Below are 57,671 nucleotides of genomic sequence, written 5' to 3'. Positions count from 1 at the left end.
CGACTTGGCGATTTCCGCGATGAGTTCTTTGAAAAATATGGGTTTAACGGCCCGGACGCAAAGAATTTCTAGGTCACTACAGGAATTTTCATCAAATTTATGAATGAGTACCTGTTGATAATATAAATAAAAGGAGGAGTTTTCATGGGTGTTTTACAAAATATTTGGCCATTACTTTTAATGTTTGTCATTTTCTATTTCTTGTTAATCCGTCCACAGCAAAAACGTCAAAAAAACGTACAGCAAATGCAATCAGCACTTAAAAAAGGTGATAAGGTTGTTACAATTGGCGGTATGCACGGTTTGGTAGACGCAATTGATGAGTCACAAGTTGTGGTTCGCAGCACTGACGGTTCAAAATTAACGTTTGATCGCAATGCTATTCGTGAAGTAAGAAGCGTAGATTAATAAAAAAACGTCACGTACATGTACGTGACGTTTTTTTATGCTTCTCGTGAACCGGCAATGTTTACGCCAACAATTCCCCCGAGAATAGCGACTCCAATAAATCCAGCGTGAAATAACAGCTGCTGTGCAGAAAACAGGTGACTATAGCCGAGGAATTGTAGTAAAAACATTAAAAAAGAATAAGAAACACCAGTGGCTCCTCCAACAAGAAGTCCCTTTGAGCCGTTTCGTCCTCCCGCGATAAATCCTCCGATAAACAGTGTGATAAATGAGAGAATAAGTAAAAATAAACGGACCGACTGTTCTTCAACCGATGTAAATTTTAAAATAAGCGAAAAGATAATGCTAATTGCTAAACCCATCACCAAGACTGTTGCCACTCCTGCAAATACAGCGTTGCTCATTCGTTTTGCACCCAACTTGTTTCCCCCTCATGAAATAAAAAGATAGGTGAACCCTTAGTACGAGCATATTCGAGAGACCTTCAAAATAGACGCGTAAAAGTAAGGCTATTTTAAAATAAATGGTACAAACTACAAGGGAATACATAAAGGAGGTCTTTGCGGTGGAGTTGTTGATCATGGTTGCGCGAACCGTTCTTTTATATGTAGTAGTTTTAATTATTTTTCGCGTTATGGGTAAAAGGGAAATAGGGGAGCTGAGCATATTGGATTTAGTGGTCTTTATTATGATTGCTGAAATGGCAGTAATGGCTATTGAAAACCCAAAAGATCCTTTGCTGCATTCAATTCTTCCGATGTTAACGCTTCTTATTATTCAAATTGGCTTAGCTATATGGTCTCTTAAAAGCAATCGAATGCGAAATTTTATTGATGGAAAGCCTAGCATTATTATTGAAAATGGAAAAATAAACGAACATGAAATGAAAAGGCAGCGATATAACTTCAATGATTTGCTCGTGCAGCTGCGAGATAAAAATATAAAAAATGTAGCTGATGTTGAATTTGCTATTTTAGAATCTTCAGGAAGGCTATCCGTGTTTGAAAAAGATCAGCAATCAGGTGAAAAAGGCAATTTGAATTTGCCTTTTATCATTGACGGCATTATTCAAGAAGAGCATCTGCTGCATGAACATAAAACGACGGAATGGTTAAGGACAGAGCTGGCAAAGCTAGGGTATTCAAACTTAGATAAGATTTCATATTGTAGCTACGACAAAGGAAAATTTTTTATAGATTTGGTAGATGTGAAACAATAAAACGCGGATTGCTCCGCGTTTTATTTTCGTTTAAAATAGCGTAAAACAGAAAAACGGTTTAATTCTTCTCTTGTTATCAGTCTAAAAAGCAGCAAAAACAGTACGTATACAAAACTTGTAAGTGCAATCGATAAAACGGTTCGTAAGCTCAAAGGGATGGAAGTGAAAAGGTTCATATAAGCGAAGTGTCCGGTAAAACCTGATATTCCCATTACAGAAAAACTGCGAAGATACTCAAACACATGAAGCTTATACGTAATTTGTTTCATGACGGTAGACAGGTGTAAAAGAGTGACAAGCATCATTCCAACAACAATTGCAAGACCAGCTCCCATAATGCCTAGATTGGGCTGAGTTGCGAGTAAGAAGATAAGAGATGTTTTGACCGCTGCTCCTATAAAACTGTTAATCATGGCGGCTTTTGCAAGGTCTAGCGCTTGCAGAACAGCTTGAAGCGGCCCTTGAAAGTAATAAAAGATAAAAAAAGGCGCCATTACTTTGACAAAAATAGCAGCTTTGTCAGAACCATACATCAATTCCATTACCGGATTAGCAAATACATAAAGAACAACAACGGCCAGTCCGCCTGTTACAAACGACAAGCGGAGAGCTTGATGAAGCCGATATTCGATTTGTTTCATTTGATTCTGTGCAAGAGATTCACTGATTGCGGGAACCAAAGAAGTGGATAGAGACACCGTTACAAAAGAAGGCAGCATCAGGAGAGGGAGTGCAAAGCCTGTTAATTCTCCATACTGCTTCGTTGCTACAGCTGTCGCTACTCCTGCAATTGCTAAACTTTGAGCTACTACAATCGGTTCTAAAAACCAAGAAATTGACCCAATCATGCGGCTTCCTGTCGTGGGAAGAGCGATTCGCATTAAATCAAAGAACGTGTCTTTGCCCGCATGTAAAGAAGCAAAAAATTTTCGTCTTACCGTTATTTTCTTCTTTCGCTTGAACATAAACACCATATAAAACAGTGAAGCTAGTTCTCCAAATACGGAAGATAGCATAGCGCCAGCCGCAGCGTACTCAATTCCATAAGGCAAAAATGCTTTTGTACATACGGCAATTAACGTAATGCGCACGACTTGTTCGATAATTTGAGAATAAGCGGCAGGCTTCATTTGCTGCTTTCCTTGAAAATATCCGCGGATGACAGACGAGACGGCGATGATTGGAATAACTGGAATAATCGCAAGCAGCGGATAGATCGTACGTGAATCTGTAAAGAAGGTTTTTGCTACAACGGGAGCGAATAATATTAGTCCGAGCGTAAATAAAATGCTCAGCGTACACGTAATACTTAAAGAGACGACAAGTATTTTTTTTATTTTATGCCTGTCACCTAAAGCTTCTGCTTCTGCCACTAACTTGGATATGGCAACCGGTAGCCCAAGCTGTGTTAAGGTGATTACTAATACCAGCGTGGGGACCGCCATCATATAAAGTCCCACACCTTCGTCTCCAATCATTCGAGCCACCACAATTCGATTGACAAACCCGAGTACACGTGTAATTAAGCCAGCAATTATTAAAATAATAGTTCCCTGTAAAAATTTAGACATATACTCACTCTTTCTTGAGGTTTATACAGTGAATATATGCGCCCCCGGTGTCCAAGCATGACAAGTATTCCTCATACGAGAAAGAAATTTTACGCAAAATGTCAAACGGAAAGGAGGATCGATATGACACATCCATTTATTTCAGCTTCGAAAGAACTTATACAGCCTGTCTTATCCAGCAAAATGGAAGAATTTCATATGCTTGGATATGAAGAAGTAACGGAGAACGATTTATTGAGTTATTTAGAAATGAAAAAATGGAAAAAAGAAAGGGAGCTATCTCTCCATCAAGTTGTAAATGATATCTTATCTGTTAAGATCACGCAGGTGATGAGTTATGTAACAATTGAATCTTATAAATCTGATATGTTCTCAAGTGTTAATAATGGAGAAGACTGGAAAGAATTATTAAAGTAGAGCTTGTAAAATACATGTATTAAAATTTGATAAGGTCTTTATTTGACAGACATTAGGTTATGAATGATAATTAGATTGGTCATTTATCTATTGTTATCATTTCATGTTTTTTACATAAGAAGGAGGATTTTCTGTCGATGGTTAAAAGAGGACGTATCGTTGCCTTTTTCCTCTTAGTACTGCTTGTGTTTAGTACAATCGGAACAACGATGACTGGAATTACAAAAGATATTAAACTTGGCCTCGACCTTCAAGGTGGATTTGAAATTTTATATAAAGTCAGTCCAGCTAAAAAAGGCGATGTCATTGACAAAAAGGCACTTAACAGCACGGTTGAAGCGCTCCGTCAACGTGTCGATGTACTGGGAGTGAGTGAGCCCAGCATTCAAATTGAAGGAAACGACCGCATCCGCGTTCAGCTAGCTGGTGTCACGAATCAAAAGCAAGCCAGGGATCTGTTATCAACTCAAGCAAACTTAACGTTCCGTGACGTGAACGATAAGGTGCTGATGGATGGTACAGACTTAGCGCAAGGCGGAGCAAAGCAATCGTTTGACCAAAGCAATCAGCCTAGCGTCTCACTAAAGTTAAAAAATGCGAAAAAATTTGAAAAGATCACGCGAGAGCTTTCTCAAAAACCAGCACCTAACAATTTAATTGTCATTTGGCTGGATTATGAAGAAGGAAAAGACTCGTACCAAAAAGAAGCGACAAAACAAAATCCGAAGTATCTATCTGCAGCCTCTGTTAGCAGCGTGTTAACACAGCCAGACGTTGAGATTTCAGGTGGCAACTTCACAGTGAAAAGTGCAACGCAGCTGGCGGAATTGCTAAATGCCGGGTCGCTGCCGGTTAAATTAGATGAGTTATACTCTACATCCGTTGGAGCACAGTTTGGAGAAGAAGCTCTTCATACGACTATATTAGCGGGTATTATCGGCATCGGAATTATCTTCCTTTACATGCTGTTTTTCTATCGTTTACCGGGGCTTATTGCCGTTATTACACTCAGTTTTTATATCTACTTAAACTTAGTGGTATTTGACTGGATGCACGTGGTTATGACGCTTCCAGGTATTGCGGCTCTTATTCTCGGTGTAGGTATGGCAGTAGATGCGAATATCATTACCTACGAGCGGATTAAAGATGAACTGAAAACAGGAAGGTCTGTTATATCGGCTTACCGGGCAGGGAATCGTCGTTCACTTGCGACCATTTTTGATGCCAATATTACAACGATGTTAGCGGCTCTTGTATTATTCTTTTATGGTCAAAGTTCAGTAAAAGGATTTGCCACAACGTTAATGATCGGGATTGTGCTAAGCTTTGTAACTGCTGTTTATGGTACTCGTTTACTAATGAGTCTTTTAGTAAACAGCCGCTGGTTTGATAAAAAACCAGGCTACTTTGGCGTGAAGAAAGAGCAAATTCACGATTTAAGCAAAGATGACGGCACAACCGTTTTACCTACAGCGTGGGATAAAATTGACTTTGTTAAATACCGTAAAGCATTTTTCACGTTTTCAAGCGTGCTTGTGATTATCGGTATTATCTCGGTTGCTGTGTTCAGGCTGAACCTCGGTATTGACTTTACGAGCGGAACTCGCATAGAGATTCCGGCAAATCATACCGTTACGCAGGCTGAGATACAGCGCGAAATGAAGTCTCTCGATATCAAAACGGATGACGTAGTTATTACAGGGAAAAGTAATGATACGGGTGTCGTACGTGTAGTTGGGGTCTTGAATAAAAAAGAAATTGCCAATTTAAAAGATCACTTTAAAGATAAATACGGTTCTGAACCAAATGTAAGCACCGTTTCACCGACAGTAGGAAAAGAACTGGCGAAAAATGCAATGATGGCGATTGTAATTGCTTCAATCGGAATTATCATTTATGTAACGATTCGATTTGAATTTTACATGGCGCTTGCAGCCGTGCTTGCCCTGTTGCATGATGCGTTCTTTATCGTTACGGTCTTTAGTTTAACGAAGTTAGAGGTTGATTTAACGTTTATTGCTGCTGTCTTGACGATTGTTGGTTACTCAATTAACGATACGATCGTTACGTTTGACCGCATTCGTGAAAATATGCAGAAATTTAAATCCAAATCGTTTGACGATTTGGCGTTTATCGTAAATCTAAGTTTGCGTGAAACGTTTACTCGTTCAATGAACACCGTGTTAACAGTTGTAATTGCAGTTGTAGCACTTCTTCTATTCGGAAGTGAATCGATTCAAAACTTCTCAATTGCCCTGTTAGTAGGCTTAATCCTTGGTGCATATTCATCTGTGTTTATTGCTGCTCAGCTATGGCTTGTGTGGAAAGGAAAACAGTTGAAGCGTGAGGAACAAAAAGAAGTAGAAAGCAAGTAATTCAAAAACGTGCGAAGTGTTCGCACGTTTTTTTGTGCGTTAAAATTCAAGCCGTACTGTCAGAAAAATGTGCTTATTTTCTTTCGTTGCTCCATTTCATCCACTCTAGTATAATAATGTGGGTTAAGGGGTGAAGAGACATGTTACAGTCAAAAAAACGTTGGAATGTTCAAGAATGTGATGAACAACTTGTTAATGAATTTGTAGAAAACCTCAATATTACACCTCTAGTAGCTTCGTTATTACTTAATAGAGGCATGACAACAGTAGAAGCGGCACGTGAGTTTTTACACGTTGATGCACAAACGTTCCACGATCCGTTTTTATTGCATGATATGGACAAAGCAGTGGCTCGTATTCAGCAAGCAATTGATCATAATGAAAAAATTATGATTTATGGAGATTACGATGCTGACGGCGTCAGCAGCACTTCTGTTATGTTATCTGCTTTACAGCAGCTTGGCGCTGATGTTGATTTTTATATTCCTAATCGTTTTACAGAAGGTTATGGGCCGAATAAGGCGGCATTTGATAAAATAAGCGCAGGCGGCTATCAGCTGGTGATTACGGTAGACACAGGTATTTCGGCAGTCGAAGAAATTGCGTATGCACGTGAATTAAACTTTGATTTAATTATTACTGATCACCACGAGCCGGGGCCGGTTTTACCGGATGCTTATGCAATTATTCATCCAAAGCTGCCGGGAAGTACATATCCATTTAAAGAACTGGCAGGTGTAGGAGTGGCTTTTAAACTCGCTCATGCGCTGTTAGGGGAGCTTCCGGAACATTTGTTAGAACTAGCAGTAATTGGGACGATTGCTGACTTAGTTCCTTTAGTCGACGAAAACCGCTTAATTGCTCGCAAAGGTCTTGATTATCTCAAGCTCACGAAGCGCACCGGAATTGAAGCGCTGCTGAGCGTATGTGGAGTAAAACGTGAAGAAATTAATGAGGATACAATTGGATTTGCGATGGCTCCTCGCATTAATGCAGTAGGACGTCTTCAAGATGCCGATCCAGCTGTTCATTTACTTATGACGACAAATGCTGAAGAGGCAAAAGGTTTAGCTAAAGAAATTGATGCGTTAAACAAGGAAAGGCAGCAAATCGTAAACGATATTACAGAAGAAGCCGTTGAATTTGTTGAGAGTATGTATCCTCCGGATGAAAACAGCGTTCTTATTGTAGAGGGAGAAGGATGGAATGCAGGCGTTGTTGGAATTGTCGCTTCTAGGCTCGTAGAAAAATTCTATAGACCAACAATTGTACTAAGTATTGACTCTGAAAACCGTATTGCCAAAGGTTCAGCAAGAAGTATCGAAGGTTTTGACTTATTCGCGAACTTATCTAAGTGCCGTGACATTTTGCCGCATTTTGGAGGGCATCCAATGGCAGCCGGCATGACATTAAACAGAGATGATGTAGAAGAGCTGCGCAGACGTCTTAATGAACAAGCAAGCAACGTGTTAACCGAACAGGATTTTATTCCAATTACATCAGTTGATACAGTATGCACAACAGAGGAAATTACGCTGGAAAACATTGAACAAATGAGTGCGCTTGCTCCATTTGGTATGCATAACCCGAAGCCAAAAGTTCTCATTAAAGATGTTCATACAACATCTATGCGGAAAATTGGTGCTAATAAAAATCATTTAAAACTCGTATTTGAAGACAGCGGTGTATCGATTGATGCAGTAGGATTTGGGTTAGGCTATATATTAGATGAAGTATCTCCTATAGCTAAAGTATCATTAGTAGGTGAACTATCTATTAATGAGTGGAATAATATGCGCAAGCCGCAGCTGATGGTGGAAGATATTTCTGTAGATGAATGGCAGATGTTTGATTATCGCAGTGCAGTTGATGTCAAACGTTTCTTTCAGCAGGTATTTACGGATCAAATGAAAGTTGTTGCTTTTCATGCTTCAACAATTGATAAATATAAGTCGCTGCTGCCGATGGAGCATGTTGTTCTTATTCAAGATGAAGAACAGGCAAAAGCATGTATGTTTGCAGGGGAACAGATCGTTTTATTAGATTTGCCTCTTTCACGGAAATGGCTTGAATGTTTGTTTGTCCAAGGTATCCCTTCTAGAATATACGCTATTTTCTTAACGGAAGAAGACCATTATTTTGATACAATCCCAACTCGCGATCATTTTAAATGGTTTTACGGCTTTTTAGCGAAAAAGGGTCCATTTGATTTAAAACGCTACAAAGAAGATTTAGCGATTCATAAGGGCTGGTCAAAAGAAACGATTGATTTTATGGCAAAGGTGTTTTTTGAGTTAGAATTTGTTACAATAAACAATGGCTTAATTTCGTTAGTGAAAAATTCTGCGAAACGTGATTTAATAGAATCTGCGACTTATCGCCAAAAGCAGCAGCAGATTGAAATAGAAAAAAACTTTATTTATACGTCATATGTACAGCTTAAAAATCAATTTCAAGATATTTTTAAGCGTTCGATTGAATGAGGAGGCAACATTAGAATGAATTTTAAAGATTATATTACAATTGTACCTGACTGGCCAAAACCAGGTATTACATTTAAAGATATCTCAACATTAATGGACAATGGTGATGCATACCGTGCCGCAACGGATGAGATTGTAAAATATGCGAATGATAAACAAGTTGATATTATTGTAGGGCCAGAAGCTCGCGGATTTATTGTTGGTTGTCCAGTAGCATATGCGTTAGGTATCGGTTTTGCACCTGTTCGTAAAGAAGGAAAATTACCGCGTGAAGTAATCAAAGTAGATTACGGTTTAGAATACGGTAAAGACGTATTAACGATTCACAAAGATGCAATTAAGCCAGGTCAGCGCGTGTTGATTACAGATGATTTATTAGCAACAGGCGGTACAATTGAAGCGACAATTAAGCTTGTCGAAGAATTAGGTGGAATTGTTGTTGGAGCTGCGTTCTTAATTGAACTTTCTTACCTTGACGGCCGTGACAAACTAGACGGTTACGATGTATTCACATTAATGACGTATTAAGAAGAACGATCACATAAAAAAGAGTACCTGATACAGGTGCTCTTTTTTCGTTAAAAAACGTTAATACGTAAAATGGAAATGATGTAAATTTGATAAATTAAACGCAAAGGCTTTACATCCTTGGATTTTTTCAAGATAATAGTTACAATATGAATTAAAAATGCTAGTTGATAAAAGGTGATTTCATGGCAAATGAGCAAGTCCTAACAGCGGAACAGGTCATTGACAATACGAAGCGATATTTAAATGAAGAAGACGTGGCTTTTGTACAAAAAGCATATGATTTTGCAAAAGAAGCTCACAAAGAACAATATCGCAAGTCGGGTGAACCATATATTATCCACCCGATTCAAGTCGCAGGAATTTTAGTTGATCTAGATATGGATCCAGCAACAATTGCAGCTGGATTTCTACATGATGTGGTTGAAGATACAGAGATAACACTAAAAGATTTAGAAAAAGCTTTTAATGAAGAAGTAGCAATGTTAGTAGACGGCGTAACGAAACTGGGAAAAATTAAATATAAGTCTAAAGAAGAGCAGCAGGCTGAAAATCACCGCAAGATGTTTGTAGCAATGGCTCAAGATATTCGAGTCATACTGATCAAACTTGCGGATCGTCTTCATAATATGCGTACGCTAAAGCATTTACCGCAGGAAAAACAGCGACGCATTTCAAATGAAACGCTTGAAATTTTTGCTCCTCTTGCTCATCGTCTTGGTATTTCAAAAATTAAGTGGGAGCTTGAAGATACAGCTTTACGTTACTTAAATCCTCAGCAATATTATCGCATTGTAAATTTGATGAAGAAAAAGCGTGCGGAACGCGAGCAGTATTTGGCTGAAGTTATTGATGAAGTTCGAGAGCAAGTAGATGAAGTGTCGATTAAAGTTGAAATTTCAGGACGTCCAAAACATATTTATTCCATCTATCGTAAAATGGCACTGCAAAACAAGCAGTTTAATGAAATTTACGATTTACTAGCTGTGCGCATTATTGTAAATAGCATTAAAGACTGCTATGCGGTGTTAGGAATTATTCACACGTGCTGGAAGCCAATGCCAGGACGTTTCAAAGATTATATTGCAATGCCAAAACAAAATATGTACCAGTCTCTTCATACGACGGTTATCGGACCAAAAGGTGATCCGTTAGAAGTTCAAATTCGAACGTTTGACATGCACCAAATTGCTGAGTATGGAATTGCTGCTCACTGGGCTTACAAAGAGGGAAAAACAGCTGAGCATGCTTCATTTGAAGAAAAGTTGACGTGGTTTAGAGAAATTTTAGAATTTCAAAATGACGCAAACGATGCAGAAGAGTTTATGGAATCTCTAAAAGTTGATTTGTTTTCTGACATGGTTTACATTTTTACGCCAAAAGGCGACGTCATTGAGCTTCCTTCGGGTTCTGTTCCAATTGATTTTTCCTATCGTATTCATTCTGAAATCGGAAATAAAACCATTGGAGCAAAAGTCAACGGCAAGATGGTTACGCTTGATTACCGTTTGAAAACGGGGGACATTATCGAAATTTTGACGTCTAAGCATTCGTATGGTCCAAGCAAGGACTGGTTAAAGCTTGCTCAAACGTCTCAAGCCAAAAATAAAATTCGCCAATTCTTTAAAAAGCAAAGCCGCGATGAAAATATTGAAAAAGGCAAAGAGCTGGTTGAAAAAGAAATTCGTCAAATGGAGTTTGACTTAAAAGAAGTATTAACAGCTGATAATATCAAACGAGTAGCGGAGAAGTTTAATTTCTCAAACGAAGATGATATGTATGCAGCTATTGGGTATAACGGATTAACTGCGGCTCAAGTAGCTAATCGTTTAACCGAGAAGTGGAGAAAGCAGCGCGATCAAGAACAAGAGATCCAAATTGATGATATTGCACGCGATACTGCGGCTAAGCGTGTTCGCCAGCATAAACGAAAAGATTCCGGGGTTATCGTACCGGGTGTAGAGAACATGCTGATTCGCTTGTCTAAATGCTGTAATCCAGTTCCTGGAGATGAGATTGTTGGTTTTATTACAAAGGGGCGAGGAGTATCTGTTCATAGAGCAGATTGTTTAAACGTTCACACAGATGATGCTGAAAGCCGCCTTATTCCTGTAGAGTGGGAAACACATATTAAAGAAGGCAAAGAGTTTAACGTGGAAATTGAAATTTCCGGATACGACCGCAGAGGCTTACTAAATGAAGTTCTGCAGGTTGTAAACGAGACTAAAACGAATATTTCAGCCGTTTCAGGAAAATCGGACCGAAACAAAATGGCTACGATTCATATGTCAATTTCTATTCATAACATCAGTCACCTTCATAAAGTGGTTGAGCGCATTAAGCAGCTTCGAGACATTTATTCAGTTCGCCGAATTATGCATTAAGAAAGGTCGTTATAAATGAGAGTAGTCGTACAAAGAGCAAAGAATGCAAAAGTAACTGTTGCAGGTGAGACGGTCGGTGAGATTAAGCACGGATATATGCTTTTAGTGGGCATTACCCATGACGATACTGAAGCTGATGCAGAGTATGTAGCGGATAAAATTGTGAATTTGCGAGTGTTTGATGATGAGTCTGGCAAAATGAATTTGTCGCTTCTAGATGTAGAAGGAGAAATTTTATCGGTATCTCAATTTACGCTGTACGGAGATTGCCGAAAAGGCAGAAGACCAAACTTTATGGGAGCTGCTAGGCCAGATCATGCTGTAACGCTTTACAACTATTTTAATAAAGTATTATCAGAAAAAAATGTTCGAGTAGAAACCGGCGCATTTGGTGAAATGATGGACGTATCATTTACAAATGACGGACCGGTCACGCTTATTGTAGAAAGCAAAGAAAAAACGCAGGCTCACAGATGAGTCTGCGTTTTTTCTTTGCTTTGAAAGTAGTGATTTAATCCTTCAGCGATAGCGGACGTAATCATTTGCTGATAACTGATGGAATTAATATACGTTTCTTCCCGTTCGTTGCTTAAAAAGCCCAGTTCAATTAATGTACTCGGACGTGTATTTTCGCGAAGAACATAATAGTTTCCAAAACGTTCTCCTTTGTCTTTCAATTTTGCATGATTAATAAGGGACTGATGAATAGAATGTGTGAGTGGACTGTCCTGATGCTGATGGTAATAATACGTCATAAGGCCAGTTAGCTGTGAGCTGTTCGTACTGTTGTAGTGAATGCTTATAAAAGCATCTGCTTTAGTCGATTGCAGCGTGCGCTGTGAAAGTAGAAGGTACTCATCATGGGTGCGGGTTAAAATGACGTGTGCGCCTTCTTTTTGAAGTTTGTTTTGTAAAATAAGTGCTGTTCGGAGAGTGAGGTCTTTTTCATATGTGCCCTGTGTGCCGATGGCTCCTTTGTCTTTTCCTCCATGGCCTGCATCAATAATAATTGTTTTGCCCTTTAGGTGCCGCAAGCTTTTACTCAGCGTATAAACAGGCTCACGCTGCGCTACCTGCATGCTAGGCTGAACGCTGCGAAGCGCTACGGTTTTCGTGAATTTTTTAAACACCCATCCTTGAATATCCGAGCTTTCTACATAATACCAATCTCCTTGACGGTCTGAAACGGATAGTCTTGTATTCTTCGTCAATTTATTTGTAATTGAAAATGAACGTCCTGGACCGCTCCGTACATGAAGAGAGTCAGCTGTTACAATAATGGGTTGATGGACCGGTACATTTGGGCGCTCAAATGAGGAAGAGCACAGTAATAAAAGGATACTTGCAGCCAAAACAGATACAGACTTCATGTTTAGATGGCGAATAGATAGACCTCCTTTTTATAACAAAATAGAGTATTCGATGAAAATAAAAAAAATCCTTTCTCTTATGTAAAAACATCTTTTTTGGGCAATGCTAATAAAAGGATAAGTAAGTGTAGGCAGGGAGGAAGAAACGATGAAGTTTAGTGAAAAAGGTGAACAATCATTTCAGCAGGTAAATCCGGTATTTGGCATTCATTTTCATGATTTTATTGACAGAGAAAGTGAAGCTTCATCCCTTGAATTGGCTTCTGAATTTGGTTTAACGCTTCGAGATATTCAGAAACTAAGAAAACAATTAGACCGCTCTTAACATGAAAGGTGCTTGACAACTGCTCATTTCATTCGTAATATAGAAAGCAATTGCTAAATTAAAATGAATGTATAACATTTTTATATTGATAAGCCAAAGATCGAGAAAAGTAGTAAAGATGACACATGGCTAGAGAGGAAATGTCTTAGGCTGAAAGCATTTCTACATGATGACTTTATGAAAGAACACTCAGGAGGCTTCACTCTGAAAAGGGAAACTTAGTAGGAGATGAACGTGTTCGTGCGTTAACGAAATGAGTGGAAACATGTCATATGTTTCAATTAGGGTGGTACCACGTGAGATTAACTCTCGTCCCTACTATGGAAAAATAGTAGAGGCGAGAGTTTTTTTGTATTGTAAATTTTAAAAATAGGAGGCATATCACGTTATGTCAGTTCAAATACCTAGAGGCACACAAGATATTTTACCGGGCAAAGTAGAATATTGGCAGTTTGTTGAACAGCGAGCAAGAGAAATCTGCCGTGCGTTCAACTACCAAGAAATTCGTACACCAATGTTTGAACACACTGAATTATTTTTGCGCGGAGTGGGAGAAACAACAGATATTGTGCAAAAAGAAATGTACACATTTAAAGATCGAGGTGACCGCAGCTTAACGCTTCGTCCAGAAGGAACAGCTGCAGTTGGACGATCATTTGTTTCAAATAAGATGTTTGGAAATCCAACGCAGCCAACAAAGCTGTTTTATATTGGTCCTATGTTTCGCTATGAACGACCTCAAGCGGGACGTTTCCGTCAATTCGTTCAGTTTGGCGTAGAAGCATTAGGGGTAAATGATCCAGCTATTGATGCTGAAGTTCTTGCCCTGTTAATGAGCTTTTACCAATCGCTTGGATTGAAAAAATTAAAGTTGGTTGTTAACAGTTTAGGAGATACAGAAAGTCGTCAAGCTCACCGTCAAGCGCTTATTGACCACTTTGCACCTCGCATTGGAGAGTTTTGCAGCGACTGCCAAAGCAGATTGGAGAAAAATCCTCTTCGTATTTTAGACTGTAAAAAAGATCGTGACCATGAGCTGATGGCTACAGCGCCGTCTATTCTTGATTATTTAAACGACTATTCAAAAGAATATTTTGAAAAAGTACAGCAGTACTTAACCGATTTAGACATTGACTATGTTGTAGATCCGACGCTAGTACGCGGGTTAGATTATTATAATCACACAGCATTTGAACTAATGAGTGAAGCAGAAGGATTTGGCGCCATTACAACTCTTTGTGGCGGAGGCCGTTATAATGGGCTGATTCAAGAAATCGGCGGACCTGAAACACCGGGTATCGGATTCGCTTTAAGTATCGAACGCTTATTATCTGCATTGGAAGCAGAAGGAATTGAGCTTCCGGTAGAAACAGGCGTAGATTGCTATGTAGTAACCATGGGCGATGAAGCAAAAGAAAAATCCGTTTCAATTGTAAATACGCTTCGACGCGCAGGCTTTGTAGCCGATAAAGATTATCAAGATAAAAAAATGAAAGCTCAGTTCAAAGCAGCTGATCGTGTACAAGCAAAATTTGTTGTTGTTCTAGGTGACGATGAGCTAGCAAAACAAGTTGTAAACGTAAAGAATATGGAATCTGGCGAACAGCAAGAAGTATCAATTGATCAATTGGTCAGCTATTTGCAACAACAAGTATAAGGGGGAACCATGATGACAAAACGTTCATACTACTGTGGAGATGTAACAGAACAAGCAACTGGCGAAACAGTTCTATTAAAAGGATGGGTTCAAAAACGCCGTGATTTAGGGGGATTAATCTTTATTGATTTACGCGACCGCGGCGGAGTTGTACAGGTTGTATTTAACCCTGAAAAATCTGCTGAAGCGCTAAAAATTGCTGAAGATGTACGTAATGAATTCGTACTGGAAGTGCAAGGAACTGTTGTGGCTCGTGAAGAGGGAACCGTTAACCCGAACTTAAAAACAGGTAAAATTGAAGTTCACGCTGAGCAGATTACGGTATTAAACAAAGCCAAAACACCTCCTTTTGCTATTGCGGATCAAACGGAAGTATCAGAAGATGTTCGATTAAAATATCGTTATTTAGACCTTCGACGTTCTGAGATGTTTAACACGCTTAAAATGCGCAATGACATTACAAAAACAATTCGTGACTTCTTAGATCAAAATGACTTTTTAGATGTTGAAACACCTATTCTAACGAAAAGTACGCCAGAAGGCGCGCGTGATTATCTTGTGCCAAGCCGCGTGCACGAAGGGGAGTTTTATGCTCTTCCTCAATCGCCGCAAATCTTTAAGCAGCTGCTAATGGTAAGCGGAGTTGAGCGTTATTATCAAATTGCTCGCTGCTTCCGCGATGAAGACTTGCGTGCAGATCGTCAGCCTGAATTTACTCAAATCGATATTGAGACATCATTTTTATCTCAAGAGGACATCATGACAATGACGGAAGAAATGATGTCTAAAGTAATGAAGCGTGTAAAAGATTTAGATGTAACGACGCCTTTCCCGCGCATGTCATATGATGAAGCGATGAGTCGCTACGGTTCAGATAAGCCGGATACACGTTTTGAAATGGAGCTAGTCAACTTATCAGAGCTTGTGAAAGACTGCGGGTTCAAAGTATTTAGCGCAGCAGTTGAAAACGGCGGAGAAGTAAAAGCAATTAACGTAAAAGGTGCCGCTTCTAGCTATTCACGTAAAGATATCGATGCTCTAACAGAGTTCGTGAAAATTTACGGTGCTAAAGGGTTAGCATGGCTGAAAGTTGAAGCTGACGGCTTAAAAGGACCGATTGCAAAATTCTTCAATGAAGATGAGCAAAAGCAATTTGCTGAAGCTCTTCAAACGGAAGAAGGAGATTTACTTTTATTTGTAGCTGATAAAAAGTCAGTTGTAGCAGATGCACTTGGCGCTCTTCGTCTAAAGCTTGCAAAAGAACAAGGAATTATTGATGAAACGAAATTTAACTTCCTATGGGTAACAGATTGGCCTCTTCTTGAGCATGACGAAGAAGACAACCGTTACTACGCGGCTCATCATCCATTCACAATGCCAGTTCGTGAAGATTTACCAATGTTAGAAAGCGATCCTGGACAAGTCCGTGCACAAGCATATGACTTAGTATTGAATGGTTACGAACTTGGCGGAGGATCTTTACGTATTTACGAGCGTGATATTCAAGAAAAAATGTTTAAAACGCTTGGATTTACATTAGAAGAAGCATATGAGCAGTTCGGTTTCTTACTTGAAGCATTTGAATACGGTACTCCTCCTCACGGCGGAATTGCGTTAGGTCTTGACCGTTTGGTTATGCTTCTAGCAGGACGCACAAACTTGCGTGATACAATTGCCTTCCCTAAAACAGCAAGTGCAAGCTGTCTATTAACAAACGCACCTGGTGAAGTAAGTGAAGCGCAATTAGACGAGCTGCATTTGCAGGTAAAAAAGCAAAAAACAGAAGCGTAATCGATTGAACCGTCCGTTAAATCGAGCCTGTCACTGGAACGTGACAGGCTCGATTTTTTTGTTTTACTTATTAATTGCAAAGTGATTTTTTCTGTGATAAGATACTTTCAAGAACTAAATAGTCCTGATGTGTTCGTCCTTAATCCAGTTTTGACCGAACAATTTTTTGCTTGGGAGCTCGGAGTTTTTAACGAGCGTACATGCCTCATCTCGAGGACTTACAATGGTTAAAGCAGAGCACCCACCTGCCGAGAGCGGGTTCAAAACGAAGGCACTCGAGACGGCACGATCGGGACTAGCATACATATAAGAAATCCTCTATGTAATTATTTGCATAGAGTTTTTTTATGGATAAATAACGAATGCTCATGTTCGTTTTGCTAAAAATATGGTATAGTCAATTTCGTTGTTTATTTGAATTAATCATACACGTTGGTGTATTTAATAGAGGAGTGTTTTAACATGTTGCATCAGTTTTCGCGTAATGAGCTGGCGATAGGAAAAGAAGGGCTAGCTACTTTAAAAGGCAGCACAGTTGCTATTTTAGGGATAGGGGGAGTAGGGTCATTTTCTGCTGAGGCTTTGGCTAGGTCAGGAGTAGGGCGTTTAATTCTTGTAGATAAAGACGATGTTGATATTACCAATGTAAATCGTCAAATTCACGCGCTGCTTTCTACGGTAGGTCAGCCCAAGACAGAATTAATGAAAAAGCGTATTTTAGATATTAACCCAGACTGTGACGTCGTTTCTCTTCAAATGTTTTATACGGAAGAAACATATGAAGAGTTCTTTAGTTACAAACCGGACTTCGTAGTGGATGCATCCGATACGATTTCGTATAAAATTCATTTAATGAAAGAATGTTTAAAACGTGATATTCCAATTATTTCAAGTATGGGTGCTGCGAATAAAATGGATCCAACACGTTTTAAAATTGCAGACATTTCAAAGACACATACAGATCCAATTGCAAAAGTAGTTCGTACTCGTCTGCGTAAAGAAGGAATTCGCAAAGGAATTAACGTCGTTTTTTCTGATGAACGTCCAATCGTTATTCGCGAAGAAGTTCGTAAAGAAGTAGGAAACGATCAAGCGCAAATTCGCAAAGCGAAAATGCCTCCATCTTCTAATGCTTTTGTTCCATCTGTAGCAGGATTAATTATGGGCGGTCATGTTATCAATGAATTATTAAGTGATATTAAGATTCGCCGCGTAGGTGATGAATAAAAAGAAGGCTATCGCAGCCTTCTTTTTTTTATGGAAATATCTGTTCTATTTATGCTTTGAATGGAATCTTCTGTTTGATATGTATAAAAAGTACTAATAAATTGAAAAATATGGCTTGATGGTGAATTTACACTGTATTAAAAAAAGAGATTTATGTAAATTTATTTAACGCTTTATTTACATAAAATTTACGTTTTCGCTTTCTTTCTTTTGTTTCTTCTACAGCAATATTCAGAAAGTCTTATATATCAAGGTTTTTGATAGAAATAAGAAAAAATAAACCCCAAATAAGTAAGTTTACAGTAACTTAAAATTCACTTCATATAAAGACAACAATCTACTCGTATAATGTGTCTTGTACCTGTTGTTCGAGTACAAAGAACTAGTACTAATTACACATATATTTATTGGAGGGTAATGTAATGAAAACAAAGGGTTTTAAAGTAACATTAGCAGCTTTTTTAATGGTAGGAGCACTAGCAGCATGTGGTAAAGACGGAGCAAGCAACGACAGTGGTTCGGGCAGCAAAGAAGAAGTGTCAGGTACGTTAACAGCGGCGGGATCTACAGCTTTACAACCACTTGCAGAAGAAGCAGCGAATGGAATTACTGAAAAATATCCAAACCTTTCAGTAACGGTACAAGGTGGAGGTAGTGGAACTGGTGTTAACCAAGTAGCATCAGGAGCAGTTGACATTGGAAACTCTGACGTTCCAGCAGCCGATAAAATTGAAGATAAATCAAAAGCAGATAAACTTGTAGATACGAAAGTAGCGGGCATCGGGTTCGCACTTGTTGTAAATAAAGATGTAAAAGTAGAATCGTTAACAAAAGAGCAAATTCAAAAGATTTTCTCTGGCGAAATTAAAAACTGGAAAGAAGTTGGCGGAAACGACGAAAAAATTAACGTAATCAACCGTCCAGCATCATCTGGCACACGTGCTACATTCGAGAAAACATTAATGGGTGACGCAAAAGTAAATGACAGCGTTGGTACAGCTCAAGATTCAAACGGAGCGGTTGAGCAATCAGTAAACTCAACGCCAGGAGCAGTAAGTTACCTTGCTATGTCGTATTTAATCGGCGATAAAAAAGAAAGTTTAAAAATGCTTAATATTGATGGTGTAGAGCCAACAACAGAAAACATTGTTTCTAAAAAATATCCGTTTTGGTCTTATGAGTACATGATTACAAACGGTGAGCCAAAAGATGGTGCAAAAGAGTATATTGACTACGTAGCTGGTAAAGACTTTGCTAAGCAAGTAGAAGATATGGGATATATCCCAATGACTGAGTTCAAAAAATAAGAGTGTTTTTAAAAAGAATAGGGCTGACTAACACAGTCAGTCTTATTCTATTTGAATGTTAATAAAGTATATAGCGAATAAAAAGAAAAGCGAATATATACTGAATATGTAAGGAGACAGAGCGATGAAGGGGAAAAAATCCATTAATTATGTAAAAAGCGAATACATTGGCCGTACGCTTTCTACATTTTGCGGTATTTTAATTGTACTTGTTACGTTAGCTATTATCGTATTTATTTGTGAAAAAGGCATACAGTCATTTTTACAAAGTAATATATCAATCGGTGAAATGTTGACTTCAACAAAATGGAGCCCAAACAATAAAGAATACGGGGCACTTGTGTTTATTCTGGGTTCCATGCTTGTATCAATCGGAGCCGTTATTATAAGTGCTCCAATTGGAATTGCTATCGCCATTTTTAACAACTATATTTCGCCTAAATTTGGTTCAACGGTTTTACGACCGGTTTTAGAACTTTTAGTCGGAGTTCCTTCAGTGGTATACGGTCTTTTAGGGGTTACAATTTTAGTGCCGCTTCTTCGCGATAACTTCGGCGGAGTGGGCTTTAGTTTGATTGCCGGAATTATTGTCTTAAGCGTCATGATTCTTCCGACAATTGCAAGTATTGCTGACGATGCAATTCGAAGCGTAGCACCTGAATATTTAGAAGCTTCTTATGGACTAGGTTCAACAAGATGGCAGGCAATTAGCCGAGTCATTATTCCATCTGCTAAAACAGGTATTTTAACAGGTATCGTGTTAGGGCTTGCCCGCGCATTCGGAGAAGCGCTAGCTGTTCAAATGGTTATCGGAAACACGGTTAAGCTTCCTGAAAGCTTATATAGTCCAACGGCAACATTAACAGGTATTTTAACAATGGATATGTCTAATACGTTAAACGGAACGGCATGGAATAACGCATTGTGGACGTTAGCCATGATTTTACTGCTTATTTCTTTCGTGTTCATTTTAATTATCCGAGCAATTGGGAAACGAGGTGCTCATCAATGAGAAACAAAAATGCACGCACAGTAAATAATATATGGACAGGTATCTTTTATGCCATTGCCGCTCTAGTTGTGGCGCTATTAGTGTATTTAGTTGTTGAAATTATCGCTAAAGGCTGGGGATTTTGGGATCCGAACTTTTTATTTGGAAAGCCAAGCAATACGATGGCAGGAGGCGGTATCGGACCCCAGCTGTTTAACTCGTTCTACATGCTTGTTTTAACGCTGATCATTTCTATTCCTCTTGGTTTAGGAGCCGGAATTTACTTAGCGGAGTACGCGAAGCAAGGCCGTTTCTTAAATTTCGTCCGCTTATGTATTGAAACAATGGCGTCATTACCGTCCATTGTAGTTGGTTTATTTGGATTATTAATTTTTGTCACATTTTCCGGCTGGGGCTATACGCTTATCGGTGGAGCACTTGTGATTACAATTTTAAATTTACCGGGTTTAACGCGCGTATGTGAAAGTGCGATTGCATCTGTTCCTGCGAGTGTAAAAGAAGCAAGTTTAGGGTTGGGTGCGACTAAATGGCAAACAATTGTCAAAGTCGTCATTCCATCAGCGATTCAACAAATTATCACAGGTGTTATTTTAACAGCGGGACGAATCTTTGGAGAGGCAGCTGCGCTGATTTATACGGCTGGCTTAACGACGCCGATGTTAAATTCAAATGCTGACTTAACGAGTCCTGTAAACCCGTTTAATATTTTTCGACCAGCAGAGACGCTTGCCGTCCACATTTGGAAATTAAACTCTGAAGGAATTGTACCTGATGCAAGATTGATTGCAACAAAGTCAGCTGCTATTCTAATCATTATGGTTCTGTTGTTTAACATAGTCGCTCGTTTAGTCGCTAAACTTTTAGACAGCTACTTTAAAGGTTCAACAAAAATGAAAAAACGAAAAGACGTTAAAAGTGCAGCTTAATAGATAAAGACAAAAAAGAAAATGGCTTTGAAACTGAGCAACAGTTTCAGCCATTTTCTTTTTTTAGTGTCTCTAAACGATTGAAAACTTTTGAAAAGTATTTTTCTTGTCCATTTTGTTTAGGATGAAAATATTGTTTGTTTTTGATGCGATCCGGTAAATACTGTTGAAGGACCCATCCGTTATCAAAATCATGCGGGTATCGATATTCAACGCCTCGGCCAAGGTTCTCTGCTCCTTTGTAATGAGCATCCTTCAAATGAGGGGGAACGTCGCCGGACAGCCCTTTTTTAATATCACTTATCGCTTCATCTAATGCTTTGTAAGCAGCGTTGGACTTCGGTGATAGGCAAAGCTCAATAACGGCGTTTGCAAGCGGGATACGTGCTTCTGGAAGTCCTAATCGCTCAGTTGCTTGAATAGCTGCGAGAGTTCTCATGCCGGCATCCGGATCAGCTAGTCCAATGTCTTCATAGGCAATGACTAAAAGGCGACGATTGATGCTGATCAAGTCTCCTGCTTCAATTAGCCGTCCCAAATAATGAAGAGCGGCATTTACGTCGCTGCCGCGAATCGATTTTTGAAAAGCCGATAATACATCATAGTGAGCGTCACCATTTTTATCATGTGAAAAATATTTTTGCTGCAGACATTCTTCTGCCGTTTGTAAGGTAATAACGATTTTACCATCGCTTTCACCTGTTGATAAAACAGCCAGTTCCAGAGCATTCAAAGCCGAGCGCACGTCGCCGTTACAGCTGTTGGCAAAGTGGTTCATGGCGTCATCTTCTACGATAATTTTTCTATCCCCAAATCCGTTGGATGAGTCGTTGAGTGCTCTTGTTAGCGCCATTTTGATATCATCTGGCGTAAGAGATTTTAATTCGAAGATTTGACATCTGCTTCGAATAGCAGGATTAATCGCGTGATAAGGATTGCTTGTTGTCGCTCCGATTAGAATGATCATGCCATTTTCTAAATAAGGAAGCAAAAAGTCTTGCTTGGCTTTGTCAAGGCGATGAACTTCATCTAACAGCAGAATTACTTTGCCTGACATTTTGGCTTCTTCGGCGACAATTTCCATATCTTTTTTATTGTTTACAACGGCATTCAACTGACGAAACGCCGTGTTGGTTGTTTTTGCAATAGCTGTGGCAATTGTTGTTTTTCCAACGCCTGGAGGTCCATATAAAATCATCGAGCTTAAGTGATTTGCTTTTACCATTCGATAAATCATTTTATCTTTGCCAACTAAATGCTGCTGTCCGATAACGTCATCTAAATGAGTCGGACGCATTCGAAATGCGAGAGGTTTTGTAGCCATGTGTTTCTCCTTTCTTTTCTTTCACTGTATCACAAGAGGTGAATAGGTGGTGGAAATTTATCTTATAGGCATAGTATGTTATAATATCAACAGTTACATTTGCAAGAAATGCATATAGAGAAGTTCATATAGCTTAGTAAAAAACGACTCATCACAGCATTCAGTGACAACGTGAGGGTCTTATTTTTTTCATAAATAAAAAAAGTGTATTGAAGGAGTGTATCGTATGAAAATTTCAACAAAAGGACGCTACGGTTTAACGATTATGATTGAGCTTGCGAAGCGCTTTGGCGAAGGTCCTATCTCGCTTAAAACTATTGCTCAAACGCATGACTTATCTGAACATTATTTAGAGCAGCTTATTTCACCGCTGCGTAACGCTGGGCTTGTAAAAAGCGTGCGCGGAGCTTATGGAGGTTACATCTTAGCACATGAACCTGCTAACATTACTTCTGGCGATATTATTTCTGTTTTAGAAGGTCCTATTAGTCCTGTAGAAGGAATTGAAGATGAAGAGCCTGCAAAACGCGAGCTGTGGATTCGTATTCGAGATGCAGTTAAAGAAGTGCTAGATAGTACAACGCTTGAAGATTTAGCAAATCATTCTGATGATGATCAAGCGTCTTATATGTTTTATATTTAATAATGAGCTAGGAGGCGTTTATTTTGGAACGTATTTATGTTGATCATGCAGCAACGTCTCCAATACATCCGGCAGTCGTTGAGAAAATGACGACTTTTATGCATGAGTACTTTGGAAATCCATCTAGTATTCATCACTACGGGCGGGAAAGTCGACGCTATTTAGACGAAGCTCGCCAAACGATTGCAGCAAGTATTGGAGCACACGAAAATGAACTGATTTTTACAAGTGGTGGGACAGAAGCAGATAATATGGCACTGATCGGAGTAGCTCTTGCAAACCGCCATAAAGGAAATCATATTATTACCACGCAAATTGAACACCACGCTGTGCTTCATACGTGTGAATATTTAGAAACACAGGGCTTTGAAGTGACTTACTTACCAGTTAACGAGTACGGACAAGTATCTGTGGATGAAATAAAATCAGCCCTAACTGATCAAACAATTCTTGTGTCGGTGATGTTTGGAAATAATGAAGTAGGTGCTATTCAGCCAATTGGAGAAATTGGAGTTCTATTAAAAGAGCATGGAGCATATTTCCACACGGATGCAGTGCAAGCTTATGGATTAATTCCGTTAAATGTGCAACAATTAGGTGTCGATCTTTTATCCGTTTCTGCTCATAAAATTAACGGACCAAAAGGGATGGGCTTTTTATATGCAGCTGCTCACGTTTCACTGTCTCCTTTGCTATTTGGAGGAGAACAAGAGCGCAAACGACGAGCTGGAACTGAGAACATGACAAGTATTGTCGGGTTTGAAGAAGCTGTGAAAATTTCGCAACAAACGCTGCAAACACGTGCAGATGAATATAGAAGATACAAAGAAATAATGGTAGCTGTGTTGAAAGAAGAAGGTATTTCATTTGAAATTAACGGACATCTTGAAAATTCTCTGCCACATGTGTTAAATTTATCATTTCCAAAAACAAATGTTGAATCGATGCTCGTAAATTTAGACTTAGCAGGAATTGCGGCATCGAGCGGTTCAGCTTGCACAGCGGGAGCAATAGATCCTTCTCATGTGCTTGTAGCTATGTTTGGAAAAGGGTCTGAACGTTTAACAACTTCTATTCGATTTAGCTTTGGCTTAGGAAACTCAGCTGAGCAAATTGAAAAAACCGCACGTCAAACAGCAAACATCGTTAAGCGACTAACGATGTAAATAGCAGCCATCAGTAGGGTCTTCATCCCTCACTGATGGTTTGTGTCGTTTCTTTCGCTTTTTAGCGAACAATTTAATTAAAATGAAGAAAACGGAGGTGGCGAAGTTGACAAAATCACCTAAAGATACACGTGTAGTAGTCGGAATGAGCGGAGGCGTTGATTCATCTGTAGCAGCTCTTTTATTAAAACAACAAGGATACGATGTGATCGGAATCTTTATGAAAAACTGGGACGATACGGATGAAAACGGCGTTTGTACTGCGACTGAAGATTATAACGATGTTATTCGCGTATGTAATCAAATTGGTATTCCCTACTATGCAGTCAACTTTGAAAAACAATATTGGGATAAAGTATTTACCTACTTTTTAGATGAATATAAAGCAGGTCGTACACCGAATCCTGATGTAATGTGTAATAAGGAAATTAAATTCAAAGCCTTTTTAGAGCATGCAATGACGCTAGGAGCAGATTATCTAGCGACAGGACATTATGCACGCGTTGCGTACCGTGACGGGGAGTATAAAATGCTTCGAGGCGTAGATGGAAATAAAGATCAAACGTATTTCTTAAATCAATTAGGACAAGATCAGCTTTCCAAAGTAATGTTCCCAATTGGTGAAATTGAGAAATCAAAAGTGCGTGAAATTGCGAAAGAAGCAGGCCTTGCTACAGCAACGAAAAAAGACAGCACAGGTATTTGCTTTATTGGTGAACGCAACTTCAAAGAATTTTTAAGTCAGTATCTTCCTGCTCAGCCAGGTGTAATGCAAACGCTTGACGGCGAAGTGAAAGGCAAGCATGACGGTCTCATGTACTATACAATTGGCCAACGCCATGGTTTAGGTATTGGAGGCAGCGGTGAACCTTGGTTTGTAGTCGGAAAAGATTTAGAAAAAAATGTTTTGTACGTCGATCAAGGCTTTCACAATGAGTTGCTCTATTCTACATCTCTTACAGCAACCAATGTCAGCTGGGTAAGCGAACGTGACTGGTCGTCACCAATGACGTGCACAGCAAAATTCCGCTATCGTCAAACTGATTCAGCAGTAACCGTTGAAAAAATCGATGATGATACAATTAAGGTTATTTTTGCTGAACCTGTTCGCGCAATTACGCCAGGTCAAGCAGTTGTGTTTTACAAAGATGATGAATGTCTTGGCGGAGCAACAATTGACAAAGTATTTCAAGAAGAAGAGCAAATCTGGTACGTATAATTCATATAAGCAAGAACGAAAAACCTCGGCCGTATATAGCTGAGGTTTTTCTATGATATACTTTACTTATTGGGTAAACTAATAACTTACATATTCTAGATTTTCATGATGTGAAAATCTCTTAAATCATAACTAAAACAGTGGAGTGAACGAAAAAATGACAGATAAAAATCAGCTAGGAATTCAGTATATGCAGGAAGGGAAATTTGAAGAGGCTGCTAAAACATTTTCAGAAGCAATTGAAGATAATCCAAAAGATCCAATTGTGTATGTGAATTTTGGCAATTTGTTAGCGGCTGTTAGTGAGATGGATCGTGCTTTGAAATTTTATGAACGTGCGATTGAATTAGATGAAGAAACGGCAACAGCGTATTACGGAGCAGGAAATATTTATTTTAATGCAGAGCAGCTTGAGCAGGCAAAGCACTACTTTGATTTAGCAATCAAAAAAGGCTTAGATTCATCCGATGCGTACTTTATGCTTGGTTTAACGCTGTTTCATATGGAAGAAATTCGTTTTGCGATGCCTTATCTTCAGCGAGCGGTAGAACTAAACGAACATGATGTAGAAGCAAAATTTCAGTACGGTCTTTGTTTAGCACAGCTCGAAATGGTAGATGAAGCGATTGCTGAATTTCTTAAGGTAGTCAATCAAGAGCCAGAACACGCCGATGCTTTTTATAATTTAGGCGTAGCGTATGCCATGAAAGATGACAAAGATAAGGCGATTGAGATGTTAGATGAAGCTTTAAACGTGCAGCCAGATCACGTAATGGCAGTAAATGCCAAACAAGTTCTGTCTACATTAGAACATTAAGAAAGCGGGTAAAGGAAGGATAACATGAACGAAGAACAAGTGAACCCTTCACAGCCAGAACGTCATTATATAAGCGGCACGTCGATTGTAACGGTCTTTCATAACGAAGAAAACTTATATAACGTTACGCGGATACGGATCAAAAAAACAAATTTAGAGATTGAAGATAAAGAAACGGTCGTTACAGGCTATTTTCCTAAGCTGAATGAAGATGAAGTATACACGTTTTACGGAGACTTCAAAGAGCATCCAAAGTTTGGTCTGCAGTTTCATGTTGAACAGTTTAAAAAAGAACTTCCGCAATCAAGGCAAGGGGTTGTTCAGTACCTGTCTAGCGATTTATTTCACGGAATCGGTAAAAAAACCGCTGAAAACATTGTGGACGCCCTAGGAGAACGCGCTATTTTTCGTATTTTGCAAAATGAGTCTGTGCTAAAAGAGGTTCCGAGGCTTTCAGCCGACAAGGCAGAAGCTTTAGTCACGCAGCTTCGTGAACATCAAGGGTTAGAAGAAGTAATGGTAAAGCTGACAGACCTCGGGTTTGGACCGCAGCTTTCGATGAAGATTTTCCAAGCGTACAAACAAGAAGCGCTTGAAATTGTTCAAAATAATCCTTATCAGCTCGTAGAAGATATTCAAGGTATTGGCTTTAGCAGAGCCGATGAACTTGGAAAGAGGCTTGGTATGGCAACCAATCATCCTGATCGTTTGCGTGCAGGTATTTTATATGTCATTGAGCAAGAATGCAATCAAATGGGACATGTATACGTCACGGCAGATCAGCTGTATGGAAAAACAGCAGAGCTTCTTCGAAAAAGCAGGCATGAGAATCTGTCTGAAATGGATCTTACAAGAGAAGTGGACGCATTAAAAGCAGACAAAAAGCTTATCATTCAAGACGAAAAAATTTATTTTCCTCCCCTTTTCTATGCTGAAAAAGGGCTGGTTAAAGCTATTCAAAAAATTATGGCTCAAACGCAGTACGAAGAGCAGTTTCCAGAATCAGAATTCTTATTGGCACTGGGTGAACTAGAAGAGCGATTAGACGTGCAATATGCACCTTCTCAGCGCAAGGGCATACAAACCGCTTTAATGTCTCCGATGCTTCTCTTAACAGGTGGACCAGGTACAGGGAAAACAACGGTTATTAAAGGAATAGTCGAACTCTATGCAGAACTTCACGGATGTTCGTTAAATCCAGGGGATTATAAAAAAGATGAAGCTTTTCCTGTTTTACTTGTGGCACCTACTGGACGCGCTGCTAAACGAATGAGCGAAGCGACGGGACTTCCGGCAGTTACAATTCACAGATTATTAAAATGGAACGGACAAGAAGGATTTGATCATAATGAGGAGAATCCAATTGACGGAAAATTACTGATTGTGGATGAAGTATCAATGGTAGATTTGTGGCTTGCTCATCAGCTGTTTAAATCTCTTCCTGCTAATTTACAGGTTATTTTAGTTGGAGACGAAGACCAGCTTCCTTCAGTAGGTCCGGGACAGGTGTTAAAAGATTTACTGAGTTCAGAAGTAGTTCCTACCGTCCGTCTGACAGATGTATACCGGCAAGCGGAAGGATCTTCAATTATTGATTTGGCTCATGAAATAAAAAAAGGAAAGCTTCTGGAAGACTTATCCAGGCAGCAAGGAGATCGTTCCTTTATTCGTTGTCAAGGACAGCACATCACGAACGTCGTGCAACAAGTTTGCGGGAATGCGTTAAAAAAAGGCTATACGGCTAAAGATATTCAAGTTCTAGCTCCTATGTATAAAGGTCCTGCAGGTATTGATAAGCTGAATGAAGTTCTTCAGGAATTATTCAACCCGGCTTCTGAGCAAAGAAGAGAGCTTAAGCACGGAGATATTACGTACCGAGTCGGAGATAAAGTGCTGCAGCTTGTAAATCAGCCGGATAGCAACGTATTTAACGGAGATATGGGAGAAATCGTCTCGGTTTTTTTTGCCAAAGAAAATACGGAAAAACAGGATATGCTGGTTATTTCATATGAAGGAAATGAAGTAACTTACACAAAGCAAGACTTTAATCAAATAACTCATGCATACTGCTGTTCCATTCATAAATCACAGGGAAGTGAATTTCCCATTGTTGTGCTTCCAATTGTTAAAAGCTACTACCGGATGCTGCGACGCAATTTACTTTATACCGCCGTTACGCGAAGCAAACAGTTTTTAATTTTATGCGGCGAAGACGAAGCGTTTCAGCTTGGAGTCAGCCGAAATGAAGACAGTGTCCGACAAACGAATTTACAGCCCTTGCTTCGAGAAAGCTTGGATAACGACATAGAAGATCCCGAAATTCCATTTATGAAAGATGCAAATATTGGGATGGAAAACGTTACGCCGTATGATTTCATGTAACCTTTCGCATGCTAACAAAGAGTTAAATAAACTCCTTTGTTGCCATCCTTCTTTGCTAATTGTCAGAAAATAAAGTATGGACATGGAAAGAAGTGGACATAATGCGTTTATATAAGTAGAACGTATAAAGAGGTGTCGACTTTGTTTAAATGTCCAAACTGTAAAAGTATTGACGTTGGCAAAATTGGTGTAAATCAGTATTACTGCTGGAATTGTTTTATTGAAATGACTATTTCAAAAGGACAAATTAATACTCACCAAGTAGAAGAAGATGGAACATTGAGCTCGCTTGATGATTTGTTCTCAGACGACGAGCGCACAATCAATTTCTAATTCTTTTTTACCGGGAGGAAGAGCAATGGGCAGAATCATTCCGTCAGTAGTCGCTTTCGGTCTTGGAGCTTATGCATTTAAAATGGCAGATGATCGAGAGATGTTTACAAAAAGAAATATGAAAAAAATGCGTAAACGTATGATGAAAGCTATTCACTAATAAAAAAAGCACTATTGCACTTAGCTGCAATAGTGCTTTTTTGCAGGCAGAAGAGACAACTGCATGCATAAACTCCTTTCTTTATCAAAAAATAGAAGAGAGGAGGAGTTTACGTTGAAAGATAGTTCATTCAAATGGTTCTATAGATTCGGACTGCTGTTATTAGCGCTGCTGTGCATATTAGTCTTTTTTAAAGTCCAGTTTTTATGGCTTCCTGTTATTTACATGTTTTTAAAAGCACTGCTGCCTTTTTTTATTGCAGCATTCATTACATATTTACTTCATCCGCTTATTGAAAAAACGCATGATAAAGGCGTGCCTCGTCCTCTAGCTATTTTACTGATCTACATCATCTTTTTTGGAGGAATTGGGTTTGGAGCCTATAAGTCGTACCCTATTTTTGTGGAACAAGTAAAAGATTTAAACGAACAGCTGCCGCATTTTACGAATACATATAGACATTGGGTAGAATCGATTCATGATCGTACAACTTCACTTCCAAACGGTGTACATGAGAAAATTGAAGGCAGCATTGATGATGTAGAGGCTACGCTCAACGTGTGGCTTACAAAAGTGGCGGAAGGATTAAAGTCATTGATTACCTCTTTTTTGATTTTAATCATTATTCCATTTATTGTTTTTTATATGCTGAAGGATTTTTCCTCCATTAAGAAAGCAACAGCTTATGTCACACCTAAAAAGTGGCACAAACCAGGCGAACGTTTTTTATCGGATGTGAATGAATCGCTCGGCAATTACATTAGAGGGCAATTTTTTGTTTGTCTCATTATTGGTGTGATTGCCACAGCAGCACTGTGGTTCTTTCATGTACCTTATGCACTTCTTTTAGGCTTCATTATTGGCGTAACGAATATCATTCCTTATTTTGGCCCGATTATTGGTGCGGTTCCAGCGGCTATTATTGCAGCCACAATCTCGATAAAGTTGGTTATTACCATTGTCATTATAATCTTTGTGCTGCAGTTTCTAGAGGGAAATGTGCTGTCTCCGCTTATCGTAGGAAAGAGTCTTCATATTCATCCTTTGTTTATCATGCTTGCGCTCCTTTTAGGAGGAGAATTTGGAGGAGTATTGGGTCTCATTTTGGCTGTGCCAATTTTAGCAGTCATTAAAATATCTATTTTGCATATCCGCTCTTATACGCTCAAACATTGACAAAGAGCGGTTAATTTGTCATAATATCGCCATAAGAAAACGCTACATATTTTAAACACAATGATGGATCGAGTACGTTGCACACTGGTTTTTAGAGAAGGGCTTCCTTGGCTGAAAGAAGCGCTAAACAAAGAGCAGCTGAACGCTAGTCCAGAGTGCAGGCTAAAACCTGCCGTGTCAGCAACGTTAACGCTATGAAGGTGATAAATGCTTTTGGCATTTATAATCAGGGTGGTACCGCGAGTTCAACTCTCGTCCCTGCTACAGGGATGAGAGTTTTTTTGTGTGCAAATAACTAGCAATTGCTTTTGTACACAGAGAAAATAGATGCTTTTATGTCATCATTTTTTTGTCTATAAATAAGAAGAGTATTAAAGGAGGACCAATCATGAAAAAACTGACGTCAGCACAAGTTCGTCAAATGTATTTAGATTTCTTTAAAGAAAAAGGCCATGATGTAGAACCAAGCGCATCTTTAGTTCCGCATGAAGATCCATCTTTATTATGGATTAACAGTGGAGTAGCTACATTAAAAAAATATTTTGATGGTCGTGTTATTCCTCAAAATCCGCGTATTTGTAACGCACAAAAATCCATTCGTACAAACGATATCGAAAACGTAGGTAAAACGGCTCGCCATCATACGTTTTTTGAAATGCTTGGTAATTTCTCTATCGGTGATTATTTTAAAGAAGAAGCAATCCAATGGGCATGGGAATTCTTAACGAGCGATAAATGGATTGGATTCGACGCAGATAAGCTATCTGTAACAGTTCACCCTGAAGATGAAGAAGCATTTAAGATTTGGAATGAAAAAATGGGCGTGCCTAAAGAACGCATCATTCGTTTGGAAGGTAATTTCTGGGATATCGGAGAAGGTCCGAGTGGTCCAAATACAGAGATCTTTTATGATCGCGGAGAAGCATATGGAAATGATCTAACTGATCCGGAATTATATCCAGGTGGAGAAAATGAGCGTTATTTAGAAATTTGGAACCTTGTATTTTCTCAATTTAATCACAATCCTGATGGCACGTACACGCCGCTTCCAAAGAAAAACATCGATACGGGAATGGGCTTAGAGCGTATGGTTTCTGTTATTCAAGATGTGCAAACAAACTTTGATACAGATTTGTTTATGCCAATTATTGAAGCAACAGAAAACATTTCAGGCGCTAAATATCGTACAAATGATGAGCAAGATACGGCATTTAAAGTCATTGCTGACCATATTCGTACGGTAACATTTGCTGTAGGTGATGGTGCGCTTCCTTCAAATGAAGGCCGTGGGTATGTGCTGCGCCGTTTGTTACGCCGAGCAGTTCGCTATGCTAAAAAGTTAAACATTAATCGTCCGTTCATGTACGAGCTAGTGCCGGTAGTAGGGGAAATCATGGTTGATTTCTATCCGGAAGTAAAGGAAAAAACGGATTTTATCCAGCGCGTAGTAAAAAATGAAGAAGAGCGTTTTCACGAAACGTTAAATGACGGACTAGCTATTTTGGCAACCGTTATTAAAAAAGAAAAAGCGCAAAACAGTGATACGGTACAAGGCGAAGATGTTTTCCGTTTATATGACACGTATGGATTCCCTGTTGAATTAACGGAAGAATATGCAGAAGATGAGAACATGAAAATTGATCATGCAGGTTTTGAACGTGAAATGGAAGCACAGCGTGAGCGTGCGCGTGCTGCTCGTCAAGATTCTAGTTCTATGCAAGTTCAAGGCGGCGTACTTGGTGAAGTAACGGTTGCAAGTGAGTTTGTTGGCTATGATAAAAATGAATTAGAAACAGTTGTTGAAGCAATTATTGTAGACGGTGAGCTTGTTGACCGCGCTGAAGCTGGAACAGAAGCGCAAGTCATCTTAAGCCACACGCCATTCTATGCAGAAAGCGGCGGTCAAATTGCGGACCAAGGTACGATTCAAAGTGCTGCAGGAACAGCGGAAGTAAAAGACGTTCAAAAAGCGCCAAACGGCCAAAATGTCCAAACGGTAGCTGTAACAAACGGTGAGCTTGTAAAAGGTGAAACATACACGGCGACGCTTGATGAAGAAAACCGCAGTGCGATTGTGAAAAACCATACGGCAACGCATTTATTGCATCAAGCATTAAAAGATACGTTAGGAACGCATGTTAATCAAGCGGGTTCTTTAGTAACAGCGGATCGCTTGCGCTTTGACTTCTCTCACTTTGGTCAAGTGACACAAGAAGAGCTTGAGAAAATTGAACAAATTGTTAATGAAAAGATTTGGGACAGCATCTCTGTACAAATTGAAAACAAAGCAATTGACGAAGCAAAAGCGATGGGTGCAATGGCGCTATTTGGTGAGAAATACGGAGATATCGTGCGCGTAGTACAAGTAGGCGACTACAGCTTAGAATTATGTGGTGGATGTCACGTGCCAAATACGTCTGTTATTGGTTTATTTAAAATTGTATCAGAATCGGGAATCGGTGCAGGTACTCGACGCATTGAAGCTGTAACTGGAAAAGCTGCCTATCAGTTAATGAACGATCAAGTAGGCTTACTAAAAGAAGCTGCGGCAAAAGTAAAATCCAACCCGCGTGATTTAGTAGGGCGCGTTGAAGGATTACTAGAAGAAATTCGTAATCTTCAGCGTGAAAATGATTCACTATCTACAAAGCTTGGCAATATTGAAGCTGGCAATCTCGTTGACCGAGTGCAAAACATTAATGGTGTAAATGTACTAGCAGCGAAAGTGAATGCAACGGATATGAATAACCTTCGCGCAATGGTTGACGATTTAAAACAAAAATTAGAATCCGCTGTGATCGTATTAGCTTCTCCACAAGGTGAAAAGGTAAATATTATTGCAGGTGTAACAAAAGATTTAATTGCTAAAGGCCATCATGCTGGCAAACTTGTTAAAGAAGTAGCGACGATTTGCGGCGGAGGCGGAGGCGGACGCCCTGACATGGCGCAAGCTGGAGGAAAAGACGCTAGCCAAATTGAAAAAGCACTTGGCACTGTAGAAGAATGGGTTAAATCCGTTTAATTCTCCTCTTTCTTGGTGTACAATATAAATAAGACTTAGCATAGTGCACAATGTGTTCACAAATTAAGAGAGTGAGGTGGGACCGTGAGTTCATTTGATAAAACCATGCAATTTAATTTTCAAGATGAGCCAGCTGAAACAAACGTACATGAAGTATTGTTTACGGTTTATGACGCACTGCAAGAAAAAGGCTACAACCCGATCAACCAAATCGTTGGGTATTTGTTATCAGGAGACCCTGCTTACATTCCTCGTCATAACGATGCGAGAAACACAATTCGCCAGTTAGAGCGAGACGAGCTCATTGAAGAACTTGTTAAATCTTATTTACAACAGCATCGAAAGGATTCATAAATGCGCGTATTAGGATTAGATGTAGGAACCAAAACAATTGGTGTGGCAGTTAGTGATGAAATGGGATGGACAGCGCAAGGAATTGAAACAATTAAAATTGCAGATGAGCAGATGGAGCAATCATATCCTCGTTTACAGCAGCTAATTGACGAATATTCCGTAGAGAAAATCGTAGTGGGTCTTCCTAAAAATATGAATGGTACGATTGGCCCTCGAGGCGAAGCGTGCATTGAGTTTGCTGACAACGTCAAAGAAAAACTTAACATTGAAACGATGATGTGGGACGAGCGCTTGTCGACGATGGCAGCAGAGCGAGTACTGCTGTCTGCCGATGTAAGCCGCAAGAAACGCAAAAAAGTAATCGATAAAATGGCAGCTGTTATGATTCTTCAAGGATACTTAGACAGCAAGCAGTAAGAAAAGCAGCAGGCTTTGCCTCAGCTGAAAAGTTATGAATTTCCCTTTTGCATATTCTTTTGTACGTAAAAGGGAAGTGAAATAACTGAACGGCTTGCTTTTCGCTGAAGAAAAAGTTAAGCTAAGAGCTTACAATATAAAATGAGGTGCAAACATGAGCGTAGAAGAAAATAAAATTACAATCGTCGATGAGAATGGAAATGAGCAGCTATGCGAAATTTTATTCACATTTGATTCTGATCAATATAACAAATCATATGTAATTTACTATCCAATCGGAGCAGACCAAGATGATGAAGAGGAAATTGAAATTCATGCATCTGCTTTCACACCAAGTGAAGATGGTCAAGACGGTGAGCTTCAACCGATTGAAACAGAAGAAGAGTGGGACATGGTTGAGGAAATGGTTAATACATTCCTTGACGAAGAAGGCGAATAATTATAGTGAAAAAGCTGATGACAATCGTTATCAGCTTTTTTTTACATAGCGGCTGTTCTTTTTAGATATAAAAAGGTTTTTCCTTGCATTCTTAGGGCAGATTGTATGATAATGACGAAAAATAAGATAAATTGTAGTATAATAATTCCTGCGTGTGAGAGTGCATTTTAATAAAAGAATTCATTGTTTGAACGGATGAAACTAGACTTTGGGCAGACAATAACATAAATCATGGAAAAATTTTAGAAGAGGCGAGAGTTTAAGGAAGCGATACCATCTCACACCTATAGGCGATACGAATGAATCGCAATCTCATGTCTCCTCTCTGTTCATACTTATAAAAAATCAAGAAGAAAAGAGGTGAAACTGGTTGTATCTTCTTTTACAGAAGTAGATTTAACCAGGAAGCTGCTTGTCGCAACAAACATTTTTACCACCTAATCGTTCAAGAAAAAAACGAGTTATTTTTATTACAATTATCGTACTTCTTTTACTAGTTGGCGGTGCATTTTTCTATGCTCAATCCCGCTTAACGCCCGTGGATCGAAACAGCAATAAAAAAGTAAATGTGACCATTCCACAAGGTTCTTCCGTCCAATCGATTGGTACGGTATTGAAAAAAGAAGATTTAATTAAAAGTAAAAGTGCATTTCGCTATTACGTAAAATTAACCCATGTGTCTGGATTTCAAGCTGGAACGTATTTATTTTCTCCTTCCATGAGTCTAGGGGAAATGGTTGAAAAAATGGAAAAAGGCGAGGTTTCAAAACAACCTGATATTCGTGTCACCATTCCAGAAGGACGCCAGCTTGTCGAAATTGCTGATATCATTGCTAAAAATACAAAGTTTACAAAAGACGAAGTCATGAAAAAGCTAGACGATAAGGCATTCGTCAATAAAATGAAAGAAAAATATCCAGATGTAGTAACGGATGAAGTGATGCAAAAAGATATTAAACATCCGCTAGAAGGTTATTTATATCCCGTTACGTATGATTTTTATGATAAAAATGTGTCGTTAGATGAAATATTGGATAAAATGGTAGGGAAAACAAATAATGTATTAGGTCAGTACAGTGGGCAAATGAAGAAGAAAAAATTCAGTGCACATAAATTGTTAACCATGTCTTCTCTCATTGAAGAGGAAGCGACTGCGAAAGTCGACCGAGAAAAAATTGCCAGCGTCTTTTATAATCGCCTTGAAAAAAACATGCCTCTTCAAACGGATCCAACCGTCTTATATGCCTTAGGAGAGCATAAAGACCGCGTGTTCTATAAGCATTTAGAAGTGGACTCTCCTTACAATACGTATAAAGTAAAAGGGTTGCCTCCAGGACCAATTGCCAGCTCTGGTTTAATGTCAATCAAAGCTGCGTTACATCCAGCCAATACAGATTATTTATACTTCTTGGCCACACCTGAAGGAAAAGTTATTTTTACCAAAACGTTAGAAGAACATAACAAAGAAAAAGCCAAGCATATTACAGGTAAAGAAAAGCAAAATACCGAAAAATAAGTGGGAATTTAAAATTGGGGAATCGCGATACTTCGCATTCCCCATCTTTTATGTTAAAATATATCGGGTTTACGTAAAAACGAAAAAAACTTATAATAGACTAGTTGTCTTACTATTTTGCAGTAATGAAACGTTATGAAAACATAATGTAAAATGTACTTCTGAGAACGGAGGAAGTGTTTTGCTTTTACAAAACGTAGAGCAGTATGTGGAAAAGCTTATTCCTAAGCGCCAGGAGCTTATTGAAGAAATGGAAGCTTATGCAAAAGAACATCACGTTCCGATTATGGAATTGATTGGTGTTGAAACGCTATTGCAAATTCTTCGTCTTCATCAGCCAAAACATATATTAGAAATTGGAACAGCGATTGCATATTCGTCTATTCGAATGACCCATGCGCTTCCAGAGGCACGAGTGGTTACGGTAGAACGAAATGAAGAGCGTTACCAAAAAGCGCAAGAATTTATTGAACGGGCGGGAAAACAAGATAAAATTGTGTCGTTGTTTGGGGATGCACTAGAGCTTAGAGATGAAATTGAACGTCATGGTCCCTATGATGCAGTTTTTATTGATGCAGCTAAAGGTCAGTATCAGCGTTTTTTTGAACATTATGAGCCGATGCTATCTTCTAAAGGAATGATTATTTCGGATAACGTACTATTTAAAGGTCACGTAGCGACTGATTTGGCCGAAGTAGAAACACGTCGACGCCGTAGCTTAATTAAAAAAATTCAGGCATACAATACGTGGCTGATGAATCATCCCGATTATTATACAACTATTCTCCCTATTGGAGACGGAATCGCGATTAGTATTAAAAGAGGTGACCAAGAATGAAAAAACCAGAACTATTAGTGACACCAACTGCAGTTTCGGAAATCGAATCATTACTACAAGCTGGAGCAACAGCTGTTATGGTTGGTGAACAGCGCTACGGTTTGCGTTTAGCAGGTGAATTCAAACGTGAAGATATCGTAGAAGCTGTAAATATTGCTCATCAGCATAATGCAAAAGTCTACGTAGCGATGAACGGATTATTTCACAATGATAAAATCGCCGAACTAAATGAATATATTTTATTCTTAAAAGAAGCAAGCGTGGATGCGATTGTATTTGGAGATCCTGCTGTATTGATGGCAGTGCGTGAAACAGCTCCAGAAATGAAGATGCACTGGAGTACTGAAACAACGGGCACAAACTGGTATTCATGTAACTACTGGGGGCGTAAAGGAGCTAAGCGCGCAGTTCTTGCTCGTGAGCTAAGCATGGATAGCATCATTGATATCAAAGAAAAAGCCGAAGTAGAAATTGAAGTTCAGGTGCATGGCATGACGTGTATGTTCCAATCAAAACGTTCACTTCTTGGCAACTACTTTGAGTATCAAGGAAAAGTCATGGAAATTGAAAATCGTAAAGTAGAAAAAGATATGTTTTTACTTGATAATGAGCGAAACAATAAGTATCCAATTTTCGAAGATGAAAATGGAACGCACATTATGAGTCCAAATGATATGTGTATTATCGATGAGCTTTCCGAAATGATTGATGCTGAAGTAGATGTATTCAAAATTGACGGCGTATTAAAGTCACCGCAATATATTTTAGAAGTAACAAAAAAATATCGTCAAGCGATTGATTTATGTATAGATGACCGTGAAGAATACGAAAACGTTAAAGACGATTTGTTAGAAGAAATTGAAAGCTTGCAGCCAATTAACCGCCCGTTAGACACAGGGTTTTTCTTTAAAGAAACGGTATATTAAAAAGCATGCAAAGAAAGATAAACAAAGGAGGTACAAACGATGGCTGTTCAAATCGATACTGTAGTAGAAGGTAAACGAGTTATTACTAAGAAGCCTGAGTTGTTAGCTCCAGCCGGTAACCTTGAAAAATTAAAAGTTGCCGTACACTATGGAGCAGATGCTGTATTTATCGGAGGAAAAGAGTTTGGCCTTCGTTCAAATGCAGATAACTTTACATTTGAAGAAATGGCAGAAGGTGTTCAGTTTGCAAACAAATACGGCGCACGTATTTATGTTACAACAAACATTTTTGCTCACAATGAAAATATGGACGGACTTGAAGATTATTTAATGGGATTAGAGCGCGCTGGTGTTTCTGGAATCATCGTAGCTGATCCGTTAATTATCGAAACCTGTCGACGCGTTGCACCTAAGCTTGAAGTACATTTAAGTACGCAGCAATCACTTTCAAACTGGAAAGCCGTTCAGTTCTGGAAAGAAGAAGGATTAGAACGTGTTGTACTTGCTCGTGAAACGGGTGCTGAAGAAATGCGCGAAATGAAAGAAAAAGTGGATATTGAAATTGAAGCTTTTATTCACGGAGCGATGTGTATTGCTTATTCAGGCCGCTGCGTGCTAAGTAACCATATGACAGCGCGTGATTCAAACCGCGGAGGCTGCTGTCAATCATGCCGTTGGGACTATGATTTATTTAAAGTAGAAGACGGTAAAACGGAAACAGCTTTATTTGATGAGCAAGACGATCCGTTTGCAATGAGTCCAAAAGACTTAAATTTAATTCAATCTATCCCTCAAATGATTGAGCTGGGTATTGATAGCTTAAAAATTGAAGGACGTATGAAGTCGATTCACTATATCGCAACAGTGGTGAGCGTGTATCGCAAGGTGATTGACGCATACTGTGCAGATCCTGAGAATTTTGTGATTCAAAAAGAATGGCTTGATGAGCTAGACAAATGTGCAAACCGCGATACGGCTCCTGCCTTTTTTGAAGGGGTTCCTGGAGTAGATGAGCAAATGTTTGGCGTACACGGCAAGAAAACAAAATTTGATTTTGCTGGTTTAGTATTGAATTATGATGAAGAAACAAGCATCGTGACATTGCAACAGCGTAACTATTTTAAACCGGGAGAAGAAGTGGAATTTTTCGGTCCGGAAATTAAAAATTTTACGCAAAAAATAGATAAAATTTGGGACGAAGATGGCAATGAACTAGATGCTGCGCGTCATCCGCTGCAAATTGTGAAATTTAAAGTGGACCAACCTCTATTTTCATATAACATGATGCGAAAGGGGATTTAAATATAAAATGGGGAAAAAGCCCGTTGTAATCGGTATCGCTGGTGGATCCGGTTCTGGTAAAACAACTGTAACCAAAGCTATTTATGAGTATTTTAAAGGGCATTCTATTATGCTTCTTGAGCAAGACTATTATTATAAAGATCAAAGCGATGTACCGTTTGAACAGCGTTTGCAAACAAACTACGATCATCCTTTAGCATTTGATAATGATTTGCTGATTGAACACTTGCAAAACTTATTAAATTATGAGAGCATTGACAAACCGGTATATGATTACGCAATTCATACGCGCTCTGAAAAGGTAATTAGAGAAGAACCAAAAGATGTTATTATTTTAGAAGGTATTCTTGTACTAGAAGATCAGCGCTTGCGTAATTTAATGGATATCAAGCTATACGTAGATACAGATGCGGATCTTCGTATCATTCGTCGTATGCTTCGTGATATTAAAGAACGAGAGCGTACGCTTGAGTCAGTTGTTGATCAATACGTATCTGTCGTTCGCCCGATGCATAATCAGTTTGTTGAACCAACAAAACGTTATGCAGATATTATCATTCCTGAAGGCGGTCAAAACCACGTAGCGATTGACTTGATGGTCACTAAAATTCAAACAATTCTTGAACAAAATGCCATTTTATAATAACATAGCATAGATGCAGGAATTTTTTTGAAGACAATGCAGACATATTCTGCTAACTAAACACAAACATTATAAAGAATAGAGAAACGAGCAGCTTCTATTTTGAAGCTGTCATTTCTCTATTAACTGATTTTTCCACAGAGTGGAAAATTTTTTGTACATACAGAAATGGACTGTATACACTAGAGATTTTGAGTTCAAGAAGGAGTGAAGGGATTATGGCACAAGAAAAAGTATTTCCAATGACAGAAGAAGGAAAGCTAAAGCTAGAGCAAGAGCTAGAATATTTAAAAACAGTAAAACGTAAAGAAGTTGTAGAGCGTATCAAAATCGCCCGCAGTTTTGGAGATTTATCGGAGAACTCTGAGTACGATTCTGCAAAAGACGAGCAGGCTTTCGTAGAAGGCCGTATTACAACGCTTGAAAATATGATTCGCAATGCGAAAATTATTGAAGAAGATGTAGAAAACTCTTCTATTGTATCATTAGGTAAATCTGTAACATTTGTAGAGTTGCCAGATGGTGACGAAGAAACGTATACAATTGTAGGTAGTGCAGAAGCAGATCCGTTTGAAGGGAAAATTTCAAATGATTCGCCAATTGCTAAAAGTCTAATGGGCAAACAAATTGGAGATCAAGTAACTGTTCAAACTCCTGGTGGAGATATGTCAGTGAAAATTGTATCTGTTAAGTAAAACATATGGTTGGAAGCGTTCTACTGAATGCTCGTAATTAAAAAAGCTGACACGCGTCAGCTTTTTTTATATGATTTTAAAAAGCGGAGAGAATAGAAAAGATATGTAAGAAAGGAAAGATGAAAATGAAAGATATCGATTTTACTAAAACAGCGCTTGTTTTAATTGATTTACAAAAAGGGATTGTTCCAATTGGAGGAGACGAAATTGTGGAGAAATCTGTTCAGCTTGTGAATCGTTTCCGCGAACAAAATGGATTTATTAGCTTTGTACGAGTAGATTTTCAAGATGGAAAAGATGCGTTGACGCCAGAAACGGATCAAAAGCCATCTGCTCCTCAAGAAAGACCTGCAGACTGGGCGGAATTCGATCCAAGACTTAATGTTCAAGAGAATGATTACATTGTGACAAAACGTCAGTGGGGAGCCTTTTTTGGGACAGATTTAGACCTTCAGCTTCGCCGAAGAGGAATTGATACAATTGTCCTTTGCGGAATTGCAACAAATATTGGTGTGGAAAGCACAGCTCGTGAAGCATTTCAGTATGGGTATAACCAAATTTTTATCACGGATGCCATGGCGACATTTACAAAAGAAGAGCATGAAGCAACTCTTTCTTACATCTTTCCGAAAATAGGAAAGCTAAGAACAACTCAACAATTTTTAACAGAAAATTAATAATAAAAACTTGCTGAATCAGCAAGTTTTTTTGTGAAATGAAAAAAAGAATGAATATTTCTTAAGATAATGGTTTTAAAAGTAATGGCAACGTCGACACTTGTAAAGAGTGAGGTGTAGTCATGAAAATAATTCACAAGCGAATTTATATTACTCTTATTTTTATTTTATTATTAATTAGTGGACTGGGAGCACGGCTTGTTCAACTCCAGCTTGTCAGCACAGAATCTTTTACTGACAAAAAGATTAACTTAATTGAAGGAAGCGTAAAACAGCGTACGCAGGAAATGGTGGTAGATGACGGGCGAGGGAAATTTGAAGATAAAAATGGACAGTCTTTAACATCTATCACGCATAATCGCTTAGTCCTGTTTCCATTTTTAGAAAAAATGAAGTGGCCTGTTCAGCAAGTAAGTGAAATCGTGGGAATGCAACCAAAGGAACTAACGAACAGACTAGCGAATGCTAAAACACCGGTTGTTATTACAAAAGAATTATCCCATGCACAAGTCGAAAAAATAAATGCATTAAAGGTACCTGGCGTATTTGGAATTCCTCTAAAAGATGAGCGTCCAGTTCCTCTTGCTGAACATTTAATCGGACTAGAGGCACAAAGCAAACAAATAATTGAAGAGAAGTATAGTGACAAATTGAAAAATGGAGCAATTAAATCAACTACGCCTGTAGGTATCTCAGGGATGCAGAGGGCTTTTGACGAGTTTTTGCTGCCTGAACAGGAGTCTAAGCTCCTTTATCATGTTGATCGCCTAGGTGGGCCTATGTTTGGCATCGATGTAAAATACACGGGTACAGCTAACCCTTATTATCCAGTCAGTGTGCGTACGACGCTTGATTTGTCTGCTCAGGAGCTGGTGGAGAATACATTAAATCATTATAAGTTAAAAGACGGAGGAGCTGTCTTAATTGATATAAAAAATAATAAAGTAATTGCGATGGCCAGCAGGCCTTCGATTAATAAGAAAGATCCATTTAAAAAGCAAAATGGTTCAGACAGCGTAGAAAATCGTTTGCTGACGCCACAAACTCCTGGATCTATATTTAAAACCGTAACAGCTGCTGCAGCGCTTGAACAAAATAAAATTCAGCCTTCTTTGACCTATAACTGCGATAAAAGTATTTATGGCAATAATGTAGAAGAAGATCATCAAAAAGGGCAGCTGACGTTTGAAGAAAGCTTCGCGCAAAGTTGTAATGCAACGTTTGCCCAGCTAGCAAAAGAAATGATAATATCTAATCCGAATATCCTTGAACAATATGCTGATAAGTTAGGGCTTATTCAGCCTGTAGGATGGACAGGTGATGTGTTCCACTTTGAACATTTTAAGCAGTTTTTAGGAGAAAAATCGGGAAGAGTTTGGACAAATACAAGAGAAAAAAAAGTACCAAATGCTGTAGCGCAAACGGCAATTGGACAGCTTGATGTAAAAGTGACTCCGCTTGCAGTAGCAAATATGATGGCGACAATTGCACGTGGAGGAGAAAAGAAACAGGTAAAAGCTGTAGATGCGCTAGAGTATAAAAACAACACGTCATTGTATACGTTTAAAGAGCATGAGCTAAAAGGAGATACCATTAATAAAGCCACAGCTGCTTCTATGCAGCAGCTTTTAAAAGGTGTCGTACAGAGCGAAAAAGGAACAGGAAGAAGATTTCAAACGCTTCCTTATGAAGTGGCAGGAAAGTCAGGAACTGCTGAAATCAGTGTGAAAGACGATATCGTCAATAAATGGTTTGCCGGTTACTTTCCTGCAGATGATCCAAAATATGCAATGGTAGTAGTGGATTTAAATACAAAAAGTGCGATATCTCCCACAAACAGCGTATTTTATGATATTGTTAAAGGGATGTATGACTTAAATACACGTTAAAACAAGAAGAATTTGTAAAAAATATTACAAATATACTTCAAATAAATTTTGATGCTTCATGTATAAGAAAACACATGTTAGAATAAAGCATTATAAAAGTTGGAGGAAATTGTAGCAATGAATAACAATCGTTCTTCAAGACACGAAAACAAAGAAAAAAAAGTAAACCGATTATATAATCTGTTAATTGCTGTCGTAGCAGTTTTAATTGTATTTGTCGGTGGTACGATGATTCTTGGAAACAAGGATAAATCGGATAACCAAGCGGAAACAACTCAAAACAATCCGCAAACAAATGACCAAAAAACGGACAAGACGGCTAAAAAAGACGATGATTCTTCGAAAGATGATCAAGCAACAGATGATCAAGCAACGGACGATCAAAGTTCTGAAGATGACCAAAGCTCTGAAGATGATCAAGCAACAGATGAAGAATCAAACGACTCAGATTCACAGGCTGAAGTAGAGAAAAATCCAGAGCCTGGCGTGGCAGAACGCAAGGTAGATCCTTCATGGGATTCAGTAGGTACGTCACAAGATGCACCTGCAGCAACATATAAAAAAGGATCAACGGATTGGAACGAAATGCTAAAAGCTGTAGGCGAAGGGTCAGGCATTAGCCCAAGCAACATGACCGTATGGCGTTTAGGGAATAACGGTGGCGTAGGTAAAGCGGTAGCTACGGTTAGTCCTAAAGGCAACTCCTCAACAAAATACCGCGTTCAAATTGAATGGGTAGATGGAGAAGGCTGGAAGCCCGCAGTGGTAGACAAGCTTCAATAAGAAAAGCAGCGCGCTAGCGCTGCTTTTTTAATTTGAAATGAACAACTGCAGAGTACAGTTTTTTACCTTGTTCATAGTCCACAGACATTTGATGAGATACGCTGTGCACCTCAAGCAAAATCGCTTTATTTTGATCAATTTTTTCAGCAATTTGTTTCTCAAGTATTTTAACATCAGGCGCTTCAAAAAATTCTATTTTATCTTCAATCATTTCAAATTCAAAGTTCATCTTACGACCTCCTTACTTCATTACTATAGTATAGCAAATAGAAAGTTAAAAGCTTAAAATAATTTGTAAATGAAGAACAAACGATAGCTAAAAACATACTATATCCATAAGAATTATTAGTTATGAGGAGGCGTTTTTTATGGGTCTAGAGTTTTTAGATATCTTTGAAAAGTGGGCGAATGAGTATGATGCATCGGTAAGCGGGAAAGATGAACAGTATAGAGAAGTGTTTCGCAATTATAATGGAATCTTAGAATATGTAGCAGACCGTTCAATAGGGCATGTGATAGAATTTGGAACAGGGACTGGAAACTTAACAAAAAAACTGTTAGAAAAAGAACTGACTGTAGTAGGAATTGAACCTTCAGTACCAATGAGACAATTGGCACACCAGAAATTAGGGGCAGATGTTTTAGTCACACCAGGAGACTTTTTACAATTTGATACATCATTGTTTCCAGCAGAGAGCTTAGTTAGTACGTATGCTTTTCATCATTTAACAGATAAAGAAAAAGAAGAAGCTGTGATAAACTATGGAAAGTTACTTCAAACCGGTGGTAAAATAGTGTTTGCTGATACAATGTTTGAAACAGCGGATTCATTTGCTGATACCATTGTTCAGGCAAAACAAAAAGGATATACGCAACTAGCAGAAGATCTAGAGAGGGAATACTATACAACGATTCCCGTCTTAAAGCAAATCTTTGAAAGCAATGGTTTTCACATAACCTTTACACAATTTAATCACTTTGTGTGGGTATTGGAGGCAACGAAACAATAGTAGAAAGAGGTTTTAAAATGAAAGTAGCAATCATTGGAGCAATGGAAGAAGAAGTGACGATTTTACGCGATAAAATTGAAAATCGTCAAGAAACAGTAATCGCAGGATGTGAATACTCAACAGGAACAATTAGCGGTGTGGAGGTTGTATTATTAAAATCAGGTATTGGAAAAGTAAATGCTGCGTTATCTACAGCCATCTTACTAGAGAAGTTCAAACCTGATTACGTTATTAACACAGGATCAGCAGGCGGCTTCCATCCAGAGTTAAACGTAGGGGATGCGGTTATTTCAACAGAAGTTCGTCATCATGATGTAGATGTAACGGTATTCAACTATGAATACGGTCAAGTGCCAAACTTGCCTGCAGCTTTTAAAGCAGATGACAAACTAGTTCGTCTTGCTGAAGAAAGTGCTCTTGAAGTAACGGATATGAAAATTGTAAAAGGACTAATTGCTACAGGAGATTCGTTCATGAACGATCCTGTGCGCGTAGAGTTTGTTCGCTCTAAGTTTCCAGACCTGTATGCAGCTGAAATGGAAGCGGCGGCTGTTGCTCAAGTATGCTATCAATTTGGCGTACCGTTTGTTATTCTTCGTGCTCTTTCTGACATCGCCGGCAAAGAATCAAATGTTTCTTTTGAGCAATTTTTAGAAAAAGCAGCTGTTAATTCAACGAAATTAGTATTGAATTTTATTACAAAATTAAAATAAGCTGTTCGTAAAATATAGAGTTTGTTTTCGTCTACACTCTGCATCGTTTATCATAACATGGGGTGTAGACTATATTTTTACCTTAATTCCGACTTTGTTTATAGGTTAAGTTATATTATTTGATAGCGAGGTGTTCAAGATTATGAAGGTAGCCAAAAACATTCATGAATTGATTGGAAACACACCTATGATTGAGATTACACAATTTGATTTACCTAGAGAAATCAGGATATTTGCTAAACTGGAATATGTTAATCCAGGAGGAAGTGTAAAAGATCGTTTAGGAAAAGAACTGATGCAAGAAGCTCTTAGCTCTGGAAGACTGAAGCGAGGCGGAACGGTGGTTGAGCCTACTGCTGGAAATACGGGGATTGGGCTGGCTTTAGCTGCTCTTCAGCACGAAATAAACGTCATACTATGTGTTCCAGAAAAATTCAGTATTGAAAAACAGCAGCTTATGAAGGCTTTGGGGGCAACTGTGGTTCAAACACCTACTGAAGCTGGTATGAAAGGTGCTATAAACAAGGCTCAAGAGCTGCTGCGTGAAATACCTGGTTCTTATTGTCCTCAGCAGTTTGCTAATCCGGCCAATCCTATGACTTATTACAAAACCTTAGGGCCAGAAATATATGAACAGCTTGATGGAAAAATCGACGTGTTTGTAGCTGGAGCAGGTACAGGTGGAACATTTATGGGTACAGCAAAATTTTTGAAAGAAAAAAATCCTTCTCTAAAAACAGTCATTGTGGAGCCAGAAGGTTCGATTTTAAACGGAGGGAAATCCGGCCCTCACTTAACTGAAGGAATTGGAATGGAGTTCATCCCTGATTATATGGAGCGGTCTTATTTTAATGCTATTCATACTGTTGAAGATGTTTATGCTTTTCAAAGAGTGAAAGAGCTGGCTTTAAAAGAAGGGTTACTAGTAGGGAGCTCTTCAGGAGCAGCCTTCGAAGCAGCCCTGCTCGAAGCAAAAAATGCAGAAAAAGGCGCTCATATCGTCACCATTTTTCCCGATAGCAGCGAACGGTACTTAAGTAAAAATATTTACAGTGGAGGAAGATAAGATGAAACGTAAAACACAATTAATTCATGGTGGAATTGTTGGCGATGAACAGACGGGTGCTGTCTCTGTTCCTATTTATCAAGTGAGCACTTATAAACAAGAGGGAGCTGGAAAACATACGGGATACGAATATTCGAGAACCGGTAACCCTACACGACACGCCTTAGAAGAACTTATCAAAGAAATTGAAGGAGGATATGCGGGGTTTGCGTTTGGATCTGGTATGGCAGCTACTACTGCTGTATTCATGCTGTTTAACAGCGGAGATCATGTGCTAATTACAGATGACGTATACGGAGGAACGTACCGAGTGATTACAAAAGTGCTGAGCCGTATTGGCATTGAAGCTACTTTTATTGATACAAGCGACATCGAAAATATTAAGAAAGAAATTCGCCCCAACACAAAAGCTATTTATATCGAGACTCCCACGAATCCTCTCCTAAAAATTACTGACTTGCAGCAGGCTTCTTCAGTAGCTAAACAGCATCATTTACTTACCATCGTTGATAACACATTCAGTACCCCGTATTGGCAAAACCCTATCGAAAAAGGTGCGGATATCGTTCTGCACAGTGCAACTAAGTATCTAGGCGGCCACAGTGACGTTGTAGCAGGGCTAGCTGTTGTGAATTCGCCTAAATTGGCAGAAGACCTTCATTTTATTCAAAATGCGACTGGAGGCATTTTAGGACCCCAAGATTCTTGGCTTTTGATGAGGGGGATTAAAACATTAGGAATACGAATGGAAGAACATGAATTCAACACTGGGAAAATAGTAGAATTTTTACTTGCTCATCCTGCTGTTACAAAAGTATATTATCCAGGATTAAAAACCCACCCAAACCACCTTATTGCTAAAAAGCAAGCAAGAGGTTTTGGGGGAATGGTTTCTTTTGATGTGGGAAGCGAAGAGAAAGCGGAACAAGTACTGAGCAAAGTGAAATATTTTACATTAGCAGAAAGTTTAGGAGCCATTGAAAGCCTTATTTCCATTCCTTCTAAAATGACTCATGCTTCTATACCGAGCGACCGACGTAAAGAGCTAGGAATTACAGATGGATTAATTCGTATTTCTGTAGGCCTTGAAGATGTAGAAGATTTAATTGAAGACTTAGAAGAGGCATTGAAATGATTGTGGTAAAAATAGGATTTTCATAGACCTATAGATCTATGATAGAGTAGAGTTATAACATTCTACTGAGAAGGTGATTGTATGAAAGCTCAACACATCAAAGCAAAAATTGAAGATTACAGCCGCTTTATTTACGTCCTTCTAGCCGTAAGTACATTCTTGTACATTGGTGTTATGATTGGCCAAGGTGAAAAAAGTGATATGCAGCTTGGAATAATGGAAGCGATCGTTATTCTTTTTGCCGCCCTTGCCTTTTATTTTAGTTATCAAACTAAAAAACTGAAAAAAGAACTAATGAAAGAAAAAGAATAATAGATGTAAAAAGGCGATTATACATCGTCTTTTTTTTATGAGGGTTGAAAAAATAAAAAAATTCCCTATTTTTCAAAAAAACAGTTTACTTTTTATGAGTCCGTGGATATAATTACCATTGTAAGGAAAATACTTTATTAAAAGGAGGTCGAGTCATATGTTAAGACGTTTATCAGTTATGGGTCATCCAGTTTCAACTATGTTCAAAAATCGTCTATATACGTATACTATTCGGCCGTGTTCCTGTATCAAGTAACTTTCTTACTTTGATCATTAAAACACGTTAATTCACCACAGGTGCGAATAGTAGCCCTGTGGTTTTTATTATTTTTCAGCCACAGGATGCTTATGCATTACTGTGGCTTTTTTGTGTATAAGGAGGTGATTGTAATGACACTGAACATTTTCTTTTTAACTATTACCATAAAGTCCCGTCAATACTCAGAGGCAGAAATTAAGCATGAACAGTATGTAAGACAATTAGAAGAAGAAATAAAAGACCGCAAGTATGAGTTTTATCGTCATTTCTAATTTGAACAGTGGAAAGGAGTGGATGAATGATGATTAATCAAAAAGGATATATCGTTGTATGGCTGCTTGTGGAGAAAGATTCCACCTAAATGATTAGTAGGGGGAGTAATGATGTGTTTGCTACGGATTATTATTTGGAAATTATTTTAAAAAAAGAGCGGAAAGAAGGATTAATTCTCCTTCTTTCCGCTCTTTTTTTTCTCTTTTTCGGCTCTGTAAAATTCGTGAAACATTTTCATCAGCGCTCGCTTTTCAATTCGCGAAACATAACTTCTTGAAATATTTAATTCTTTTGCAATTTCTCGCTGGGTTTTTTCATCCTGCAGATCCAAACCGAAGCGGCCAACAATTACTTCCTTTTCTCGATCATCGAGAATATCGATGTATTCTTTTATTTTTTCTAATTCCATATTTAGTTGAATCATATCAATTACATCGTCTGATTCTGATTTTAATACATCAATCAAACTGATTTCATTTCCTTCTTTATCCTGGCCAATTGGATCATGGAGCGACACATCTTTTTTTGTTTTTTTGAGCGCTCGCAAGTGCATCAATATTTCATTTTCAATACATCGTGCGGCATAAGTAGCTAATTTTGTTCCTTTTCCTTGCGAATAACTTTCGATTGCTTTAATTAAACCGATTGTCCCAATTGAAATTAAATCTTCCGCATCCTCTCCCGTGTTTTCAAACTTTTTAACAATATGCGCAACGAGCCGGAGATTGTGTTCAATAAGAAGGTTTCGCGCTTCTTGATCTCCTTGTTCCATTAAAGATAAATATCTCTTTTCTTCAGCAGCAGATAAGGGTTGAGGAAACGCATTGTTTTTTACGTAGGAAACAAGGAAAACCAATTCTTTAAAGAAATAGCCTAGTGCGGTAAATAATGCAGACATCTCTTCACCTCCATAAGGGGATATCAACCTGTGAGAGACTAACATTACACTATATGTAAAAAGAAGGATGTCTTTGCCTGTACGTTTAAAATTCCCCCGGGGACAAGAGAGTTTGAAAAAGTCCACAGATTTTTCTTTAGAGATAGTTACCAGCCTATACAGGGGGAAAGTATGTACATACGCTAGTAGTAGTTCATAGTGTAAGGAGGGAGAGTATGTACGGTTACGGAGGCTGCTGTTATCCTAATTATCCAGCTTACCCATGTGGAGGAGGCTTCGGCTGGGGACTTGGATTGTTGATTGTTCTGTTTGTCCTGTTATTAATTTTCGGAAGCTTCTATTGGTTTAGCTGCTGGTATTAAAAAAAACTCATGCATGCGCATGAGTTTTTTTAGATGACATATCCTACCGAATAGAACCATTCATTTTTAAGAATTCTTAAGGAATTTTCGCTTTGTTTCTTAAAGAAGATGATTTATTCTATAATTAAGAAAAGAAGCAAGACGATAATATTCCTCTATAAAAGTAAATAGAGCTCTATACTTTTTTTAGCTTGAAAGTACTAATCATCAAGCAAGCGAGTACGATAATTAAAAACATATAAAAGTGTGAAGGCAAATAAGGGACGCCTAAGTAGCTAAGAGTTAATAAACAACCTGCTGCGGTAATAGGGAGCCCTGTAAAATACCCAGTATTTTCTGTGATGTTAAAGCGGGCAAGACGAAGTGCTCCGCAAGCAATGTAACAGATGGTAACAATTGAACCTGCAGCACCAAAGTGAGATAAAATACTTTGATAAAGTAGTAGAGCTGGAGCGATGCCAAATGATATAATATCGCACATGGAGTCCAGTTGTTTTCCAAGTTCAGATTCAATTTGCAGCTTTCTGGCTACCATGCCGTCGAATCGGTCTGCTAACGCTGCTAAAAAAATTAGTAATAAACTTAAGTTCAATTCATTTTTCATGACAAATAAAATAGCAAAGCTTCCTAAACTTAAATTAACAATCGTTAAGGAGTTTGCCGCTTGGGATCTCAGCTTTTTAATTGTATGATCTAGATAGTCTAATAAAAACAATTTCCTCACTCCTTTAAAGGATGGAATGAACTAAAGGTAAAAATAATGGTAATTTCATTGTAGACGCAAACCTTATTCTAGTAAAGAACTATTCAGTATGTGGAGGTAAAATTATTGTTGCAGCACCTGTATCGAACGTTTATTGAGCTTACGAATCACCAAGGATCATCGAAGCTCATTCGAAAATTCACTTTCTCTAAATGGAGTCGGTTTGTTATACCCTCCTATACAAAAGTTTTTAAAGTAAATAAAGAAGAAATGGACAAGCCTGTGCATCACTATCAAAACTTACATGAGCTATTTATTCGCCGTTTGAAACCTTCTGCCCGTCCGGTCGATCAGCAGAAAGACAGCGTTGTCAGTCCTGTAGATGCAAAGATAGAAGCATATGGAGTCATTACGCCTCAAAAAGAAATGATTGTAAAAAACAAACCTTATTCTATACAGGAAATGGTTTCAAATGATCTTGTTCTTGAAAAATATATAGAGGGACAGTTTATTATCCTCTACCTTAGTCCGAAAGACTATCATCGCATTCACAGCCCTCTTAAAGCCCATGTGGGGGATACGTGGACCGTTGGACAAAAGTCTTATCCAGTAAATTCATTAGGAATCAAATACGGGAAAGAACCGCTTGTGAAAAATTTCCGGAAGCTCACGGAGTTAACATTTGAAAATGGTCACATGCTGATGGTAAAAGTAGGAGCCATGTTTATCAACAGTATTGAAGCGGTTTCTAAAAAAGAAGTAGTCGAAAAAGGGGAAGAAATGGCTTACTTCACGTTTGGCTCGACTGTCATTTTATTATTTGAGAAGAACTCAATCACTTTTGCTTCTAATGTTTACTCAGGTTCTTACGTAAAATGTGGAGAACCAATTGCTCATTTGAAAAAATAGAGCCTATATAATAAAAGAGTAGATAGATAAATGAAGATGCAGCTTTCTTTTATTAAGAAGGCTCTTTTATTCGTTAAGAAGGAATTTGTATGCTAATCTTTAATGATCTTCTTTCAATTTCCTCTTCAATTAATTTTATAAAATCAGGGCTTAATTGCAGTTCAGTTGCTTTGCTGTATGATTCAATAAGCAGCTCATCTGATAATTTTCTCATAAGATTGCCGCCACCTCCTACTAAAATAAATATCCTAAAAAGTTATATTTAAATGCTAATAAATTCCTTATTTATAATCTAACATGAATCAAATAAAGGAACAATCGTTCTGTTATCCACAGCTTTCGGTGGATAAAATGTGGGTATGTTGTTTATAATTACCATTAATTGCTGAACTATAACAGAGGATAATGTGTATAACCTTATCCACATAATTGGGCTTATCAATTTTTGTCGAAAACTTTTAACGGAATTTGTTTACCACTTACCCTATTTGATAAGTAATAAACGTTTTCTGCACTATTTTTTATTTTAAGTTTGCAGTGGGTGAATATATCGTAAGCTCACGAACAAATGGAGTTTTACTACCTTTTGTCAATAACTTTCTGTATAAAGTTAAAGCATTCACAAGGCATATCCTTTATACTAAGAAAAGACCTGTTTTTGAAGAGAATAAAATTTTAGGTTGGAAAATAACAAGAAGTCGTTATAATGATAGACGGCGTTAATTTTAGTATGTAACTATATATTCGAGGTGCATGATACGTGTTGAAACTTTTTTTACCAAATGAACATGTGAAAAACGTGTTTCAAATTAAGCCAGACGATTTGAAAGAGCGCGGAATAAAAGGAATTATTACCGACTTAGATAACACGTTGGTGGAATGGGATCGCCCTGATGCCACTCCGGAATTAATTGAGTGGTTTCAGTTAATGAAAGATAGTGGAATTAAAATTACGATTGTATCGAATAATGTGGAGAAACGAGTCAAGCTGTTTTCAGATCCAGTTGGACTTCCATTTGTATATAAAGCACGCAAACCGATGCGTAAAGCATTTAGAAGAGCTCTTCGTGATATGGAGCTGCAAAAAGATGAGGTTGTAGTTATTGGTGACCAGCTTTTAACGGATGTATTAGGAGGAAATCGTCTCGGCGTATATACGGTTTTGGTTGTACCAGTTGCGCAAACAGATGGATTTGTAACGAAATTTAACCGTAAAATGGAACGAAGAATTCTAGGTTGGATGAAACGAAAAGGTATGATTAACTGGGAGGATTAAAACGTGAGTGAAGAAAAATTACAGTGCGTAGGATGCGGAGTGGAGATTCAAACAGAACGACCGGATGAACTTGGCTATGCTCCAAAATCAGCACTAGAAAAAGAAGCTATTATTTGCCAGCGATGCTTTCGCTTGAAGCATTATAATGAAGTACAAGATGTTTCCTTAACAGACGATGATTTTTTAAAAATCTTAAATGGAATTGGTCAAACGGACGGTTTAGTTGTAAAAGTTGTAGATATCTTTGACTTTAACGGCAGCTGGTTACCTGGTTTGCATCGATTTGTTGGAAATAACAAGGTTCTTTTAGTGGGAAATAAAGCAGATTTACTGCCAAAGTCTATAAAGAAAAATAAACTAATTCATTGGATGAAGCGAGAAGCGAAAGAGCTTGGGCTAAAATCAGTGGATGTGTTTCTCATGAGCGCGCAAAAAGGACAAGGAATTCGAGAAATTGCCGAAGCCATTGAACATTATCGCGAAGGTAAAGATGTATATGTTGTGGGATGTACAAACGTTGGTAAATCAACATTTATTAATGCCATTATTAAAGAAGTAACGGGAGAAAAAGATATTATTACCACATCTCAATATCCGGGCACAACGCTGGATATGATTGATATCCCGCTTGATAACGGCGCGTCTTTATATGATACGCCTGGTATTATTAATCACCATCAAATGGCTCACTATGTAGATAAACGAGACTTAAAGCTAATTTCTCCTAAAAAAGAAATAAAGCCGAAGGTTTATCAGCTAAATGAAGGGCAAACGTTATACTTTGGAGGACTGGCGCGCTTAGATTATGTACAGGGAGGCCGCAAGTCATTAACATGTTATGTATCGAACGATTTGCATATCCATCGTACGAAGCTTGAAAAAGCAGATGAGCTGTATGAAAAGCAAGCAGGTGAACTGCTTCAGCCGCCGCGCCCAGAGCAAATGGATGAGTTTCCTGAACTGGTTGCACATGAATTTACAATAAAAAATGAAAAAACGGATATTGTTTTTTCAGGGCTTGGCTGGGTGACGGTTAATGAGTCAGGTTCAAAAGTTGTGGCGCATGCACCAAAAGGAGTCGGCGTATTTGTGCGCGATTCTTTAATTTAAACAAAAAGGGGAAAAAATCTTGAGTACATTATATGGGCTAGTTGGTTATCCGCTTGGGCATTCACTATCGCCATTGATGCAAAATGACGCCTTTAAACGTCTGAATATGGATGCTCATTATGAAGCTTTTCCAATTGAACCTGTTCATTTTGAGTCAGCCATTGGAGAGCTAAAAGATAAAAACATTCAAGGATTTAATGTCACGATTCCTTATAAAGTTGATATTATGAAGCATTTGGATGAAGTCGATCCATTAGCAAAGGCAATTGGCGCTGTAAATACAGTTGTTAATCAAGATGGCCGTTATATTGGATACAATACCGACGGAGAGGGGTATGTGACGTCTTTACTCAAAGCAGTAGAAGGCAGCTTATCCCAAAAAAGAATTTTAATTATTGGAGCTGGAGGAGCTGCAAAAGCTATTTTTTATACAATTGCCGCTCAGCATGCTCCCGAGGTAATTGCGATATGCAATCGTACCGTCGAAAAAGCAGCTGTATTAGCTAACGAGCTGCCTTTTTCGACGAAAACGGCGGCGATGTCTATTTCTGATGCGGAAAAACAATTAGATACATTCGATATTATTATTAATACCACTTCAGTGGGAATGTATCCTAACGTTGATGAGCTGCCATTAGCACTTACTTTATTGCAAAAAGAAGCCGTAGTCAGCGATATTATTTACAACCCTTTAAAAACAAAGCTTTTAAAAGAGGCTGAAGCAAAAGGGGCAGGCACTCATAACGGTGTCGGTATGTTTGTACTGCAAGGTGCACTTGCATTTGAAAAGTGGACGAACGTCCGTCCTGACGAAGAGGCAATGGAACACATTGTTCTTTCAACACTAACTAAGAGATAAGATACAACGGAGGTTTTTATGTTAACAGGTAAACAAAAACGTTTTTTACGTTCAAAAGCACATCATTTAAATCCAATTTTCCAAGTAGGAAAAGGTGGAGTCAACGAAAATATGATTGGTCAAATTGCTGATGCATTAGAAGCAAGAGAATTATTAAAAGTAAGCATTCTGCAAAACTGTGACGAAGATCGTGACACGGTTGCTGCTCGATTAACAAAAGGAACAAAAGCAGAGCTTGTACAAGTGATTGGAAATACAATTGTATTATATAAAGAATCACGCGAAAATAAGCAGTTAATGCTTCCAAAAGTGAAGTGAAATAGAGCGGGGAAACCCGCTCTATTTAAAAATGAAGTAAATTAAAGGAGTCGGGGATTGTTGAAGAGTATTGGAATTTTAGGTGGAACATTCAATCCGCCTCATTTGGGGCATTTAATGATGGCAAATGAGGTTTTGCATGCCTTGAAATTAGATGAGATATGGTTCATGCCGTCGTATATTCCACCTCATAAAACAATCAAAGAGCCTATTGAGCCATATCATCGTTTACAAATGCTAAAGCTAGCTATTGAAGAACATGATCAATTTACCCTGCAGCCGATTGAATTTGAGCGCAAAGAGCCTTCATATACATATGATACGATGAGAATACTAACGGAGAAGTATCCAACGTATCAGTTTCATTTCATCGTTGGTGCTGATATGGTAGAATATTTGCCGAAGTGGTATGAAATTGATGAATTAGTCAATTTGGTTACATTTGTAGGTGTAAAACGCCCGGGGTATACCATTACGTCCCCTTACCCGATAAAAGAAGTAGAAGTTCCGCAGTTTGATGTCTCCTCTTCCTTTATTCGCGAACGAGTAGTAAAGAAAGAAACCATTCGTTATTTTATACCTGCTGGTGTTAAACAATATATCGAGGAGAATCAATTATATGAATCGAACTGAGGCATTAGAAATCGTAAAGAAACAGTTAACAGAACGTCGTTATATTCATACTGTCGGGGTAATGGAAACAGCAATTGAATTAGCTAAGCGTTTTGAAGCAGACGAAAAAAAAGCAGAACTGGCTGCTATTTTTCATGACTATGCCAAGTTTCGTCCAAAGGAAGAGATGAAGCAAATTATTATTGATCAAAACATGAACCCTTCTTTATTGGAATACAATACCGAATTATGGCATGCTCCAGTAGGCGCGTTTTTAGTGAGAAATGAAGTAGGGATTACGGATAAGGAAGTATTGGATGCGATTGCTTACCATACATCCGGAAGACCTGGCATGACGTTACTTGAAAAAATTGTGTACGTTGCTGATTACATTGAACCCGGAAGGAGATTTCCAGGTGTTGATGAAGTGCGGGAGTTAGCTAAAATCGACTTAAATGCAGCACTTATTCAATCACTGAAAAACACCATTTCTTTTTTAATGACTAAACATCAGGCCGTTTATCCCGATACGATGATGACATATAATGATTTAATCTTAGGAGGTCAAACACATGACTGAACGTGAATTGCTATCTCTTGTTGTAGAAGCAGCAGACGATAAAAAAGCAATCGATATCGTAGCGTTAAATATGGAAGGAATCTCACTTGTGGCAGATTATTTTGTTATTTGTCACGGTAACTCAGATAAACAAGTGCAGGCAATTGCTCGTGAAATTAAAGAAAAAGCACACGAACAAGGCATTTCTGTGAAGCGTTTAGAAGGATTTGAGCAGGCTAAGTGGGTTCTTGTTGATCTTGGAGATGTTGTGGTTCACATTTTCCATAAAGATGAGCGCGGATATTATAACTTAGAACGCTTATGGGGAGATGCACCATTTGTAAGTTCAGAAGAGCTACAGCTATGAGCAGGTACGGAGAATTTGCCTACGTATATGATCAGCTAATGGCAGACGTTCCGTATGACGATTGGGCTGAATTTTTTAATCAGCAGGTGGCAAAAGCGAAAACAAAGCCTGACAGTATATTAGACCTTGCCTGCGGCACGGGAGAACTCTCCGTTCGATTTGCACAAGAAGGTTTCTCCGTAGTAGGCGTTGATTTGTCTGATGATATGCTTATGGTAGCCCAGGAAAAGGCGACAGAAGCAGGGGTAACGCTATCTCTTTTTCAGCAAAACATGGCGGAACTTGAGTTATTGAAAGAGTTCGATTGTGTAGTAATCTTTTGTGATTCTTTGAACTATTTGCAAAGTGATAAAGAAGTTCAAGAAACCATTCAACGTGTATATAAGCACTTAAAACCAGGTGGGCTCTTTATATTTGATGTTCATTCAGTGCACAAGATGAAGGACGTATTTGGAAATCAATCTTTTTCTTACGTAGATGAAGACGTGTCATATATTTGGAACTGCACCTATGACGATACAGACATGCGCGTAGAGCATGATATTACGTTTTTTGCTTATGATGAAGAAATGGATGCATATCATCGCTTTGATGAGGTGCATGCTCAGCGCACTTGGTCGATTGACCATTATCAATCATGGCTGAGCGAAGCTGGTTTTATAAATATAGAAGTAAGTGCAGATTTCAAAATGAGTGAGCCTACTTCAAACAGTGAGCGCATCTTTTTCTCTGCGCAAAAAAAAGAAGCCGAGTAGAGGCTTCTTTTTTTGTTTCAAAGCAGGATTTCTACAGAAATTATGGAATAAGACTATCAAACTGATTGTGAACAAGCTCAATGTCTTCGTCAAATTTTTCATGTGTTTTTTGAAATACGTGCACAAACATCTCTCCGAGTTCAGCTTCTAAAACTTTAATACCTTCTCCGGTTACACCGCCTTTTACGCATACTTTATCCTGCAAGGTAGGAAGCGTAAATATTTCTTTTTCCAACAGTTTTCCCATTCCAATAATCATATCACTGGCCATGACGGTAGCTTCTTCTTCAGAAATATTTGTTTCTTGAACTGCTGCATCAATAAAGCGCTGAAGCAAAAAGCTGAAGAATGCAGGACCGCAGCTTACGATATCGGATGATACGCGCGTAATCGTTTGATCAATAGCCACAGGCTTTGACATAGATGAAAATAATTCATGTAAATAATTTTGGTA

At 38.5% G+C, this 57,671-nt stretch carries 62 protein-coding genes, 1 other RNA gene and 1 other annotated feature (2 of these 64 cut by a window edge); of the genes, 54 read left to right on the top strand and 9 right to left on the bottom strand.

Features of this window, described 5'->3' with window-relative positions; all coding sequences use genetic code 11:
- Positions 1-72 carry the 3' end of a tRNA guanosine(34) transglycosylase Tgt gene (tgt, locus tag JNUCC25_RS23290; protein WP_013059317.1) on the top strand. Its footprint begins 1,068 nt before the window's first position, so 72 of the gene's 1,140 nt are visible here — the last part of the coding sequence; its start codon lies off the left edge, out of view; its stop codon occupies positions 70-72.
- Positions 73-144: 72 nt separating this feature from the next.
- A complete protein-coding gene (gene yajC / locus JNUCC25_RS23285; RefSeq protein WP_013059316.1) occupies positions 145-408 on the top strand; it encodes a preprotein translocase subunit YajC in 264 nt (87 codons plus the stop codon).
- Positions 409-443: 35 nt separating this feature from the next.
- Here yajC and JNUCC25_RS23280 read toward each other — a convergent pair whose 3' ends face one another.
- Positions 444-827 (bottom strand): TIGR04086 family membrane protein, encoded by a 384-nt coding sequence (locus JNUCC25_RS23280; protein ID WP_013059315.1) that lies wholly within the window; start codon positions 825-827, stop codon positions 444-446.
- Between the two features lie 146 nt (positions 828-973).
- Here JNUCC25_RS23280 and JNUCC25_RS23275 point away from each other — a divergent pair, with 146 nt between their 5' ends.
- On the top strand, positions 974-1,627 hold the full coding sequence (locus tag JNUCC25_RS23275; protein WP_029320123.1) for a DUF421 domain-containing protein: 654 nt from the start codon (positions 974-976) through the stop codon (positions 1,625-1,627).
- Between the two features lie 20 nt (positions 1,628-1,647).
- On the opposite strand, the gene spoVB is transcribed toward JNUCC25_RS23275, so the two are convergent.
- Positions 1,648-3,198, bottom strand: a complete 1,551-nt coding sequence (spoVB, locus tag JNUCC25_RS23270; protein ID WP_029320125.1) for a stage V sporulation protein B — start codon at positions 3,196-3,198, stop codon at positions 1,648-1,650.
- A gap of 123 nt (positions 3,199-3,321) precedes the next feature.
- On the opposite strand from spoVB, the gene JNUCC25_RS23265 reads away from it, so the two are divergent.
- The 6 genes from JNUCC25_RS23265 (at position 3,322) to dtd (ending at position 11,862) form a co-directional block, all read left to right on the top strand.
- A complete protein-coding gene (locus tag JNUCC25_RS23265; protein WP_013059312.1) occupies positions 3,322-3,615 on the top strand; it encodes a post-transcriptional regulator in 294 nt (97 codons plus the stop codon).
- Positions 3,616-3,752: 137 nt separating this feature from the next.
- A complete protein-coding gene (secDF, locus tag JNUCC25_RS23260) occupies positions 3,753-5,990 on the top strand; it encodes a protein translocase subunit SecDF (RefSeq protein ID WP_013059311.1) in 2,238 nt (745 codons plus the stop codon).
- A 140-nt stretch (positions 5,991-6,130) separates the two neighbouring features.
- Positions 6,131-8,473, top strand: coding sequence for a single-stranded-DNA-specific exonuclease RecJ (gene recJ, locus JNUCC25_RS23255; protein ID WP_454222514.1), 2,343 nt, complete (start codon positions 6,131-6,133; stop codon positions 8,471-8,473).
- 15 nt (positions 8,474-8,488) lie between these two features.
- The gene (locus tag JNUCC25_RS23250; RefSeq protein ID WP_013059309.1) at positions 8,489-9,001 is read left to right on the top strand and encodes an adenine phosphoribosyltransferase; all 513 of its coding nucleotides are present in this window, start codon (positions 8,489-8,491) and stop codon (positions 8,999-9,001) included.
- Between the two features lie 185 nt (positions 9,002-9,186).
- Positions 9,187-11,385 (top strand): RelA/SpoT family protein, encoded by a 2,199-nt coding sequence (locus JNUCC25_RS23245; protein ID WP_013059308.1) that lies wholly within the window; start codon positions 9,187-9,189, stop codon positions 11,383-11,385.
- A 15-nt stretch (positions 11,386-11,400) separates the two neighbouring features.
- Entirely contained in the window at positions 11,401-11,862 is a 462-nt protein-coding gene (gene dtd / locus JNUCC25_RS23240) for a D-aminoacyl-tRNA deacylase (RefSeq protein WP_013059307.1), read from the top strand.
- On the opposite strand, the gene JNUCC25_RS23235 is transcribed toward dtd, so the two are convergent.
- Positions 11,853-12,737, bottom strand: coding sequence for an N-acetylmuramoyl-L-alanine amidase (locus tag JNUCC25_RS23235; protein ID WP_223268964.1), 885 nt, complete (start codon positions 12,735-12,737; stop codon positions 11,853-11,855). The genes dtd and JNUCC25_RS23235 overlap by 10 nt on opposite strands.
- Positions 12,738-12,903: 166 nt before the next feature.
- Here JNUCC25_RS23235 and JNUCC25_RS23230 point away from each other — a divergent pair, with 166 nt between their 5' ends.
- The 8 genes from JNUCC25_RS23230 (at position 12,904) to pstA (ending at position 21,000) form a co-directional block, all read left to right on the top strand.
- Positions 12,904-13,080: a hypothetical protein gene (locus JNUCC25_RS23230; protein ID WP_013059305.1), complete on the top strand. Its 177-nt coding sequence runs from the start codon at positions 12,904-12,906 to the stop codon at positions 13,078-13,080.
- Positions 13,081-13,167: 87 nt separating this feature from the next.
- Positions 13,168-13,400, top strand: a binding site (T-box leader).
- Between the two features lie 68 nt (positions 13,401-13,468).
- On the top strand, positions 13,469-14,737 hold the full coding sequence (gene hisS / locus JNUCC25_RS23225; RefSeq protein ID WP_013059304.1) for a histidine--tRNA ligase: 1,269 nt from the start codon (positions 13,469-13,471) through the stop codon (positions 14,735-14,737).
- A gap of 12 nt (positions 14,738-14,749) precedes the next feature.
- Complete coding sequence (aspS, locus tag JNUCC25_RS23220; protein WP_013059303.1) at positions 14,750-16,528, top strand: aspartate--tRNA ligase; 1,779 nt, start codon at positions 14,750-14,752, stop codon at positions 16,526-16,528.
- A gap of 118 nt (positions 16,529-16,646) precedes the next feature.
- Positions 16,647-16,828, top strand: a non-coding RNA gene (gene ssrS / locus JNUCC25_RS23215) — 6S RNA.
- Between the two features lie 162 nt (positions 16,829-16,990).
- Positions 16,991-17,755, top strand: a complete 765-nt coding sequence (locus JNUCC25_RS23210) for a tRNA threonylcarbamoyladenosine dehydratase (protein WP_013059302.1) — start codon at positions 16,991-16,993, stop codon at positions 17,753-17,755.
- Between the two features lie 422 nt (positions 17,756-18,177).
- Complete coding sequence (locus JNUCC25_RS23205) at positions 18,178-19,062, top strand: phosphate ABC transporter substrate-binding protein PstS family protein (protein WP_013059301.1); 885 nt, start codon at positions 18,178-18,180, stop codon at positions 19,060-19,062.
- 124 nt (positions 19,063-19,186) lie between these two features.
- Positions 19,187-20,074 (top strand): phosphate ABC transporter permease subunit PstC, encoded by an 888-nt coding sequence (pstC, locus tag JNUCC25_RS23200; RefSeq protein WP_013059300.1) that lies wholly within the window; start codon positions 19,187-19,189, stop codon positions 20,072-20,074.
- Positions 20,071-21,000, top strand: coding sequence for a phosphate ABC transporter permease PstA (pstA, locus tag JNUCC25_RS23195; protein WP_064472149.1), 930 nt, complete (start codon positions 20,071-20,073; stop codon positions 20,998-21,000). Before pstC ends, pstA begins: the two co-directional genes overlap by 4 nt.
- A 46-nt stretch (positions 21,001-21,046) precedes the next feature.
- On the opposite strand, the gene JNUCC25_RS23190 is transcribed toward pstA, so the two are convergent.
- Positions 21,047-22,324: a replication-associated recombination protein A gene (locus JNUCC25_RS23190; protein WP_064472148.1), complete on the bottom strand. Its 1,278-nt coding sequence runs from the start codon at positions 22,322-22,324 to the stop codon at positions 21,047-21,049.
- Between the two features lie 226 nt (positions 22,325-22,550).
- Between JNUCC25_RS23190 and cymR the strand changes: the two genes are divergently transcribed.
- The 21 genes from cymR (at position 22,551) to JNUCC25_RS23085 (ending at position 43,721) form a co-directional block, all read left to right on the top strand.
- On the top strand, positions 22,551-22,967 hold the full coding sequence (gene cymR, locus JNUCC25_RS23185) for a cysteine metabolism transcriptional regulator CymR (RefSeq protein WP_013059297.1): 417 nt from the start codon (positions 22,551-22,553) through the stop codon (positions 22,965-22,967).
- Between the two features lie 23 nt (positions 22,968-22,990).
- Positions 22,991-24,133, top strand: a complete 1,143-nt coding sequence (locus tag JNUCC25_RS23180) for a cysteine desulfurase family protein (RefSeq protein ID WP_025750574.1) — start codon at positions 22,991-22,993, stop codon at positions 24,131-24,133.
- Between the two features lie 106 nt (positions 24,134-24,239).
- Positions 24,240-25,352, top strand: coding sequence for a tRNA 2-thiouridine(34) synthase MnmA (gene mnmA / locus JNUCC25_RS23175; protein ID WP_078082181.1), 1,113 nt, complete (start codon positions 24,240-24,242; stop codon positions 25,350-25,352).
- 157 nt (positions 25,353-25,509) lie between these two features.
- Positions 25,510-26,169, top strand: a complete 660-nt coding sequence (locus tag JNUCC25_RS23170) for a tetratricopeptide repeat protein (RefSeq protein WP_013059294.1) — start codon at positions 25,510-25,512, stop codon at positions 26,167-26,169.
- Positions 26,170-26,193: 24 nt separating this feature from the next.
- Positions 26,194-28,551: an SF1B family DNA helicase RecD2 gene (gene recD2, locus JNUCC25_RS23165; RefSeq protein ID WP_098524643.1), complete on the top strand. Its 2,358-nt coding sequence runs from the start codon at positions 26,194-26,196 to the stop codon at positions 28,549-28,551.
- Between the two features lie 141 nt (positions 28,552-28,692).
- A complete protein-coding gene (locus JNUCC25_RS23160) occupies positions 28,693-28,884 on the top strand; it encodes a hypothetical protein (protein ID WP_013059292.1) in 192 nt (63 codons plus the stop codon).
- A gap of 25 nt (positions 28,885-28,909) precedes the next feature.
- Positions 28,910-29,044 carry a YrzQ family protein gene (locus JNUCC25_RS23155; protein ID WP_013059291.1) on the top strand — a complete coding sequence of 45 codons (135 nt, stop codon included), beginning with the start codon at positions 28,910-28,912 and terminating at the stop codon, positions 29,042-29,044.
- A 114-nt stretch (positions 29,045-29,158) separates the two neighbouring features.
- The gene (locus JNUCC25_RS23150) at positions 29,159-30,220 is read left to right on the top strand and encodes an AI-2E family transporter (protein ID WP_013059290.1); all 1,062 of its coding nucleotides are present in this window, start codon (positions 29,159-29,161) and stop codon (positions 30,218-30,220) included.
- Between the two features lie 388 nt (positions 30,221-30,608).
- Positions 30,609-33,242 (top strand): alanine--tRNA ligase, encoded by a 2,634-nt coding sequence (gene alaS, locus JNUCC25_RS23145; protein WP_064472147.1) that lies wholly within the window; start codon positions 30,609-30,611, stop codon positions 33,240-33,242.
- An 84-nt stretch (positions 33,243-33,326) separates the two neighbouring features.
- Positions 33,327-33,596: an IreB family regulatory phosphoprotein gene (locus JNUCC25_RS23140; RefSeq protein ID WP_013059287.1), complete on the top strand. Its 270-nt coding sequence runs from the start codon at positions 33,327-33,329 to the stop codon at positions 33,594-33,596.
- A complete protein-coding gene (ruvX, locus tag JNUCC25_RS23135; RefSeq protein WP_013059286.1) occupies positions 33,597-34,013 on the top strand; it encodes a Holliday junction resolvase RuvX in 417 nt (138 codons plus the stop codon). It abuts the gene before it with no gap.
- A 154-nt stretch (positions 34,014-34,167) separates the two neighbouring features.
- Entirely contained in the window at positions 34,168-34,452 is a 285-nt protein-coding gene (locus JNUCC25_RS23130) for a DUF1292 domain-containing protein (protein ID WP_013059285.1), read from the top strand.
- Positions 34,453-34,864: 412 nt separating this feature from the next.
- The gene (gene mltG / locus JNUCC25_RS23125; RefSeq protein WP_055992485.1) at positions 34,865-35,968 is read left to right on the top strand and encodes an endolytic transglycosylase MltG; all 1,104 of its coding nucleotides are present in this window, start codon (positions 34,865-34,867) and stop codon (positions 35,966-35,968) included.
- A 181-nt stretch (positions 35,969-36,149) separates the two neighbouring features.
- Complete coding sequence (locus JNUCC25_RS23120) at positions 36,150-36,806, top strand: O-methyltransferase (RefSeq protein WP_013059283.1); 657 nt, start codon at positions 36,150-36,152, stop codon at positions 36,804-36,806.
- Complete coding sequence (locus JNUCC25_RS23115) at positions 36,803-37,732, top strand: peptidase U32 family protein (RefSeq protein WP_064472146.1); 930 nt, start codon at positions 36,803-36,805, stop codon at positions 37,730-37,732. The genes JNUCC25_RS23120 and JNUCC25_RS23115 overlap by 4 nt, the downstream gene beginning before the upstream one ends.
- Before the next feature lie 39 nt (positions 37,733-37,771).
- Positions 37,772-39,034 carry a peptidase U32 family protein gene (locus JNUCC25_RS23110; RefSeq protein ID WP_013059281.1) on the top strand — a complete coding sequence of 421 codons (1,263 nt, stop codon included), beginning with the start codon at positions 37,772-37,774 and terminating at the stop codon, positions 39,032-39,034.
- 7 nt (positions 39,035-39,041) lie between these two features.
- Positions 39,042-39,677, top strand: coding sequence for a uridine kinase (gene udk / locus JNUCC25_RS23105; RefSeq protein WP_013059280.1), 636 nt, complete (start codon positions 39,042-39,044; stop codon positions 39,675-39,677).
- A 218-nt stretch (positions 39,678-39,895) separates the two neighbouring features.
- Positions 39,896-40,372 (top strand): transcription elongation factor GreA, encoded by a 477-nt coding sequence (greA, locus tag JNUCC25_RS23100; RefSeq protein ID WP_013059279.1) that lies wholly within the window; start codon positions 39,896-39,898, stop codon positions 40,370-40,372.
- A gap of 119 nt (positions 40,373-40,491) precedes the next feature.
- A complete protein-coding gene (locus tag JNUCC25_RS23095; protein WP_028410598.1) occupies positions 40,492-41,049 on the top strand; it encodes an isochorismatase family protein in 558 nt (185 codons plus the stop codon).
- A 122-nt stretch (positions 41,050-41,171) separates the two neighbouring features.
- Positions 41,172-42,938 carry a peptidoglycan D,D-transpeptidase FtsI family protein gene (locus JNUCC25_RS23090; protein WP_053487743.1) on the top strand — a complete coding sequence of 589 codons (1,767 nt, stop codon included), beginning with the start codon at positions 41,172-41,174 and terminating at the stop codon, positions 42,936-42,938.
- 117 nt (positions 42,939-43,055) lie between these two features.
- The gene (locus JNUCC25_RS23085; protein WP_013059276.1) at positions 43,056-43,721 is read left to right on the top strand and encodes a YrrS family protein; all 666 of its coding nucleotides are present in this window, start codon (positions 43,056-43,058) and stop codon (positions 43,719-43,721) included.
- A 13-nt stretch (positions 43,722-43,734) separates the two neighbouring features.
- Here the strand turns inward: JNUCC25_RS23085 and JNUCC25_RS23080 are convergent, their stop codons facing one another.
- Positions 43,735-43,950, bottom strand: a complete 216-nt coding sequence (locus JNUCC25_RS23080; RefSeq protein WP_013059275.1) for a DUF2536 family protein — start codon at positions 43,948-43,950, stop codon at positions 43,735-43,737.
- Between the two features lie 139 nt (positions 43,951-44,089).
- On the opposite strand from JNUCC25_RS23080, the gene JNUCC25_RS23075 reads away from it, so the two are divergent.
- From JNUCC25_RS23075 to JNUCC25_RS23050, 6 genes are all read left to right on the top strand, one after another.
- Positions 44,090-44,731 carry a class I SAM-dependent methyltransferase gene (locus JNUCC25_RS23075; RefSeq protein WP_064472145.1) on the top strand — a complete coding sequence of 214 codons (642 nt, stop codon included), beginning with the start codon at positions 44,090-44,092 and terminating at the stop codon, positions 44,729-44,731.
- A 17-nt stretch (positions 44,732-44,748) separates the two neighbouring features.
- The gene (mtnN, locus tag JNUCC25_RS23070; RefSeq protein ID WP_013059273.1) at positions 44,749-45,444 is read left to right on the top strand and encodes a 5'-methylthioadenosine/S-adenosylhomocysteine nucleosidase; all 696 of its coding nucleotides are present in this window, start codon (positions 44,749-44,751) and stop codon (positions 45,442-45,444) included.
- 142 nt (positions 45,445-45,586) lie between these two features.
- Positions 45,587-46,510, top strand: coding sequence for a PLP-dependent cysteine synthase family protein (locus JNUCC25_RS23065; protein WP_029320142.1), 924 nt, complete (start codon positions 45,587-45,589; stop codon positions 46,508-46,510).
- Between the two features lies 1 nt (position 46,511).
- Positions 46,512-47,645: a bifunctional cystathionine gamma-lyase/homocysteine desulfhydrase gene (locus tag JNUCC25_RS23060; RefSeq protein ID WP_013059271.1), complete on the top strand. Its 1,134-nt coding sequence runs from the start codon at positions 46,512-46,514 to the stop codon at positions 47,643-47,645.
- Positions 47,646-47,726: 81 nt separating this feature from the next.
- Positions 47,727-47,957: a YrhC family protein gene (locus tag JNUCC25_RS23055; protein WP_013059270.1), complete on the top strand. Its 231-nt coding sequence runs from the start codon at positions 47,727-47,729 to the stop codon at positions 47,955-47,957.
- A 390-nt stretch (positions 47,958-48,347) separates the two neighbouring features.
- Complete coding sequence (locus JNUCC25_RS23050; RefSeq protein WP_013059269.1) at positions 48,348-48,488, top strand: YrzI family small protein; 141 nt, start codon at positions 48,348-48,350, stop codon at positions 48,486-48,488.
- A gap of 170 nt (positions 48,489-48,658) precedes the next feature.
- Here the strand turns inward: JNUCC25_RS23050 and sigK are convergent, their stop codons facing one another.
- A complete protein-coding gene (gene sigK, locus JNUCC25_RS23045; RefSeq protein WP_013059268.1) occupies positions 48,659-49,387 on the bottom strand; it encodes an RNA polymerase sporulation sigma factor SigK in 729 nt (242 codons plus the stop codon).
- 215 nt (positions 49,388-49,602) lie between these two features.
- On the opposite strand from sigK, the gene JNUCC25_RS23040 reads away from it, so the two are divergent.
- Positions 49,603-49,749: a hypothetical protein gene (locus JNUCC25_RS23040; protein WP_013059267.1), complete on the top strand. Its 147-nt coding sequence runs from the start codon at positions 49,603-49,605 to the stop codon at positions 49,747-49,749.
- A gap of 175 nt (positions 49,750-49,924) precedes the next feature.
- Here the strand turns inward: JNUCC25_RS23040 and pssA are convergent, their stop codons facing one another.
- On the bottom strand, positions 49,925-50,464 hold the full coding sequence (gene pssA, locus JNUCC25_RS23035) for a CDP-diacylglycerol--serine O-phosphatidyltransferase (protein ID WP_013059266.1): 540 nt from the start codon (positions 50,462-50,464) through the stop codon (positions 49,925-49,927).
- Positions 50,465-50,578: 114 nt separating this feature from the next.
- On the opposite strand from pssA, the gene JNUCC25_RS23030 reads away from it, so the two are divergent.
- Positions 50,579-51,361 carry a phosphatidylserine decarboxylase gene (locus JNUCC25_RS23030; RefSeq protein WP_064472143.1) on the top strand — a complete coding sequence of 261 codons (783 nt, stop codon included), beginning with the start codon at positions 50,579-50,581 and terminating at the stop codon, positions 51,359-51,361.
- Positions 51,362-51,434: 73 nt separating this feature from the next.
- Here JNUCC25_RS23030 and JNUCC25_RS23025 read toward each other — a convergent pair whose 3' ends face one another.
- A complete protein-coding gene (locus tag JNUCC25_RS23025; RefSeq protein WP_013059264.1) occupies positions 51,435-51,575 on the bottom strand; it encodes a sporulation histidine kinase inhibitor Sda in 141 nt (46 codons plus the stop codon).
- Positions 51,576-52,124: 549 nt separating this feature from the next.
- Between JNUCC25_RS23025 and JNUCC25_RS23020 the strand changes: the two genes are divergently transcribed.
- The 8 genes from JNUCC25_RS23020 to JNUCC25_RS22985 are packed head-to-tail and all read left to right on the top strand — an operon-like array spanning position 52,125 to position 57,217.
- A complete protein-coding gene (locus JNUCC25_RS23020) occupies positions 52,125-52,637 on the top strand; it encodes a YqeG family HAD IIIA-type phosphatase (RefSeq protein ID WP_013059263.1) in 513 nt (170 codons plus the stop codon).
- Positions 52,638-52,640: 3 nt separating this feature from the next.
- Positions 52,641-53,747 carry a ribosome biogenesis GTPase YqeH gene (gene yqeH / locus JNUCC25_RS23015; RefSeq protein ID WP_013059262.1) on the top strand — a complete coding sequence of 369 codons (1,107 nt, stop codon included), beginning with the start codon at positions 52,641-52,643 and terminating at the stop codon, positions 53,745-53,747.
- Between the two features lie 19 nt (positions 53,748-53,766).
- Entirely contained in the window at positions 53,767-54,606 is an 840-nt protein-coding gene (gene aroE, locus JNUCC25_RS23010; protein WP_016765605.1) for a shikimate dehydrogenase, read from the top strand.
- A gap of 18 nt (positions 54,607-54,624) precedes the next feature.
- Entirely contained in the window at positions 54,625-54,924 is a 300-nt protein-coding gene (yhbY, locus tag JNUCC25_RS23005; protein WP_013059260.1) for a ribosome assembly RNA-binding protein YhbY, read from the top strand.
- A 60-nt stretch (positions 54,925-54,984) separates the two neighbouring features.
- Complete coding sequence (locus JNUCC25_RS23000; protein ID WP_013059259.1) at positions 54,985-55,557, top strand: nicotinate-nucleotide adenylyltransferase; 573 nt, start codon at positions 54,985-54,987, stop codon at positions 55,555-55,557.
- Positions 55,544-56,116: a bis(5'-nucleosyl)-tetraphosphatase (symmetrical) YqeK gene (yqeK, locus tag JNUCC25_RS22995; RefSeq protein ID WP_013059258.1), complete on the top strand. Its 573-nt coding sequence runs from the start codon at positions 55,544-55,546 to the stop codon at positions 56,114-56,116. Before JNUCC25_RS23000 ends, yqeK begins: the two co-directional genes overlap by 14 nt.
- Entirely contained in the window at positions 56,109-56,462 is a 354-nt protein-coding gene (gene rsfS, locus JNUCC25_RS22990) for a ribosome silencing factor (RefSeq protein ID WP_013085071.1), read from the top strand. Before yqeK ends, rsfS begins: the two co-directional genes overlap by 8 nt.
- Complete coding sequence (locus JNUCC25_RS22985) at positions 56,459-57,217, top strand: class I SAM-dependent DNA methyltransferase (RefSeq protein WP_013059256.1); 759 nt, start codon at positions 56,459-56,461, stop codon at positions 57,215-57,217. Before rsfS ends, JNUCC25_RS22985 begins: the two co-directional genes overlap by 4 nt.
- 40 nt (positions 57,218-57,257) lie before the next feature.
- Here JNUCC25_RS22985 and comER read toward each other — a convergent pair whose 3' ends face one another.
- On the bottom strand, positions 57,258-57,671 hold the end of the coding sequence (gene comER / locus JNUCC25_RS22980; RefSeq protein ID WP_013059255.1) for a late competence protein ComER. 417 nt of this gene lie beyond the right edge of the window; the window shows 414 of its 831 coding nt (coding positions 418-831); the start codon falls outside the window, past its right edge; its stop codon occupies positions 57,258-57,260.

Source organism: Priestia sp. JNUCC 25, assembly GCF_053667915.1.
This window is presented reverse-complemented; position numbering and strand designations above follow the sequence as displayed.

Excerpts from the sequence above, each read along its gene's own strand:
- JNUCC25_RS23065 (WP_029320142.1), top strand. The coding sequence starts at position 45,587 with ATGAAGGTAGCCAAAAACATTCATGAATTGATTGGAAACACACCTATG.
- JNUCC25_RS23250 (WP_013059309.1), top strand. The coding sequence starts at position 8,489 with ATGAATTTTAAAGATTATATTACAATTGTACCTGACTGGCCAAAACCA.
- JNUCC25_RS23190 (WP_064472148.1), bottom strand. The coding sequence starts at position 22,324 with ATGGCTACAAAACCTCTCGCATTTCGAATGCGTCCGACTCATTTAGAT.
- JNUCC25_RS23080 (WP_013059275.1), bottom strand. The coding sequence starts at position 43,950 with ATGAACTTTGAATTTGAAATGATTGAAGATAAAATAGAATTTTTTGAA.
- yajC (WP_013059316.1), top strand. The coding sequence starts at position 145 with ATGGGTGTTTTACAAAATATTTGGCCATTACTTTTAATGTTTGTCATT.
- JNUCC25_RS23115 (WP_064472146.1), top strand. The coding sequence starts at position 36,803 with ATGAAAAAACCAGAACTATTAGTGACACCAACTGCAGTTTCGGAAATC.
- yqeK (WP_013059258.1), top strand. The coding sequence starts at position 55,544 with ATGAATCGAACTGAGGCATTAGAAATCGTAAAGAAACAGTTAACAGAA.
- JNUCC25_RS23055 (WP_013059270.1), top strand. The coding sequence starts at position 47,727 with ATGAAAGCTCAACACATCAAAGCAAAAATTGAAGATTACAGCCGCTTT.
- dtd (WP_013059307.1), top strand. The coding sequence starts at position 11,401 with ATGAGAGTAGTCGTACAAAGAGCAAAGAATGCAAAAGTAACTGTTGCA.
- pstA (WP_064472149.1), top strand. The coding sequence starts at position 20,071 with ATGAGAAACAAAAATGCACGCACAGTAAATAATATATGGACAGGTATC.
- JNUCC25_RS23245 (WP_013059308.1), top strand. The coding sequence starts at position 9,187 with ATGGCAAATGAGCAAGTCCTAACAGCGGAACAGGTCATTGACAATACG.
- JNUCC25_RS23130 (WP_013059285.1), top strand. The coding sequence starts at position 34,168 with ATGAGCGTAGAAGAAAATAAAATTACAATCGTCGATGAGAATGGAAAT.
- JNUCC25_RS23265 (WP_013059312.1), top strand. The coding sequence starts at position 3,322 with ATGACACATCCATTTATTTCAGCTTCGAAAGAACTTATACAGCCTGTC.
- JNUCC25_RS23110 (WP_013059281.1), top strand. The coding sequence starts at position 37,772 with ATGGCTGTTCAAATCGATACTGTAGTAGAAGGTAAACGAGTTATTACT.
- JNUCC25_RS23025 (WP_013059264.1), bottom strand. The coding sequence starts at position 51,575 with ATGAGAAAATTATCAGATGAGCTGCTTATTGAATCATACAGCAAAGCA.
- aspS (WP_013059303.1), top strand. The coding sequence starts at position 14,750 with ATGACAAAACGTTCATACTACTGTGGAGATGTAACAGAACAAGCAACT.
- cymR (WP_013059297.1), top strand. The coding sequence starts at position 22,551 with ATGAAAATTTCAACAAAAGGACGCTACGGTTTAACGATTATGATTGAG.
- JNUCC25_RS23155 (WP_013059291.1), top strand. The coding sequence starts at position 28,910 with ATGGGCAGAATCATTCCGTCAGTAGTCGCTTTCGGTCTTGGAGCTTAT.
- JNUCC25_RS23230 (WP_013059305.1), top strand. The coding sequence starts at position 12,904 with ATGAAGTTTAGTGAAAAAGGTGAACAATCATTTCAGCAGGTAAATCCG.
- JNUCC25_RS23095 (WP_028410598.1), top strand. The coding sequence starts at position 40,492 with ATGAAAATGAAAGATATCGATTTTACTAAAACAGCGCTTGTTTTAATT.
- sigK (WP_013059268.1), bottom strand. The coding sequence starts at position 49,387 with ATGTCTGCATTATTTACCGCACTAGGCTATTTCTTTAAAGAATTGGTT.
- JNUCC25_RS23210 (WP_013059302.1), top strand. The coding sequence starts at position 16,991 with ATGTTGCATCAGTTTTCGCGTAATGAGCTGGCGATAGGAAAAGAAGGG.
- JNUCC25_RS23085 (WP_013059276.1), top strand. The coding sequence starts at position 43,056 with ATGAATAACAATCGTTCTTCAAGACACGAAAACAAAGAAAAAAAAGTA.
- ruvX (WP_013059286.1), top strand. The coding sequence starts at position 33,597 with ATGCGCGTATTAGGATTAGATGTAGGAACCAAAACAATTGGTGTGGCA.
- JNUCC25_RS23205 (WP_013059301.1), top strand. The coding sequence starts at position 18,178 with ATGAAAACAAAGGGTTTTAAAGTAACATTAGCAGCTTTTTTAATGGTA.
- greA (WP_013059279.1), top strand. The coding sequence starts at position 39,896 with ATGGCACAAGAAAAAGTATTTCCAATGACAGAAGAAGGAAAGCTAAAG.
- udk (WP_013059280.1), top strand. The coding sequence starts at position 39,042 with ATGGGGAAAAAGCCCGTTGTAATCGGTATCGCTGGTGGATCCGGTTCT.
- JNUCC25_RS23170 (WP_013059294.1), top strand. The coding sequence starts at position 25,510 with ATGACAGATAAAAATCAGCTAGGAATTCAGTATATGCAGGAAGGGAAA.
- yhbY (WP_013059260.1), top strand. The coding sequence starts at position 54,625 with ATGTTAACAGGTAAACAAAAACGTTTTTTACGTTCAAAAGCACATCAT.
- JNUCC25_RS22985 (WP_013059256.1), top strand. The coding sequence starts at position 56,459 with ATGAGCAGGTACGGAGAATTTGCCTACGTATATGATCAGCTAATGGCA.
- secDF (WP_013059311.1), top strand. The coding sequence starts at position 3,753 with ATGGTTAAAAGAGGACGTATCGTTGCCTTTTTCCTCTTAGTACTGCTT.
- JNUCC25_RS23090 (WP_053487743.1), top strand. The coding sequence starts at position 41,172 with ATGAAAATAATTCACAAGCGAATTTATATTACTCTTATTTTTATTTTA.
- JNUCC25_RS23050 (WP_013059269.1), top strand. The coding sequence starts at position 48,348 with ATGACACTGAACATTTTCTTTTTAACTATTACCATAAAGTCCCGTCAA.
- mtnN (WP_013059273.1), top strand. The coding sequence starts at position 44,749 with ATGAAAGTAGCAATCATTGGAGCAATGGAAGAAGAAGTGACGATTTTA.
- JNUCC25_RS23075 (WP_064472145.1), top strand. The coding sequence starts at position 44,090 with ATGGGTCTAGAGTTTTTAGATATCTTTGAAAAGTGGGCGAATGAGTAT.
- JNUCC25_RS23060 (WP_013059271.1), top strand. The coding sequence starts at position 46,512 with ATGAAACGTAAAACACAATTAATTCATGGTGGAATTGTTGGCGATGAA.
- recD2 (WP_098524643.1), top strand. The coding sequence starts at position 26,194 with ATGAACGAAGAACAAGTGAACCCTTCACAGCCAGAACGTCATTATATA.
- recJ (WP_454222514.1), top strand. The coding sequence starts at position 6,131 with ATGTTACAGTCAAAAAAACGTTGGAATGTTCAAGAATGTGATGAACAA.
- spoVB (WP_029320125.1), bottom strand. The coding sequence starts at position 3,198 with ATGTCTAAATTTTTACAGGGAACTATTATTTTAATAATTGCTGGCTTA.
- rsfS (WP_013085071.1), top strand. The coding sequence starts at position 56,109 with ATGACTGAACGTGAATTGCTATCTCTTGTTGTAGAAGCAGCAGACGAT.
- JNUCC25_RS23040 (WP_013059267.1), top strand. The coding sequence starts at position 49,603 with ATGTACGGTTACGGAGGCTGCTGTTATCCTAATTATCCAGCTTACCCA.
- hisS (WP_013059304.1), top strand. The coding sequence starts at position 13,469 with ATGTCAGTTCAAATACCTAGAGGCACACAAGATATTTTACCGGGCAAA.
- pstC (WP_013059300.1), top strand. The coding sequence starts at position 19,187 with ATGAAGGGGAAAAAATCCATTAATTATGTAAAAAGCGAATACATTGGC.
- alaS (WP_064472147.1), top strand. The coding sequence starts at position 30,609 with ATGAAAAAACTGACGTCAGCACAAGTTCGTCAAATGTATTTAGATTTC.